The 57,671-nt window shown below is 40.7% G+C and carries 58 protein-coding genes and 4 pseudogenes (1 of these 62 running past the window's edge); 15 read left to right on the forward strand and 47 right to left on the reverse strand.

Features of this window, described 5'->3' with window-relative positions; all coding sequences use genetic code 11:
* Positions 1–470: 470 nt before the first annotated feature.
* The 5 genes and pseudogenes from M8E35_RS19515 to M8E35_RS19535 all read right to left on the reverse strand — a co-directional run.
* Positions 471–779, reverse strand: coding sequence for a DUF6897 domain-containing protein (locus tag M8E35_RS19515; RefSeq protein WP_252471482.1), 309 nt, complete (start codon positions 777–779; stop codon positions 471–473).
* 38 nt (positions 780–817) lie between these two features.
* Positions 818–1,681, reverse strand: a complete 864-nt coding sequence (locus M8E35_RS19520) for a nitroreductase family protein (RefSeq protein WP_252471484.1) — start codon at positions 1,679–1,681, stop codon at positions 818–820.
* A gap of 600 nt (positions 1,682–2,281) precedes the next feature.
* Positions 2,282–2,728, reverse strand: a complete 447-nt coding sequence (locus M8E35_RS19525) for a DUF6773 family protein (RefSeq protein ID WP_252471486.1) — start codon at positions 2,726–2,728, stop codon at positions 2,282–2,284.
* Positions 2,721–2,930 carry a helix-turn-helix transcriptional regulator gene (locus tag M8E35_RS19530; RefSeq protein WP_073031967.1) on the reverse strand — a complete coding sequence of 70 codons (210 nt, stop codon included), beginning with the start codon at positions 2,928–2,930 and terminating at the stop codon, positions 2,721–2,723. The genes M8E35_RS19525 and M8E35_RS19530 overlap by 8 nt, the downstream gene beginning before the upstream one ends.
* A gap of 139 nt (positions 2,931–3,069) precedes the next feature.
* A pseudogene (locus M8E35_RS19535) lies at positions 3,070–4,285 on the reverse strand (gamma-glutamyltransferase family protein); the annotation flags it as partial.
* Positions 4,286–4,406: 121 nt separating this feature from the next.
* On the opposite strand from M8E35_RS19535, the gene M8E35_RS19540 reads away from it, so the two are divergent.
* Together M8E35_RS19540 and M8E35_RS19545 are read left to right on the forward strand one after the other, a co-directional pair.
* Positions 4,407–4,901 (forward strand): DUF2680 domain-containing protein, encoded by a 495-nt coding sequence (locus M8E35_RS19540; RefSeq protein WP_252471488.1) that lies wholly within the window; start codon positions 4,407–4,409, stop codon positions 4,899–4,901.
* Between the two features lie 303 nt (positions 4,902–5,204).
* Positions 5,205–6,119 (forward strand): RluA family pseudouridine synthase, encoded by a 915-nt coding sequence (locus M8E35_RS19545; RefSeq protein WP_252471490.1) that lies wholly within the window; start codon positions 5,205–5,207, stop codon positions 6,117–6,119.
* Between the two features lie 103 nt (positions 6,120–6,222).
* On the opposite strand, the gene M8E35_RS19550 is transcribed toward M8E35_RS19545, so the two are convergent.
* From M8E35_RS19550 to M8E35_RS19590, 10 genes and pseudogenes are all read right to left on the reverse strand, one after another.
* A complete protein-coding gene (locus tag M8E35_RS19550) occupies positions 6,223–6,471 on the reverse strand; it encodes a MoaD/ThiS family protein (RefSeq protein WP_252471492.1) in 249 nt (82 codons plus the stop codon).
* Complete coding sequence (locus M8E35_RS19555; protein WP_252471494.1) at positions 6,468–8,366, reverse strand: aldehyde ferredoxin oxidoreductase family protein; 1,899 nt, start codon at positions 8,364–8,366, stop codon at positions 6,468–6,470. The genes M8E35_RS19550 and M8E35_RS19555 overlap by 4 nt, the downstream gene beginning before the upstream one ends.
* A gap of 6 nt (positions 8,367–8,372) precedes the next feature.
* Positions 8,373–9,473: an iron-containing alcohol dehydrogenase gene (locus M8E35_RS19560; RefSeq protein WP_252471496.1), complete on the reverse strand. Its 1,101-nt coding sequence runs from the start codon at positions 9,471–9,473 to the stop codon at positions 8,373–8,375.
* Positions 9,448–9,576, reverse strand: a complete 129-nt coding sequence (locus M8E35_RS26575) for a hypothetical protein (protein WP_289710931.1) — start codon at positions 9,574–9,576, stop codon at positions 9,448–9,450. The genes M8E35_RS19560 and M8E35_RS26575 overlap by 26 nt, the downstream gene beginning before the upstream one ends.
* A gap of 213 nt (positions 9,577–9,789) precedes the next feature.
* Positions 9,790–10,365, reverse strand: coding sequence for a TetR/AcrR family transcriptional regulator (locus M8E35_RS19565; RefSeq protein ID WP_252471498.1), 576 nt, complete (start codon positions 10,363–10,365; stop codon positions 9,790–9,792).
* A 100-nt stretch (positions 10,366–10,465) separates the two neighbouring features.
* Positions 10,466–10,762, reverse strand: a pseudogene (locus M8E35_RS19570) (arsenate reductase family protein); the annotation flags it as partial.
* A 187-nt stretch (positions 10,763–10,949) separates the two neighbouring features.
* On the reverse strand, positions 10,950–11,522 hold the full coding sequence (locus M8E35_RS19575; protein WP_252471501.1) for a nitroreductase family protein: 573 nt from the start codon (positions 11,520–11,522) through the stop codon (positions 10,950–10,952).
* A 113-nt stretch (positions 11,523–11,635) separates the two neighbouring features.
* Positions 11,636–12,160, reverse strand: coding sequence for a TIGR00725 family protein (locus M8E35_RS19580; protein ID WP_242947629.1), 525 nt, complete (start codon positions 12,158–12,160; stop codon positions 11,636–11,638).
* Between the two features lie 56 nt (positions 12,161–12,216).
* On the reverse strand, positions 12,217–12,579 hold the full coding sequence (locus tag M8E35_RS19585) for a YccF domain-containing protein (RefSeq protein WP_252471503.1): 363 nt from the start codon (positions 12,577–12,579) through the stop codon (positions 12,217–12,219).
* Positions 12,580–12,591: 12 nt separating this feature from the next.
* Positions 12,592–12,765 carry a hypothetical protein gene (locus M8E35_RS19590; protein ID WP_200797963.1) on the reverse strand — a complete coding sequence of 58 codons (174 nt, stop codon included), beginning with the start codon at positions 12,763–12,765 and terminating at the stop codon, positions 12,592–12,594.
* 293 nt (positions 12,766–13,058) lie between these two features.
* Here M8E35_RS19590 and M8E35_RS19595 point away from each other — a divergent pair, with 293 nt between their 5' ends.
* Positions 13,059–13,859, forward strand: coding sequence for a DUF3786 domain-containing protein (locus M8E35_RS19595; protein ID WP_252471505.1), 801 nt, complete (start codon positions 13,059–13,061; stop codon positions 13,857–13,859).
* Positions 13,860–13,870: 11 nt separating this feature from the next.
* Here the strand turns inward: M8E35_RS19595 and M8E35_RS19600 are convergent, their stop codons facing one another.
* From M8E35_RS19600 to M8E35_RS19615, 4 genes are all read right to left on the reverse strand, one after another.
* Positions 13,871–15,037: an amidohydrolase family protein gene (locus tag M8E35_RS19600; protein WP_252471507.1), complete on the reverse strand. Its 1,167-nt coding sequence runs from the start codon at positions 15,035–15,037 to the stop codon at positions 13,871–13,873.
* 138 nt (positions 15,038–15,175) lie between these two features.
* Positions 15,176–16,360, reverse strand: a complete 1,185-nt coding sequence (locus tag M8E35_RS19605) for a pyridoxal phosphate-dependent aminotransferase (RefSeq protein WP_252471629.1) — start codon at positions 16,358–16,360, stop codon at positions 15,176–15,178.
* A 124-nt stretch (positions 16,361–16,484) separates the two neighbouring features.
* The gene (locus M8E35_RS19610; protein WP_252471509.1) at positions 16,485–17,084 is read right to left on the reverse strand and encodes a DUF2238 domain-containing protein; all 600 of its coding nucleotides are present in this window, start codon (positions 17,082–17,084) and stop codon (positions 16,485–16,487) included.
* Positions 17,085–17,135: 51 nt separating this feature from the next.
* A complete protein-coding gene (locus M8E35_RS19615) occupies positions 17,136–18,008 on the reverse strand; it encodes a glutamate mutase L (RefSeq protein ID WP_252471511.1) in 873 nt (290 codons plus the stop codon).
* A gap of 233 nt (positions 18,009–18,241) precedes the next feature.
* On the opposite strand from M8E35_RS19615, the gene M8E35_RS19620 reads away from it, so the two are divergent.
* Complete coding sequence (locus tag M8E35_RS19620) at positions 18,242–18,889, forward strand: C40 family peptidase (protein WP_252471631.1); 648 nt, start codon at positions 18,242–18,244, stop codon at positions 18,887–18,889.
* Positions 18,890–19,026: 137 nt separating this feature from the next.
* Here M8E35_RS19620 and M8E35_RS19625 read toward each other — a convergent pair whose 3' ends face one another.
* Both M8E35_RS19625 and M8E35_RS19630 read right to left on the reverse strand, forming a co-directional pair.
* A complete protein-coding gene (locus tag M8E35_RS19625; protein WP_252471513.1) occupies positions 19,027–19,377 on the reverse strand; it encodes a GIY-YIG nuclease family protein in 351 nt (116 codons plus the stop codon).
* 4 nt (positions 19,378–19,381) lie between these two features.
* On the reverse strand, positions 19,382–19,861 hold the full coding sequence (locus M8E35_RS19630; protein WP_229249415.1) for a DUF6530 family protein: 480 nt from the start codon (positions 19,859–19,861) through the stop codon (positions 19,382–19,384).
* 397 nt (positions 19,862–20,258) lie between these two features.
* On the opposite strand from M8E35_RS19630, the gene M8E35_RS19635 reads away from it, so the two are divergent.
* Together M8E35_RS19635 and M8E35_RS19640 are read left to right on the forward strand one after the other, a co-directional pair.
* Entirely contained in the window at positions 20,259–20,768 is a 510-nt protein-coding gene (locus M8E35_RS19635; RefSeq protein ID WP_252471515.1) for an RNA polymerase sigma factor, read from the forward strand.
* Positions 20,769–20,777: 9 nt separating this feature from the next.
* Positions 20,778–22,286, forward strand: coding sequence for a LolA family protein (locus tag M8E35_RS19640; RefSeq protein ID WP_252471517.1), 1,509 nt, complete (start codon positions 20,778–20,780; stop codon positions 22,284–22,286).
* A gap of 155 nt (positions 22,287–22,441) precedes the next feature.
* On the opposite strand, the gene M8E35_RS19645 is transcribed toward M8E35_RS19640, so the two are convergent.
* The 16 genes and pseudogenes from M8E35_RS19645 to ilvE all read right to left on the reverse strand — a co-directional run bounded on the left by M8E35_RS19645 (position 22,442) and on the right by ilvE (position 40,721).
* Entirely contained in the window at positions 22,442–23,305 is an 864-nt protein-coding gene (locus tag M8E35_RS19645; RefSeq protein WP_252471519.1) for a DUF3221 domain-containing protein, read from the reverse strand.
* A gap of 17 nt (positions 23,306–23,322) precedes the next feature.
* Positions 23,323–23,964, reverse strand: a complete 642-nt coding sequence (locus M8E35_RS19650) for a YjgB family protein (RefSeq protein WP_252471521.1) — start codon at positions 23,962–23,964, stop codon at positions 23,323–23,325.
* 176 nt (positions 23,965–24,140) lie between these two features.
* On the reverse strand, positions 24,141–24,809 hold the full coding sequence (locus tag M8E35_RS19655) for a phosphatase PAP2 family protein (protein ID WP_252471523.1): 669 nt from the start codon (positions 24,807–24,809) through the stop codon (positions 24,141–24,143).
* Positions 24,810–24,850: 41 nt separating this feature from the next.
* Positions 24,851–25,999, reverse strand: coding sequence for an MGDG synthase family glycosyltransferase (locus tag M8E35_RS19660; RefSeq protein ID WP_252471525.1), 1,149 nt, complete (start codon positions 25,997–25,999; stop codon positions 24,851–24,853).
* A 663-nt stretch (positions 26,000–26,662) separates the two neighbouring features.
* Entirely contained in the window at positions 26,663–27,910 is a 1,248-nt protein-coding gene (locus tag M8E35_RS19665) for an MFS transporter (protein ID WP_252471527.1), read from the reverse strand.
* A gap of 302 nt (positions 27,911–28,212) precedes the next feature.
* Positions 28,213–28,887: a protein kinase family protein gene (locus M8E35_RS19670; protein ID WP_252471529.1), complete on the reverse strand. Its 675-nt coding sequence runs from the start codon at positions 28,885–28,887 to the stop codon at positions 28,213–28,215.
* A gap of 153 nt (positions 28,888–29,040) precedes the next feature.
* A complete protein-coding gene (locus tag M8E35_RS19675; protein WP_252471531.1) occupies positions 29,041–30,291 on the reverse strand; it encodes a glutamate-5-semialdehyde dehydrogenase in 1,251 nt (416 codons plus the stop codon).
* Between the two features lie 52 nt (positions 30,292–30,343).
* Positions 30,344–31,462, reverse strand: coding sequence for a glutamate 5-kinase (gene proB / locus M8E35_RS19680; protein WP_252471533.1), 1,119 nt, complete (start codon positions 31,460–31,462; stop codon positions 30,344–30,346).
* The gene (gene proC, locus M8E35_RS19685) at positions 31,459–32,268 is read right to left on the reverse strand and encodes a pyrroline-5-carboxylate reductase (protein ID WP_252471535.1); all 810 of its coding nucleotides are present in this window, start codon (positions 32,266–32,268) and stop codon (positions 31,459–31,461) included. Before proC ends, proB begins: the two co-directional genes overlap by 4 nt.
* A gap of 1,274 nt (positions 32,269–33,542) precedes the next feature.
* Entirely contained in the window at positions 33,543–34,604 is a 1,062-nt protein-coding gene (gene leuB / locus M8E35_RS19690) for a 3-isopropylmalate dehydrogenase (protein ID WP_252471537.1), read from the reverse strand.
* A pseudogene (locus M8E35_RS19695) lies at positions 34,597–34,935 on the reverse strand (LeuD/DmdB family oxidoreductase small subunit); the annotation flags it as partial. The gene leuB and the pseudogene M8E35_RS19695, both read right to left, overlap by 8 nt.
* A gap of 47 nt (positions 34,936–34,982) precedes the next feature.
* Positions 34,983–36,539: a 2-isopropylmalate synthase gene (locus M8E35_RS19700; protein WP_302050069.1), complete on the reverse strand. Its 1,557-nt coding sequence runs from the start codon at positions 36,537–36,539 to the stop codon at positions 34,983–34,985.
* Positions 36,540–36,564: 25 nt separating this feature from the next.
* A complete protein-coding gene (gene ilvC, locus M8E35_RS19705; RefSeq protein ID WP_252471541.1) occupies positions 36,565–37,563 on the reverse strand; it encodes a ketol-acid reductoisomerase in 999 nt (332 codons plus the stop codon).
* A gap of 77 nt (positions 37,564–37,640) precedes the next feature.
* Entirely contained in the window at positions 37,641–38,120 is a 480-nt protein-coding gene (gene ilvN / locus M8E35_RS19710; protein ID WP_252471543.1) for an acetolactate synthase small subunit, read from the reverse strand.
* Between the two features lie 4 nt (positions 38,121–38,124).
* Positions 38,125–39,813 (reverse strand): biosynthetic-type acetolactate synthase large subunit, encoded by a 1,689-nt coding sequence (gene ilvB / locus M8E35_RS19715; RefSeq protein ID WP_252471545.1) that lies wholly within the window; start codon positions 39,811–39,813, stop codon positions 38,125–38,127.
* A gap of 26 nt (positions 39,814–39,839) precedes the next feature.
* On the reverse strand, positions 39,840–40,721 hold the full coding sequence (gene ilvE / locus M8E35_RS19720) for a branched-chain-amino-acid transaminase (RefSeq protein WP_252471547.1): 882 nt from the start codon (positions 40,719–40,721) through the stop codon (positions 39,840–39,842).
* A 398-nt stretch (positions 40,722–41,119) separates the two neighbouring features.
* Here ilvE and M8E35_RS19725 point away from each other — a divergent pair, with 398 nt between their 5' ends.
* From M8E35_RS19725 to M8E35_RS19735, 3 genes are all read left to right on the forward strand, one after another.
* The gene (locus M8E35_RS19725; protein WP_252471549.1) at positions 41,120–42,412 is read left to right on the forward strand and encodes a homoserine dehydrogenase; all 1,293 of its coding nucleotides are present in this window, start codon (positions 41,120–41,122) and stop codon (positions 42,410–42,412) included.
* A gap of 30 nt (positions 42,413–42,442) precedes the next feature.
* A complete protein-coding gene (thrB, locus tag M8E35_RS19730) occupies positions 42,443–43,336 on the forward strand; it encodes a homoserine kinase (protein WP_252471633.1) in 894 nt (297 codons plus the stop codon).
* A gap of 269 nt (positions 43,337–43,605) precedes the next feature.
* Positions 43,606–43,935: a hypothetical protein gene (locus tag M8E35_RS19735; protein ID WP_252471551.1), complete on the forward strand. Its 330-nt coding sequence runs from the start codon at positions 43,606–43,608 to the stop codon at positions 43,933–43,935.
* An 80-nt stretch (positions 43,936–44,015) separates the two neighbouring features.
* Here M8E35_RS19735 and M8E35_RS19740 read toward each other — a convergent pair whose 3' ends face one another.
* Positions 44,016–44,927 (reverse strand): NAD(P)/FAD-dependent oxidoreductase, encoded by a 912-nt coding sequence (locus M8E35_RS19740; protein ID WP_252471553.1) that lies wholly within the window; start codon positions 44,925–44,927, stop codon positions 44,016–44,018.
* Positions 44,928–45,148: 221 nt separating this feature from the next.
* On the opposite strand from M8E35_RS19740, the gene M8E35_RS19745 reads away from it, so the two are divergent.
* From M8E35_RS19745 to M8E35_RS19760, 4 genes are all read left to right on the forward strand, one after another.
* Positions 45,149–45,547, forward strand: coding sequence for a PadR family transcriptional regulator (locus tag M8E35_RS19745; RefSeq protein ID WP_252471555.1), 399 nt, complete (start codon positions 45,149–45,151; stop codon positions 45,545–45,547).
* Positions 45,544–46,368, forward strand: coding sequence for an extracellular solute-binding protein (locus tag M8E35_RS19750; protein ID WP_252471557.1), 825 nt, complete (start codon positions 45,544–45,546; stop codon positions 46,366–46,368). The genes M8E35_RS19745 and M8E35_RS19750 overlap by 4 nt, the downstream gene beginning before the upstream one ends.
* An 81-nt stretch (positions 46,369–46,449) precedes the next feature.
* Positions 46,450–47,712: a chromate efflux transporter gene (gene chrA, locus M8E35_RS19755; RefSeq protein ID WP_252471559.1), complete on the forward strand. Its 1,263-nt coding sequence runs from the start codon at positions 46,450–46,452 to the stop codon at positions 47,710–47,712.
* A gap of 239 nt (positions 47,713–47,951) precedes the next feature.
* Complete coding sequence (locus M8E35_RS19760) at positions 47,952–49,523, forward strand: N-acyl-D-amino-acid deacylase family protein (protein WP_252471561.1); 1,572 nt, start codon at positions 47,952–47,954, stop codon at positions 49,521–49,523.
* Positions 49,524–49,542: 19 nt separating this feature from the next.
* On the opposite strand, the gene thpR is transcribed toward M8E35_RS19760, so the two are convergent.
* The 3 genes from thpR to M8E35_RS19775 form a co-directional block, all read right to left on the reverse strand.
* Entirely contained in the window at positions 49,543–50,106 is a 564-nt protein-coding gene (thpR, locus tag M8E35_RS19765; RefSeq protein ID WP_252471563.1) for an RNA 2',3'-cyclic phosphodiesterase, read from the reverse strand.
* Positions 50,107–50,122: 16 nt separating this feature from the next.
* Complete coding sequence (locus M8E35_RS19770; protein WP_252471565.1) at positions 50,123–50,386, reverse strand: YcxB family protein; 264 nt, start codon at positions 50,384–50,386, stop codon at positions 50,123–50,125.
* Positions 50,387–50,716: 330 nt separating this feature from the next.
* Positions 50,717–51,418: an aspartate/glutamate racemase family protein gene (locus M8E35_RS19775; protein WP_252471567.1), complete on the reverse strand. Its 702-nt coding sequence runs from the start codon at positions 51,416–51,418 to the stop codon at positions 50,717–50,719.
* Positions 51,419–51,660: 242 nt separating this feature from the next.
* Between M8E35_RS19775 and M8E35_RS26580 the strand changes: the two genes are divergently transcribed.
* A complete protein-coding gene (locus M8E35_RS26580) occupies positions 51,661–51,783 on the forward strand; it encodes a hypothetical protein (RefSeq protein WP_282434029.1) in 123 nt (40 codons plus the stop codon).
* Between the two features lie 47 nt (positions 51,784–51,830).
* On the opposite strand, the pseudogene M8E35_RS19780 reads toward M8E35_RS26580, so the two are convergent.
* Positions 51,831–52,446: pseudogene (locus tag M8E35_RS19780) on the reverse strand (GyrI-like domain-containing protein).
* A gap of 113 nt (positions 52,447–52,559) precedes the next feature.
* Positions 52,560–52,994, reverse strand: a complete 435-nt coding sequence (locus tag M8E35_RS19785) for a GNAT family N-acetyltransferase (protein ID WP_252471569.1) — start codon at positions 52,992–52,994, stop codon at positions 52,560–52,562.
* A 145-nt stretch (positions 52,995–53,139) separates the two neighbouring features.
* Here M8E35_RS19785 and ilvD point away from each other — a divergent pair, with 145 nt between their 5' ends.
* Positions 53,140–54,801 carry a dihydroxy-acid dehydratase gene (ilvD, locus tag M8E35_RS19790; protein ID WP_252471571.1) on the forward strand — a complete coding sequence of 554 codons (1,662 nt, stop codon included), beginning with the start codon at positions 53,140–53,142 and terminating at the stop codon, positions 54,799–54,801.
* An 86-nt stretch (positions 54,802–54,887) separates the two neighbouring features.
* On the opposite strand, the gene M8E35_RS19795 is transcribed toward ilvD, so the two are convergent.
* The 4 genes from M8E35_RS19795 to M8E35_RS19810 all read right to left on the reverse strand — a co-directional run.
* Complete coding sequence (locus tag M8E35_RS19795; protein WP_252471573.1) at positions 54,888–55,262, reverse strand: MmcQ/YjbR family DNA-binding protein; 375 nt, start codon at positions 55,260–55,262, stop codon at positions 54,888–54,890.
* A gap of 170 nt (positions 55,263–55,432) precedes the next feature.
* Complete coding sequence (locus tag M8E35_RS19800; RefSeq protein ID WP_252471575.1) at positions 55,433–56,086, reverse strand: class I SAM-dependent methyltransferase; 654 nt, start codon at positions 56,084–56,086, stop codon at positions 55,433–55,435.
* A gap of 116 nt (positions 56,087–56,202) precedes the next feature.
* Positions 56,203–56,952 (reverse strand): N-acetyltransferase, encoded by a 750-nt coding sequence (locus M8E35_RS19805; RefSeq protein ID WP_252471577.1) that lies wholly within the window; start codon positions 56,950–56,952, stop codon positions 56,203–56,205.
* Positions 56,953–57,033: 81 nt separating this feature from the next.
* Positions 57,034–57,671: the 3' portion of a VanW family protein gene (locus M8E35_RS19810; RefSeq protein WP_252471635.1), read on the reverse strand. It continues 148 nt past the right edge of the window; only the last 638 of its 786 coding nucleotides appear in the window; the start codon falls outside the window, past its right edge; its stop codon occupies positions 57,034–57,036.

The raw sequence follows: 57,671 nt of genomic DNA on the forward strand, positions 1-57,671 counted from the left end.
TCAAACTCTCCAAAAAAAGTTATGTCACTTCAATGAAGAAGATGATTCGCTCATGATTTCTTTTGAAACTCTTTCGAATTTCTCTCATTGGCTGTCCTTGTTGTTTAGTTTTCAAAGACCATCATTTTCTTTGGCTGTTTAGGCCGGAGTTGTATCTTAGCATTTCCAACTTGCGTTGTCAATAGCTAATTTCTTAACCTTGAGTCAGATGCATAGAGTAGTAACTCTTGCCTTTCTGATTTACCAAGTGCGTTTGAGGCACCCAGTTATAATACCATTTTTCAAGATATGCTGTCAACGACTATTTTAATCCTATTGCTCTCAAACATTCACCTCAATGGAGCAAGGTTTATTATAATATCAAGATACTTACGTGCCGTTAATATGGTGTTTCAAGATTAAAAAACCCAATTTGTAAGTCTTTTCATTTCAAGGGGTTTGGATACCGTACTATATTATAGCATTTGAATTTATATCATTTTTATACTCTGAATAAATTCCGCATTAATAAGTTCGTTACCTTTTTTCGTTTCTACTTCAAGCCAATTTTCATTGACACCTATTATTATTCCCTTGACAGTAGTGCCAAAAGTCCCTGTAGATATCAGACATTTCTTGCCAATGTATTTTTTGATGAGCTCGTTAGTCATTATAGCTACACCTTTCCTCTTCCTGATTTTTAACAGTACCGCCTTATTCACCGCACGTTGCTGTGGCAAAATGATAAAAAATATTATGAACAATGGCAAGTAGATCGCAATCCATGACCCTGCGTTCAATAGACCTCATCCTTCACATTATATAGAATAATAATAGATTAAATGCCTTCGACCCAACTCACCAAATACTCGGTATCTGGTGGTGTACTGATGCTTCCTATATCACTGATCTGCCATTTTCCACTGATTCCTTGTTCTTTGGCAGTCAGTTCAAAATGACACATGGCAATCCCCATATCAACTCTTTGCAAATCATGAGCCATAAATTTAGCATAGCCCTTAGTGTGTTGGAGAAAGAAATGACTCTTATTAGTATCCTTCACAATCCTCCACGGTTGCTTATTGGAAGCTGAGGGTGCAAGTCGAAGCATTTCCAGAGGGGTTTCGTATTTCCCGGCCGCCGACTTAGACAAATGATGCCCAAAATCACTATTGAAGAAAAGCTCGCCCCATCCTTTTCTGTTTTTTGATCCGGCCGTAAATCTCATAGCAGAATCGATCAAACTCTTTCTGTTGCTTGGATAACCAATCGGCGAGATACAAGGCAAAATCTCATGATCTTTTTGCTCAATCGCTTTAGCAAATTCACTTTTCTTAAAAGTACCTCCAAGCCAACAAGTGCCCAACCCTAAGGATGTAGCATATAAAACAACCTTCTCAAAGGAATATCCAAAATCCTCTAAATTTCTGTCGGCCTTTTCGACCACGGCAACAACATAGGTCGATGCACCTTTTATCACCCCATAAGTCCCTAGCTTTACGCTCGATTCTTTACGAGCAAGATCACTTTCGATGAGCTCAAATCTTACATTTCCTCCAAATGGACCCCTGGAAGTTGAAAAAAATCCACGCAACGTATCTTGAATCTCGGGCTTTAATGGTTGCTCTAAATAAGTCCGGACAGAAATTCTTTTTTTAACTATTTCAGTGATCGATGATCCAAGTAGTTGTTCATCCGACATACCAAAACCTCCAAGAGTTTTATTTAACACTAACCACTATCTTTATAAGCACCTGTTTACGATACCCATTTCTAGGTTGCAAACGAAATGCTTCTAGCACACTATTATAGCAAATACTGGAGATTATAAAAGCTTTTTCACATAATGACTCTTTTCAAAATCTATGTCCGGAAACTAAAACTCTCTAAACACTTATAATATTTGTTTATCAAAGTTGTAAGTTACAAAAAAATAGACCCCGGCTTAATACCGAAGTCATCTAGAGAAGTATAATTACCTATGAATTTTCAAGATTGAACTAAGATACTGGAGGAGTAACTTTCTTCTCAGACTTCTTCTTCATTTTCTCCTTGTTCCTAGGACTTTTGTCTCCCATGAAACATACCTCCAATCAAACATTAACCCTAGTATTGCAGGTAAAACATTTTTCCATACATAATCTGTGCCTGTTCTCGGCATTAGGGTATAAACCACATATCCAGGGGTTAAATCTTATCCACCCCTAAATAAGGTTCCTTCAAAAAAACTTCTCAAACCTTTATGCTAAAGTTTTCATCAACACCTTTGCCCTCTAAGCATTGATGATTTGTCGCTGGTTAATTATTCATCGTTTCTAGCTTGCCACTTAGTGAGTAAGCTAACAATCCCTAATACAATAAATAATACGATTGAAAACACAAATAAAATCATCCCACTATTATCCCCAGTGGAAATTGGTTTTTTCAAAGAATCCATGTTGAGATAAGCAACTGTTCCAGCCACGAATGCTGCCACCCCAATACCAAGGGCAATTTTTCCACCTACATTTTCATTTCTATTTTTAGGTCTAGGTCCAACGTAGGAATTATTCCATATAATTCGAGTCAAATAATAAGTCATACACCCTAGCATAATAACGAAAACATTCATGGGATACTGCAGCCAGCGGAAACCAAACCCACTGAGCCCAATGTCAATCAAAAGAAGGTAAAAGAGTAACATAAACGCTTGATTCCCGACCATGTTTCGTTTTTGAACTTGCATTTCATCTAAGTTAGTTCTACTCATCTTCATCTTCCTCCCAAAATAGTTGATCGAGGGTTTTCCCTAATACTTTGCAGATAGAAACGCACAACTTAATAGATGGATTATAATCCCCTTTTTCAATGGCATTAATGGTCTGCCGAGTTACTCCCGTGGCATCTGCCAGATCTTTTTGTGACATGTCTTTAGCCGCTCTTGAAGATTTCAACTTCAAATTTTTGCTCATTCCAACACCTCAAGTATAATAGTAATACATTCTTATCTTTTTGTCAATTATATCATACATTTTGTATTACCGATTTGTCATAAGGAAAAAATAAAACTCCTAGATGCTTTTATCTAGGAGTCACTAAAACCTCCGCTAATTACCACATGGCAATATGCCCATCCGCTCTTGGCTCTGTGCCTCCGGCTAACATCCCATCCGCGGTTCTCCAGATGATTTGACCGCGTCCAAAACTGGATGTATCCATCGACCATTTTATGTCATGTCCCCTGCGGACAAGTTCCTGAGCAATATGCTCTGGGAAAGAGTGTTCAATCTCGATGGTTTTCCCATTAATCCATTGCCAACAAGGTGCATCAAGGCTTGCTTGAGGATTCATATGATAATCGAGAGTGTTCATGACAACCTGAACATGTCCTTGAGGTTGCATAAATGCTCCCATAACTCCGAAGGGGCCAACTGGAAGGCTATCTTTAGTTAAGAATCCAGGAATGATAGTATGGTAAGGCCTTTTACCCGGTTGAAGACAATTAGCGTGGTTGGGATCCAGGGAAAAATTATTCCCGCGATTGTGAAGGCTAATCCCCGTCTCTGGGACGACCAATCCTGAACCGAATCCATCATAGTTGCTTTGAATAAACGAAACCATGTTTCCCTCCCCATCTGCTGTTGCCAAATAAACCGTCCCCCCCTTTCGGCGGGTTTCCAGGTTCGGGCTGAAGAGCTCTTTCTCCAATAAGCTTTCGGCGATCCGCAGCATATCCTTCCGAAAGAAGACCTTCAATATTTAATGACATCTGAGATGGATCGGCTATGTATTTCTTCCCGTCAGCAAATGCCAACTTTAGGGCCTCAATTTGAAGATGATAGGAATTTGCACACTCTTTCATCTCAAAATCAAACCCTTTTAAAATATTTAAAGCCATCAACGCGACTAATCCATGTCCGTTAGGAGGAATCTCCCATACCTCATAGCCACGATAATTTACGGAGATCGGGTTTACCCATTCAGGCTTGTAAGTATCTAAATCAACTTTCCTCAGAAAACCGTCGTAACGTTGAGAAAAATGAACGATCTTATCAGCTATGTCTCCATTGTAAAACGATTGAGCCTTTGTTTCAGCAATCGATTGTAGCGTTTGGGCCTGATCCGCAAACCTCCAGAGCTCCCCAATTTTTGGAGCACGCCCTTGAGGAGCAAACGTTCGAAACCAGTTCTCAAACTGCTCGCCTTTAAGCTCATGAACATATCGGTCAAAGGTGATCTCCCAATTCCTTCCTACCGTCGGAGAAATGGGGTAACCTTCTTCCGCATACTTTATGGCAGGTGCCATCACCTCGGTTAGGGGAAGCTTAGCAATATCGAAAAGCAAAACTCTTTTTAATCTAGATTTGATTTGTCATACTTTTGACACATATCCTGGCTATAATTCAGTCATAAGGTTAAATTAACTAATCAAAAGGAGCGAAACAATCATGAGAAAAATGAAAACTTACATTGCAGCCGCCACAATTGTAGGACTTTTAGGGGTGACAGGAACTGCTTTTGCAGCAGTAATCGGTCAGACGCCTGCAGAAATTACAGCAGGATTAACTTCTAAAACTGTCGAACAGGTCACGGCAGAAAGAGCAACCGGAAAGACATACGCTACTATAGCAGATGAAGCAGGTAAGTTAGAAGAGTTCAAAGCACAAACTCTTGAGCAAAAGAAAGCAATCCTTGACCAAAGAGTAGCAGCCGGCAACCTTACTCAGGAACAAGCGGACGCAATTTATAACTCACTAAAGACAAATCAAGCCACCTGCGACGGAACAGGTAGTGCAGCAATAGGAAAAAGCAAGGGAGCTGGATTTGGTCTGGGGCAGGGCCAAGGAATAGGTCAGGGTATGGGACGAAAAGGTAATGCAGGTCAACGCACTGGAGGCGGCTTTGGGGGCGGAATGGGCAGTGGAGCCTGCGTAAACTTCTAAGCAGGCTTTAAAGTAGAAATACAGCTAGGAAACTATGATGTTTCCTAGCTGTATTTAATTTAGATCATACCTATTAACCAACCAAAGAAAATCATTGCTTTGCTTCTATCCACTATCATGAGTGAAATTAACTATCCATGTATTCATATTCATAAAAACTTAGTTTGTAATGGTTTTTTATATGATAATGAGGCGAAAATATGGTAGTGTAGAGGGAGCATTTTTCCCTTTAAGTGTTAGCTTAATATCATTAAAATACATAGGAAATGTTGTGACAAGAGTGCAAAGATTGGAACTGGCGTTATGAAGTTATATAATGCATACCCTATTGATGAGGAGCATCAAGGTCTTACGATTGAGGTCTACCTAAAACAGGTTCAGAAGTATTCAGGAAGAAAGATTCAGAAGCTAACCCGACTAAAAGGAATTTTGCTTAACAAAAAGCCCGTTTTCTTACAGAAGAAGATTAAAACGGGAGATATTTTACGTGTACTGTCCCTTGAAGACTCGTCCTACGGAGTTGAACCGGAGTCAGGTCCAGTTGAAGTTTTGTACGAGGATAGTTATCTAATAGTATTGAATAAGCCCTCTGGTCTATTGGTACATCCTGCGGGCCAAACTTCCCGGGGTACGTTAAGCAATTACCTTGCCCATTACTATCAACAGCAGGGAGCAATCTGCACAGTTCGTCCAATACACCGCCTGGATAGAGAAACTTCAGGGTGTGTTGTATTTGCCAAAGACAGCCATACCCAAGCCTTATTAGATGGCTTGCTGAAAGAAGGAACTCTAAAGCGCACTTACCAAGCCGTGGTTCATGGTCTTATGGATCCTCCAACCGGAACCATCAATGCCCCAATCGGCTCACACCCTACCAAGCCGAACCGGCGCGCGGTAAATCCCAAAGGGGACCAAGCCATTACCCATTACAAAACGATTCGGAGCTTTTCTGAAGTTTCACTGTTAGAACTAACTCTAGCCACCGGCAGGACTCATCAAATCCGTGTTCATTTAACTCACGTTGGGCATCCAATTATCGGAGACAGGATGTATGGAAAGGGCTCGCCATTCATAACAGGTCAAGCTTTACACGCCTCATTTTTACACTTCCCACACCCGGTTGAGGAGCGTGAAATTGCAGTTGAAGCTCCATTTCCAGCAGATTTTTTACGAGTACTAGAAAATCACTTTAGTTGTAGCCACGAACCAGAAAGTTAATCACTCCAAAAATAGGGGTAATCTCATTTTTCATAAACAAGACCCCCATTACTACGTCATTAATGGGGGTTTTGTTTATTGTCCTGAAAATTTGCAGATTATTTTACCCTCCACTTGAAGGACTGAGTAATGCCAACTCATCGCCATCCTTGAGTAGCACAGAAAAACGCTTATTACCATTGATGTGTTGTTTGTTGACAAACATAATTGCCTGACTCAGCCGCTGTTCGGAGATATTTGGACAGCTTTGCATGACCTGATTTAACACCTGCTTTACTGTGCCTTCTTTTACAATCAGCTGCCTTATATTACAGTCAACACAAATCAACCCGAAAAACTTAACAGTAATCATATACTATAGCCTTCCAAACCTAACTTTTTCAGTCTGCGTCTTGTTGGCACACCCTGTTCATCCCAGCCTCTGATTTTGTAGTAATCTTTAATGATTACATCCAATTTCACCTTACTGTCATCGTCATCTGCCCTTTGAAGTTCACTTGTAAGTCTCTTGGGGAGGGTATCGTCACTACTCTTCAAACCTTGTCTAATGTTGATAATTCTTTCCAGGTTGTAACCCCGTTCTCCGGTTTTGATAAATCTTCCGATAGTTGTTTCAAAGCCTGTCACTGATTTAATTGAATAAGGATGCGGCAGTATACCCATTACGTTAAAGCTCATTAACCAAGAATGGTTATGCAAAAAGCCCACTAACCAACCAAAAGAAGGTATAACTTTGTTAATAAACCTCACAAGAATTTTATTGGGATTTTTTATCAGTGCCTGTGGTAATAACGAATAAGTGGTAAATAAACACGTTCCACCAGCTGATACTGCTTCCATGAGATCTTGAAAGAAAATCGTATAGGCAGCTTTTCCCTTGGAGATCCTCCCGCTAACATTCAGCCCCAGTCCTTCAAGCACAACAAGGTAACCGCCATTTAAGTGACACCCCCCTCTGTTTGCTGTTGCATACCCAAGTCCCATCCCCTGTGCTGCCCGAGGTTCATAGGCGGCAATTTCCAGACCTTTGACATTCATCGCAAAGTCATTGCCGCCATATTTATCTGCAATACGTCTTGTTCCTTCTGCCAATACATCACCAATTCCTTGCCGAGTTGCAACTTTTTTAACTAATTCCTCCAGACCTGCACAGTCGCCAAAGTTCAAGCCATTATTCCATAAGCCTTTTTCATTGAGTTCCATTGCAAAACCAACGCTGCTCCCAAAACTAATGGTATCAATTCCATACTCGTCGCATAGATGATTGAGGTTTAAGATACTTTGCATATCATTGTTAAGCAAATTGCTGCCTAATAACCCCATCGTCTCCAACTCAGGACCTTTAACATTTTTACCATAGGCTTTGACCACCCTGCCACATTGAATTGGGCAAGTAACACAGCCCTTATTTTTTATTGTAAAATCTTGTCTTAATGTTTCACCATTAATCTTCTCAAAATCTTCATAACTTCCCCTTGAATAATTCTTAGTAGCAAGTTGATTGCGAAAATTCATCATACTTACAAGCGACGCAGTTCCCAGCTTTGGCAACTGTTCCCCAGTAAGTAGATGTGATTTAAGCTTTTTAATCCAATTCAGGTTGTGCTTTTTAAAATTATCCCTGTCGTAAATTCTTATGTTCTCTGTTCCACTCGCAATAATACCTTTAAGATTTTTGAAACCAAATACAGCGCCAACTCCCCCACGCCCCGCAGCCCGCTCTTCGCTGATAACAGCTGCATACCTTACCATGTTTTCGCCGGCTATACCAATGACGAATTTACCTATGTTTTTTCCACCCAACAAATTTTGTACTTCGCTTGTATTTTTTCCCCATAAATGTTCAGCATTTTTCATGGATATATCTTCATTCCGGATATCAATATATACCTTTCCCTTACTTTTTCCGCAAATGACCAATCCATCATAACCCGCACGCCTGAGATGTAATCCAAAGCTTCCGCCACAATTTGAGGAAACTAAAAGACCTGTTAAAGGGGAAATTGTGGACACATTAAACCTGGATGAACACGGTGACGTTGAACTGGTAAGAGGTGAAGTGGTGATTACAATAATGTTCTCCTCAGAAAATGCTTCCACCTTGCTCTTGAAAGAATCATAGATAATCTTGGCAGCCAGAGTCTTGCCTCCAATAAACATTTCTCTGTCTTTATCAGACACGGGATAATCCTCAACTTTGCCACTGCTCAGATTTATCTTAGCAATTTTCTCAGCATAACCAAACATAATTACCTACTCCTTAATAATAAGATAAATTCTCATTATATCCTCTTCATTCATAATCTTTGGCACAGGATAAAGCGGGTTGCTTTCTGCCAAAGCACGTTTTACCATCAAAGGAACATCACTCTCAATAATGCCGTTCACCTTGTTGGGAATCCCCATACTTTTATTGAGCATTTTAATTGCATGAATAAATTTAAATGATTTTTGTTCACTGTTATCGCCTGGTTCACTCAAACCAACCATATCGGCAAGCTCGGCCAAAGGTTTGTGTGCCGACTTGCCATAGTATTCTAAAACATAAGGCAGGATGATAGCATTTGCCAATCCGTGAGGGACTGAGTAAAATCCACCAAGCGTATGAGCAATCGCATGGACATAACCAACACCGACACGTGTAAATGCCAGACCTGCCAAAAATGAGGCTTCTTGCATGTTCTTACGCGCGGCAAGGTTTTGGCCGTTCGAATATGCTTCAAAAATGTTTTCGAAAATCAACTTTACTGCATCTCTACTGTACTGTTTTGTGGCTTTTGTGTTACTTCTGCCGATATAAGCTTCGACGGCATGTGTCAAAGCATCAATCCCGGTTGTCGAGGTAATACGTTGCGGCAGATTAACAGTAAGCACCGGGTCAAGCACTGCATACTGTGGAATTAGAGCAGTGTCATTGATTGCATACTTTTCATGGGTCCTGCTGTCCGTAATAACAGCCGCAATTGTGGTTTCACTGCCAGTACCGGAGGTTGTTGGAATAGCAACTAGAGGAGGAATTTTTTTCAAAACCTTAAATAACCCCTTCATTTGAGGAATGCTCTTTTTCGGTCTTGCTGCACGGGCACCTACACCCTTTGCACAATCAATTGGTGATCCGCCGCCAAAAGCTACTATACCTTTGCAATTGTTTGCATTGTACATCTGTAATGCTTCCTCAATATTATCAATGGTTGGGTTCTGGACAGTTCGATCATATACCAGATAGTCAACGCCCTCATTGCTCAAGCCTTTAAGCAATCCATCCATTAGTCCCAGTGATGCAATCATTTTGTCAGTTACTATCAAAACGCTGTCAATACCCTTACTTTTAATTAGCTTTGGCAGCTTGTTCAAGCTGTTTTCTCCCTCTATCAACTCTGGCATACGCCAAGGCAACAAGTAAGAAATCCATTTGAAAACACATTGATAAATCCTGCAATACAATTGATACATACATATCACCCTCCCCCTCTTTAACATTGAGTCTCCTTAGTCCCTCGTTCAAGATCCTGCCCTTGTTTGAACTCCCACTAATTCTTATGCTTTCACCTAAAATTTACTTATCTTTTAGTTACTTATCCAAAAATATGATCACTTTTGTTATAATCCATTCTCTACTCCTTTCAGTAACATCTATCAGTCGTCCGACCGACCGATAGATGTTAAATAATTATTTAGCCTTTGATAATATTTTGGCAATGCCATCAATTGGAATCGTTTCCTCACCAAGCCTGCACTGAATTGTAAATCCGTCAATTGCTGCCAATATTATATATGATAATACTCTATAGTCTGCTGAACTATCTTTTAACACCTTTCTTAAACCATTTTCCAGTGCAATTCTCCATTCTTTATACTTTTCCCTAAAACGTTGATTAAGGGGTTCATTGCTCGTTACTGCATCGCTAATAAGATAAAGATGCAACTTTCCCCTGGTTTCAGCCGTCGATATTCTTTCGAATACCACCCTTAATACTTCCTCCGCTATAAGGTTATGCTCGATATTGTCAATCCACGATAAAAGCTCTTCGGTAATTTTTTTAAGATGAATATCTGCAATGTCGTAAATAATATCACTCTTATTAGAGTAGTAGTAATATAACGTCCCTTTACTTATGCCAACTTCTTTGGAGATATCAGCAAGACTGGTATTTTTGACACCTTTCTGGGCAATCAATTTACTAGCTGCCTCAAGTATGCTTTGTCTCGTACTGATTAGTTGACTCCCTGTCTCTTCTTTACTCATTTTTCACCTCATACCATTACCCAACTAACTAAAAACATCTGGGCTTCATTTCGCAGTAAAAGACCCCACAATTCCCCAAAACGGAGGGGAATTGTGGGGTTTAACTATACTTCTCCTCTGCCTTAAAACCTATAACCAGTTCGTTGTTCCGTACAACTAGGGGGCGGATAATAGCCTTTGGATTTACAGCCAGAAAATTGGCTACAGCCAATTCGTTAGAGTCCTCAAGTTCTTTCCCAAGTTCCTTGTAGGTTTTGCTTCTCTTATTCAGCAAACTCTGAACGAGAACACCCCCAAGTTTAGCAAGGTCATTCAGTTCTTCGACGGAGAGAGGGTTTTTTACAATATTGCGGTATTCAAACTTAACATTCTGTTGCAGAAGACCCGCTTCTGCTTTACGGCAAGTCGTTCACTGGGGAAAGCAATAAAATGTCAGCATTTTCTTTTTCCTCCTATGTCTAGGATTATATACCGTCTCTCCAAGAACTTGGATCTTATATTAAGAAGTAGGATGTACAATCAAAATATTTTTTACAACCCAGTTTGGCAAGAGGCGAAAGGGGTGCATCGCATCTTGTTTATGATTATAAGTTTATTATTATGTCCTCAAGAGCACGTTTGGGCACATGATGTATCCCTTGCTGGTCTCTCCAATACTTTATGTCTCCTGATTCTCCTAGCTTGTCAATGACCACCACTTCTTTAGGTTTACCCAGGGCAATCACTGTTAAAATAGCAAAATGGCTAGGCAGATCTAATTCTTGAGCTAGTGCAACACGGTCAATCGAATTAAATTGGCACCCTCCTAAACCTTTTTCGACAGCACCTAACAATATGCTCTGAACAGCAATTCCGTGGTCCCAAAAAATACCTTTACTAATACTTTGATCATGAAGAACGACCACGTATGCACTAGGCTGCTCCCCTTCTTGAGGCCCATCCCAGTCCTTAAAGTAGCCAGCCCATTTTAAGGTTTTAAAAATTCGATTATTAATTTCGGGCGTCTGGGATATTATGTACTTTAGCGCCTGAAGATTCCCCCCCGTTGAAGAAAGCCTTGCAAGATCAACGAGGTCTTTTAAAGTCTCACGGGTTACCTCTGCGTCCTGATAAAATCGGCGATAAGTCCGGTTTTTTTCAATGAGTTTACGAATCATATTAAACATCCCTCCAAGAAGTTATATCTAATTCCAGTTGGACCGTCTCTTTGTTCTCAATAATATTATTTCCGTGGCAACCATTACCTTAAATGTCTCATGCCAGTGAGATCTTACTTTTTTATTCGGCTTAAGGCCAAATCCAAGGCCTCTTTAACCGTCTGTGCATAATCCAGTTTAATGCTTTTTCTTTCATCTAAATACTCTTCTTCATATGCTATGGTCCTCACTTTTTTAGCCCATCCGCCTGAAGGTTCCAGAATTACGACAGGTTTAAGGTTCAGGTATGCCGCAGATAATTCCCCCAGTGTGCCATTACCTCCACCCACCATTATTAAGGCATCCGAAGAATGAACAAGAATTAAGCTCCGATAATCAAAACTTAATCCTGTATTAATAGGAATGTCTATATATTTATTGGCCCTATCCATCGTATCTCCTGGTAAAATCCCTACTACTAGACCATTAGCCTCTTTGGCTCCTTTAGAAGCACACTCCATCACACCGTTTGTACCACCCGTTAAGAGAATTGCACCTCTAAGAGCAATTTCCCGGCCCATTTCTTGGGCCAATTGTTGCAACTCAGCAGATATGTCCCCTGATTGCCCGATAACCCCAATGCGTATCAAAATACTCATCCTTTCCGAAAAATGTATAGCCTTTGTATAATATGTCACTGAAAAGTAACATTATGCTAGCGTATTTTTGCCCCGAAAGGTATAAGCCCAAGTTTAGCAAATTTGAAATGCTGAAGCCCAAAGGGTACACCAACAATTGTTATACAAAATAGTGCACCTATAATCAGATGGGCTATGGCAAACTCCCATCCAAAAACGATCAGCCAAATGATATTAAAAATTAATCCGCCAGCTCCAAAATGTCCTAGTTCTATTTCTTTTCCAAAAGGCCATAGTACAAATAACGAAATCTTGAAACATTGGAGGCCAAAGGGTATACCAATGATTGTTATGCACAATAAGGCCCCTGCTAAAAACCATAAAACTGAAGCAATAATACCTCCCAATAATAGCCAAATAATATTGCCAATTATGTTCATTTACACCCTCCTTTATTTAGTCATCACAGTCTGCAGTACAGGTAATCCATAATAAACAAGGGCAATAATAAATACTATGCTAATGGCCAACTTAAATAACTTCTTTAGAATGAAGCCGACGGTAGCGATCACTAAACCTCCAATTAGTATTTCTTGAAACCCTAACCCCCCGAAGAAATTCTCCATAATTCATAACTCTCCTTCTAAAAGTTCTATAATACATTCTATATCACACTCTCCAAAGAAGGAAGACCCTATGGAAATACTTAAAAGACTGACATTCATGAAAAGATCAGCACTAATTTAAACCCTTCCCCGTTGAAGGGTAATCCATATTGAGGCATATGAGATTGTTGTTACAGAAATGAGCAACAATGGAGGAAATCGGGATTAAATATAGAATCTTAATATTTAAAACTTTCCGAAGATCCTTCTTTCCCTTAATTATTAAGTGCATTTGCTGAAAGGAGTATTAGTCTATGTCGAAGCTTGATAATCCGCTAAATATATACAAGTTACTTCCAAAATCAAATTGCAAACTTTGTGGAGTAGCGACCTGCTTGGCGTTTGCTGCTGCTGTTATACAGGGACAAAAACGTCTCAATGAATGTCCACATCTAGAGAAAAATACAATCAAAGAACTTGATGGAAAGATTATCCGACAAATGACTGCCGAAAAGCAACTGAAGCAAGTACTCGTACCGTTGCAAGTTGAAATTTTCGCAATAGATTTCCCGGGGTCAGTAAAGCGACTGGGTGCTAAGCTTTCTGGCGATAAGTTAACAGTAAAGTGTCTTGGCAAAGACTTTACTGTTGATTCTAAGGGCAATGTTATATCTGACTGTCATATTAATGTTTGGGTAATTGTGCCTTTACTGAACTATATCATTAGAAGTGCGGGAATTGATCCTTCTGAAAAATGGGTTCCTTTTAGGGAGCTTAGCAGCGACACGGTATGGAATTCATTTTTCGAACAAAGGTTTGAAAAACCTTTGAAGCAACTAATAGATAGCTATCCCGATCTTATTGAAGATTTGATTTATATTTTTAACGGAAAGCCAGTAGAAACTAGTTTTACCTCCGATATTTCGCTTGTATTATACCCTTTGCCAAAGATTCCCTTACTTATTTGTTACAAGAAACCAGAAGAGGATCTAGAATCTAAGCTCAATGTTTTTTTCGATAGCACAGCGGGGGACAATCTCCAGATTGATTCAATCTATAGGCTTTGCGTTGGACTTCTGGTAATGTTTCAAAAGATCTCTTCGAGACACATATAGATATAAAACTCCTATTGAATGTTCTTCACAAGCTGTAATTGATTCATCGGAGTTCCGACGTCTAACCTTCCCAATTCAGGTCTGCCAAAGATCCGAGCATTTTCATGCGTTGCCATACGATAGACCTCCAGCCTTGGGATTCCAGACTGAACCATCCAGTCTATCTCATCATACAAGCTCTCAGCATGAGGCACTTGATAAGCGCCGGCATCTGTGCCAACACCCAGTCGGACCTTTAAACAATAAGCTTCATAGATTTTTGCCAAGTGAGCCTCCAGAATACGTTTCAAGGTATCAACTTCATGTGGGGAGTAACGATCGGATGGATATTTCAGTATATTCCCTATCGGTGACACCGTTGGAACCCAAGCAATGCTCTTTTCTCTCATCCGCTCAAGATCTTTGGTCGTCATATAATATCCGTGTTCAATTGAATCGACTCCAGCTTCTACAGCTAATGAGATTCCCTCTTCCCCACTGGCATGAGCCATGACAAGTATTTGACGTTCATGAGCCGCCTCGACGATCTCCCTTAATTCTTCTACCGTCCACTGATTAGGACCCACCCTCGAAAAATCATCAAACCGAATCAATCCTGTGACGATTACTTTAAGTTGGTCTATGCCTTGGTCGAAGAAGTCACTCTCCTTTTCCTGCCATTCCTTAAGGTCTTGAAAGCCCCGACCAAGAAAACGGCCATACATTCCCGCTCGACCCACAGCCTCGTGAACTGATATGACCTTAGGCCCAGACCACAATCCTTCATTAACCTTGTTTTTTGCTTCCCAGGAGAATCCTGGTAAGTCTCCACCGTCGCGAATAGCAACAATTCCCATCTCCAGATATCGCTGTAAAAACACTTTAATGTTGTCCTCGATCAATAGAGGCTGAGCCCAATTTTCTAAGCACTGATAAAAATCCAGGCTGTCTAAAGCTAAATGAACATGGGCATCTAACCATCCAGGCAAAAGGAAATAGGAGCTCCATAGCAACGACGGTTCAGGGTGACTTTCTAAATGACTTAAAACCTTCAATGAGTTGACCTTGCCATCCTTCCATTTTAAAAGCACAGGTTGAGAACACATACCCCGTTCATAGCTCCAGTACCCTGCGATGATCGTTTCCCCTTCATCGGGAATTTCAAAGATTTTTCGTTCTGAACTGCACGAAATGTACACCCTATTTATCCCCTCTCTATCCTAAGTAGAAGTTATTCTCAATCTTGTCTTTCTTGCCAGATATTTACCTAAAAGAGCAAGAAGCACCCAGTTAAAGGGTTTAGCTTCTTGCTCTTATTTACACCCGGACCCACAGTCTTATTTTAGTTCTTCAATCAATGCCTTAAAGCCGGGCAGTGCTTTCACGATTGTTTCATAAGCAACACAATAGGCAATTCGGACATAACCAGGGCATCCAAATGCAGACCCAGGAACTATGAGAATATTTTTCTTATTAGCCAAACTGCAGAATTCGGCATCGTTTTCAATAGGGGATTTGACAAACATGTAAAATGCACCTTCAGGTTTTATACATTGGTAGCCATAGGACAAGAGCTCTTTATAAAGAAGTTCCCGATTCCTATTATAAGCCTCAAGATCCACCTTTGCATCCAAACATTTTACAATGACGCGCTGGAATAATGCCGGTGCGTTAACAAAACCTAAAATGCGATTTGCAATATTGGCTGCAGAAATAATATTTTCAAAATCGGTAGCTTGATCTGAAATCATCAGATAGCCTATTCTTTCGCCAGGAAGCGAAAGGGATTTGCTGTACGAGTATCCGACGATCGTATTTGCATAATATTTCGATAAGTATGGTACCTCAGCCTGATCGTAAGCAAGCTCTCGATACGGTTCATCGGCAATCAGATATATATCTGTGCTAAATTCCTTTTGCTTCTCTCTCAGTATTTCAGAAAGCTTGATTATAGTTTCTTCCGAATAGATAACCCCTGTTGGATTATTAGGAGAATTGATGATAACCGCTTTGGTTTTAGGGGTAATTTTATCCTTGAATTCTTTAAGATTCGGTTGGAAATCAATCGTATTAGGCGACACTGCAATTAATTCACCATCGAAGTTTTTGACGTAGTTTCTGTACTCTCCGAAAAATGGTGCAAAAGTAATTACCTCATCCTTTGGATTAAGTAAGGTTTTCAAAATAACATTTAACCCGCCTGCTGCGCCGACGGTCATAAGAATACTGTTATGGGTAATTGTGGTACCAAATTTATCATTGATAGATTTGGCAATCGCTGCCCTAACTTCTTCATACCCTGAATTATTCATATATCCATGAATACCTATATCATTTTTATCATTTACAATCTCTAAAATTGCCTTCTTCACTTCTTCAGGCGGTTCAACATTGGGGTTTCCAAGGCTAAAATCGAAAACATTTTCCGCACCGTAAATTCCTGCTAACCTTTTACCCTCCTCAAACATTGCCCGAATTACAGAACTGTTTTTAACCTGCTCATGCATTTTTTCTGAAATCATACCGCTCAAACCTTTCTTCTTTAACTAATATTAGAAATTGGGAGAAGTCGTATTTTTAAATTGAGAAATAAGTTCCCTTCAAGATTTCGATAAAAAATCTGATAATCCTGCCAGCACTTTATTATTAACGTTTTTTATGTTTCGAGCCGTGAAAATAATAAAAAATCGCTGTGCAAAAAGCTGCCGCAATTTTTGCAAGAAGATCCATTGAAGTGTCTTCAAGTCCGCCCTTTACCATGTTCGTCTTAAATAAATAATCCCCTACAAACTCAAACATTTCCCATAGAGTGCCTAGGGCGATTGCAACGCTAAAAGCAACAATTACTGCAAATAATCTAAATCGTTGCTCCGTAATTTCTTGTCTCTTTTCGAAAATTCCTTTTATCAAATAAAGTGCTATGATAACAGCATAGCTCCCAAATATTGCATGGAGAAATAAATCCCACCACCAAAATACTACATAGAAATTCTTGATTTCCCCCAAGAATTGTGCAAAAAAGATAAATACTAGGGCTATTGTTTGAAAGCCAGAAGGTAGAAGGATATTTCTTTGATTAGCAATACGGGTAACTATGAAAGGACTAATCAGACAAACGACAGCGAGCATCGCCAAACTTAGGTTCTTCCATTGTCTAAACGCAACATTCACAATAGCTGTATATATAAGAATTGTCTCAAAACACAATGCCATTCCAATTGACAGCTTACTGCTTCGATTATTCATTAGAGCAAGACTCCTTCCGAACGGAATCTATGGGGAGGCCTTTATCATGATCTAATTTTCCACTCCAAATGATTCACGCATTAATTGCCAAGCCGCTTTTCGGTAGGTGGCGGCTAAACTTCCCAAGGATGACATAATACAATCTTTATCTAATAAAATTGCGATTTTTTCTTCTGAAAACAGTGTACCCTCCATCCCCATAATGCTTTCCCGGAAAATTTCAAGGCCATTAGGTAACTGAGTTAGTGCCACACCTGTTCCAACAATCCACCGAATATTACTTAAATCTCTTGGCCCACAGTTTCCCGAGACACCACTATGTCGTTTTAGAGCAATTGTTATTGCGGCGGAAGTTATCTCAGCGCTAAAGACCATCTGTTCAGGTGTTTCCGGTCTGGATGTAATAAGTTTTTCCCATTCTTCTCCATGATGCTCTACGATTCTATTTTCACCAATCAGCCTTACCAAGGGTAAAGGATTAATAAGAACACCCAAATCCTCTTCAACCGTTCGTTGAGGCACTGGTCCAGAAGTTAGCGAATACAAATTTGTCGCTATCGCTCCAACATCAAGTACCAGGACTTCTCCTACTTCCTCATAGATCAGTTTAGCAGCATTCATAATAGCTTCAGTGGCCGGCAAAAACCCGCCCCTGAGAACAATTGCTCCATTCACTTTCATAGTGTGAATTTTCGGCACTGAACTTACACCATAAAAAGGTATATCCCCTAAACAACCAATAGGTCCGATATCTTTCTCTAAATCAGTAACAGCAAATTGTAACCCAGTTCGAAAATCCCCATCGTATTCAGTCCTTAGAGAGATCCCTTGCCCTAGTAAAAGTGGATTTTCCGTGTCTAGATTGGCAAATGCTTTCACAACTATTGTTTCATTACCAATTTCGGCGACTAATACCTTTTGCATACTCTCTCTCCTCACTTTGGCAACTTATTGGCATCTATTATCGTACCCCAAAAAAGAAAAAGTACCCGAAGCGGTTATTAAACCTGAAATATAGATAAGGTTATTTATGGAAGGAGAACCAACAACTTGTACTATATTTTCAGGTAGTCAGCATGTATACTTCACTGTACGAGGCCTTAAAGATAGTAAGCAACAGGAAAGGGGTAGTACTAGTGAAAAAAAGTATTTTGTTAATGACATTAGTTATAATAGCTATTATCGCCTCAGCTTCCGTAACCCAAGCTGCAACATTAAAGGCAGGATCAACAGGTTCAGAAATCAGTATGTTGCAATCAGAGCTCCAAACCTTAAATTACGATGTTGGCCCGGTGGACGGAATTTTCGGAAGTAAAACCAGAGCCGCTGTTCAGGCATTTCAACGTGACAATAATTTATTAGTGGATGGAATTGTCGGTCCACAAACACAAGAAGCCTTGAAAAAAGCAAGTATTTTAAAATCAAATACTTCGCCTCAGGAAAAAACTAACCAAATAATAAGTACAGCCAAAAGTTTCTTAGGAGTTCCCTACAAATGGGGAGGTACCACTCCTTCAGGCTTCGACTGCTCTGGCTTCACCCGTTATGTTTTTGCCAGCCAAAGTATTTCTTTGCCGCGTGTTAGCATTGATCAATATGGAGTAGGAACCCCAGTAGCCTTTAACAATCTTATTCCAGGTGACTTGGTTTTCTTTAACCTTGTCTCAGGAAAGCAAGTAAGTCATGTAGGCATCTATATTGGAGATAATCAATTTATCAGTGCAACCAGCAGTAAGGGCATTGCTATTTATAGCTTTACTCCCTATTGGGCAAATGCCTATGTAGGGGCGAAACGTATCTATTAAACATTCCTCAAATATTAAAAGCAGTGTGAAGAATTAATTTGCTAACTTAGCTTGACGAGGCAATCTTGTTTAGATGAAAGTTTAAATTTTCACCAAATAACGTCAAAGGCCACGCATACGCGTGGCCTTTGACGATTTCATTTCATATAAAACTCAACTTCTTGTTTCGCCATTTTTTCTTCCCAATCCATTTGTAACAACGCTAAATCATCTTTATAATCGGTTTTTGTTTCATCCTTGTCGTATTCGAGATTCTCTAACACCTCAATTGTGAAGCTCTCTTCCCCATATTCTTTCCATTCCTTTTGTAACTCTCGGTTAGGATAAGCACCCAATTCCAATTTGAACTTGGTGCTGTTTAGGGTCGCTCTCAAATTTTGTGTTCCTTCAATTAGATATTTATTATTGTGCTTAGACCGGATAATCAAAACTCCCATATCTGGTTTCATTTGTAGATATTGTTGTTTCAACTCTTTCTTTCTGTCCATTAGTTTAATATCCCATCTCCTTAAGAATCCTGCTTAGAGTACTCAACCGTTCCCCCATCAGCTCGTCATCAATACTGAGCGCCTGGCTGAATAACTTTATGTCTTCATTAATTTTTTCATTATCCGTACATACTGCTACTGTCATAGCGTCACCTTGTAAGCCCACCCTGTCTATGACAGGATTGTCAGTATCGTATAATTTTTCATATCGATAAGCCTCTCTGAAATGCAGTTTTGCTCTGCATATTAAAATTGCAAGATCAAGGACACGATGAAGGGGTAGTTCCTCAGACTGTCTTGACCATTTTTCTCCCGTATATCTCCATACTTTAGCTGATACATCTACCTTACCTCGATCATTCCACTGCGCTAAACCTAATGAAAGACCTTTTGCATCTGAATTATAGGCATATCTGCCATCAACATTTTCATAGTTCTCTGAAATAATAACTGGTTTATGTTTTAAAGTGGTCGGTATTTTCATTATCTCTACCTCCAAAATTTTGATCAACCTTAGTAATTTAGTAAATTACTAATTCACTGTACTTAGTATAGACTTTCTGACAAGTAAAGTCAAACAACATAAAAGACCGCCACAATTAGTGACGGTCAGATAGAACTACTTCTTCTTTTATTTAAATCGCCCCAAAGCCTGCACTGTGGTTATAAACTCTGTGATTTATCCGATAGTTGGCTTATCACTTAGCGCTGCTAATGGGATGCTATTCATGATGGACATAAGAAGCATGCCGAGAACCATAATGGTCGATCCAATAAGAGCCATCTTTTTGTATTACATAAGTAAATCCTATAGGAAATATTCTTCAACTGCGTGACGTTCTAATTCTATTTCCGTTTTAGTTAATAAGGGAGGTGAAGAAGTGTCCACGAAGAAAAATCCGTTTAATGAGCATTGCATGGAAACTTGGTACCAACAAACAGTCATAAAACTATACAGTTTTACTTACGCTCTTCTCCAGAATCGAGAAGAGGCAGAGGATATTACTCAAGAAGCCTATTTTCGCTGTCTAAGGAAAGACACGAAGAATTTTCCACCCTATCCTTATCTTAAAAAGGTAGCACGTAATCTTATTTACGATCGATATCGCCACTGGCAAAAAAACGACAGTCAAATCAAGGAACATTCCCTGTCCGAGGATGTTTCTGCCCCGGAAGAAAAATGGGTAACTCGTGCCTTGGTACAAGAACTTATGAAACAACTTCCAGAACAGTATAGTCAAGTTTTAGAGCTTCGCATTATCAAAGGGTATTCGCGCAAGGAAACGGCAGAACGCATGGAACGCAGTGAGGATGCCATTCGTGGGTTACAGTACAGAGCTCTTCAATCTTTACGGGATTTATTTAATGTCACAGATGAGAATGGAGGATAATTAATAACTATGAAAACAAACGACAACTTTGCTCAAAAGTCCCCAGAGCAAGAGTTAGACGATTTTATCAATGCTCTAAATCTGGAACGGCAACCTATTGAAAGCACCAATGAGGATGTCGCTGAACTTCAGTCACTGACTAGAAGAATCAAAAACCTGCGCCCAGCTGTTAACCCCCGCGAACAGTTTACTCTTCAGTTACAAGAAAAACTTCTAAGAGGGCCCAAACCTCAGAAAAGATTCTTGCCATGGAGTACACTTGTTTCAAGTATCTTAGTTATTATTTTCTTGATTTCCCCTTGGTCTCATTCGAACAAAGATCTTGTCTTAGCAATGGAACAGAAAGTGAAACAACTTGAAAACTATCATGGAATACTAGAAAAGACCAGTTCAAATGCCGCTGGTGAAACTCAGATCATCCAGCGAATCGAGATTTGGTCAGTGGGGAATAAATATGCAACCCGCAGCGAAGAAGGAATAGTAACGGTCAATAACGGAGAAAGTCGTTGGATAAGTCAACCGAAAAGCAGAGAAATCACTTTACTGCCTATTTACCTTGATCCGCATGATTTCGACTTACAGGAAGAAGCCTCAAGAGCTAAGCAATATCCTCACAAAATCGTAGGTGAAGAAACTATTGCCGGACATGAAGCTACTCGTATAGAAATCGAACCTCCTGGCGGGCTACCCTATTATCTGTGGATTGATACGGAAACGCATTTACCAATTCAGCTTCAGACCGCTATGCAGAAGTCCCTACAAACGACCTTTACGTTCGTGACTCTCGAAACAAACACTCAAATTCCTAATTCAACCTTCAACTATGATCCCCCTGAGGGATATCGGATAATAGATCAGAATCCTGATAAACCCGCAGTCACCTTGGCCGGAGCTATTACCATCAGTGGTCTCACTCCTCTTCAACTCTCAGAAAAACCTCAACGAATGTTTGCTTCCTCTAACCGTATCGTCTTTGACTTTATAGATACGATTGTGATTGAGTCTAAAGCAACGACTCCTTTCGTTCTCTCGCCTCTCGCAACTCTAGGGCAAGCTGAAGGAGGCCCCTTAGAAATATTGCCAGATAGTCTTCGTTGGCAGCAAAACGGACTAGAAATTCAAGTTCAGGGACAACGATCTGAGGAATTAGCAAAACAATTAACGAATAGTATTGCTATCCCCGCAGAAGGCCAAGTCCTCCCAAGTCAATCAAAAGTTAAGGTTGAAATCGATATGGAGATAGTAAAAAACAATCAACAGCAGGTTGATGCAGGAAGCAGTCCTTGGCAACTTGACCCTGCACAAGTGGCCTTTACATTCGCAGTTCTAAAAATATCCCCTGAAGGGATCCAAGGTGAACCGCCATTTGATTACAACTCCCTAAAAGTTACTTCCAATACTGGTACAGACGCCACGATTCAAATATTAGAGGGTCCGGTCAAGGTAGTTTACCTCAAACGTTTAATTCGCCAAGATCAAAGCGGCATATGGACAGTAGTTGGCTATGACCCTAGGTAACCCTGCTCGAATAAAGGCTTGTTTCTAGGCAGAATAAAGGGGTTCCCAGAAGTGTATTCTGAGAACCCCTTTATCATATTCTCCGATATAACCAAGCCCATAATGCTTGCTTTCCAAGTATTATGGGCTTGGTTTCCGGTTATTCAATCGCTTTACTAATCTAAAAAGTTGCTATTTGTTAATCGAATCATTTCTACTTTGGAATCTGCTTTGACATCCTGGTTTAACAGCGAATTATCATCCTTGTCTAAGTCAAAAATAATTAACTGCCCATCTCCAAGATCGTAAAAACCTGCAAGTTTACCTTCCCCGTGCCGACTTTCTAACTGTTTATAGTCTGAACCGTAGTTATCAAACACATCTTTGGCTATATCTCCTATTTTACTTCCCCTATTTGTCGGAAATTGTGCCGAGGTGGTCTCAATTTCGAGAACCTGTCCGGAGTCCTTTCCTACAATAACGGTAACTCCTTTATCATAGGTTCTCTTGTTCCATGACTCTGGAAAATGACCTGGCTCTTCGTGGTACTCCTCCTTAAAGACACTTCCTAATATCTCATTAACCTGACTTTGACTGTCACCAAGTTGGATTTGTCCAATGCTCGGGCGCTTATCAGTATCAGCCTGTTCATCTTTCAGTATTGTAATCTCATCAGCTGTTGCCTGAACTGGATATGATTCAGCAACTGGCCCAATGAACCTCACTTCTACTTTTAAGTTTTCCTGCAACGCATCAAAATTGGAATTCACTACATTGTCCGCAGATTTTTCATTGATCTTAGTCTTTTGGGTTACTTTAATTGAAGCCTGGTCATAAGGCTTAGAGCCTTTTTCCCCTTCGACTAAAATAGTTCCAAGAATCTCCCCTGATTGGTTCTTAGTCAACTTGATGACGGTACCAACAATATCTGTTTTATTGGTACCTTGTAAATCTCCAGGATTTTGAGAGTTAGCTAAACCGCATCCAGAAAGCATAAATATCCCTACTAAGGAAATAGCAATTAATTTAATTATTTTCATTCTCCCTCTGCAATTAGTTACCACTGTCGCCCCGGATCATCAGCCATACTGTTAACAGTACCTGCAGGATGAAGCACAAGATAATGATCCATCACTGGATCAGAATTGCTGGCAGTCGGCAGTGGGAATATAAACTCTATCTTGAATTCCGGCCCAGCTGTATATCCGATGATTTCTTCTCCATTAACTTTCACGTCATAAGCTGGAGTTCCATAAACTTCTTTTGTTTTCGCAAGAGAAAGCTGCTGCAGCTGTTTATCAAAGGATCGAACCTCAAAAATCCGGGAACCTTTGTTAAAACCAAAAACCACTGAATGTTTTGAGTAGGTAGCATAGGTCCCTTTGGCAGCAGCGACCCAATCGGTTTTATCAGGTTCCCCCCATTGACTCTTTACATCTTCTATTACGGTTGCCTTCACTGGAAAAGTACTGTTAATGACTTTCCCTTGCTCCGCTAATTGCTTCATATTCAATAATAACTCTCTCGTCGCATCTGAGGTTTGAGGTGCAGTTGACGATGAAGGGGTTTGAGCAGCAGAATCTGGTTGAATCGGCGGTTTTTCACTCTGCGAATTTGCTGGGGAGCATCCTATAACAAGGGACAAAGTGAGTGCAGCCACTATCCATTTCAAAGTCTTTCTTTTAGCTGGTATGTTCATGTTGTAAATTCTCCTCCCGAAAATTGAAGTGAAGGTATATCACCCCTTTTATGAATAGACGTGATTCATAAAGTAATTCTGACACATCACAAGCCCAATGATCATAATACACCCAGCGCCATCTTGAGTTCCGAAGCTTCAAAACTGGATAACCTTCGTTTTTAAGATAAAATCAATTAAATCTCTGATCTCTTTTTCACCATCGACCACAAGTATGGTTCCTTTAGCCATGCACGTAATCCCTCCATGTTTACGTAAAAAACCAGATCAAAAATTAAGCCGCCTAATACTATCGAGGATAAGAGATCTAAAATAACATGCTGCTTAATAAATTGGGTCGCTAAAATAATTAAGATAGCGGTGATATAAACTATAGCTACATTTAAATAATTTTTAGCAGGATACCTGTTAATCGCTTTAATCATTAAAAAGCTCAATAGAACATGAATACTTGGAAAGGCGTTAAAGGGCTGGTCATTATTATAAACAAACGCAATCAGCATAGTCAAAAAGTCATTCCCCACAAGATCGGGCCTTTGGACATTCGTTTGAAAAAAGAAATAAATCCCGTAAGATATCAATAATCCAAGATTAATAGCCAACAACGTTCGGTAATAGATTTTTTTATCTTTAAAGCAAAAGAAAGTTAACGTTCCAAATATGAAGAAATACCATGATAGATAGGGCAAAACAAATATTTTTAGAAATGGAACACCTTGGTCTAAGTCGGTAACTAAGCTATGGGTACCCCGGTTAGCATTATTGAGCAAAACATAAATAATATTCGAAATTGGAATTGACAACATTAAAAAAAGGGGCATGAGATTTTTGATTATCTTTTGCATCTCTTTTAATCTTCCTTTCGTCTGATAACTATATGCTAAAATCAACTCGTTTTTTTCTTATTTCTTGGATTCATCATTAACTCAAGCATATTATTAACAGTCTGTTCTGCGGAGTGACCGAGTAAAGCGAATGACGCTTTCTCCCGCATTTCCTCAATCTCCTGTGGATGACTCAAGAAGCGGCTAAGCAGTTCTTCCAATTCTTCTTCTGTCCCTGCAACCTTTCCCGCACCAATACGTTGCACAAAATTTGCATTATGTTCTTCTTGACCTGGTATGGGCTGATAAATCACAAGCGGTAAGTGCTTCGTCAGCGCCTCAGTAACCGTTAAGCCTCCGGCCTTGGTTACGATCAGATCAGTTACTGACATTAGTTCTTCCATGTTATCTGCGTACCCTAACCGTACCATGGGATTACGAGCCTTTGCAGCCATTTCATGCAAAGAGTTATACAATTTTTTATTATTTCCACAAACAATAATTGACTGTACCGGGACTTCTGAATCTGCAAGCTTTTTGCAAATTCTTTTTGTGCTTTCCAAACTTCCGTGCGCTCCCATTACAAGAAAGGTAGGCAGATCTTGTTTGATACCCAGCTTGGAGATAATTAACTCTCGGTCTATCTTCTTTTCAAATTTCGGACTAATTGGGATTCCTGTCACGTGTATCCGTTGCGAGAGAATTCCCTCTGTCACTAACATTTCCTTAACTTCTTCACAAGCCGCTATATAGCAATCCACACCCGGATGCACCCAATGACTGTGAACAGTGTAATCCGTAATTACGGTGATCACCGGAGCCTGGAGAATATGTTCTAGCCTCAGCTGAGCTAGAATCGAAGAAACAGTAGGATAAGTGCACACAATAAGATCCGGATTAAATTCCTGAATATATTTGAGGAAATCAGATCGACCTAATTGGTTCAAAAAACACTGAATCCTTGAATTAGGACTTAGCTTCGATGTTTGATAATAGAATTTCCCCCACAGCTTTGGTGAATGTTTGATCAACTCAAAGTAGAGTTTTTTTACCACGCTATTAAATCGCTTACTCAAAAAATCGCCGAAATCTAAATGAGTTACAATTGCCGATGGTTCCTTGATACGCAGTCCCTCGATAACTGCTTCAGCCGCCCGCAAATGTCCGTTTCCAAATGCTGCAGAAAATACGAGAATTCTTAACTCCTTCAACTCTAGGCCCCCCTCTCAATAACCTTCTTTAACAACCCTATTAGTAATATGAACCACCTAGGCTATATGGCGATGCACCTTAAGTGAACTGATTCAGCTAAATTTAAACATCGAGACTTCGGTGGGAGACTCTACCCCCACCGAAGCAGAGCACGGGGTCCCACTCCCACTTCTAGAAGCGAGAGTTTCACGATTTGATAAAAGACATTGTTTAGGTCATAACTGCATTATAAGTTTTAGTTCTTAAAATAATGTAAGGCTAATTCTTAGGAAATTCTTAAAATTAGGTTAAAAAGTCTTTGGACGATTGACTGGGATCTAAAATTGGCAATAGCAAACTCACTCATATTTACCTGACATAATAAATATGGCTAATACTAAGCTTCATGATTTAGACGTAAAATCTTTGGTTTTTAACTTCATTATTTTTATTTTTCTCTTTTTCGTTGACATAGATTTCAAGATAACGAGATAGAGAGACGGGACCTTCGGAAAAAATAAAATGAAGTTTAAAAAGGACTTGTACCACTTTTCAAGTGATCACAAGTCCTTTTTTAGTAACTTAGCGAATTTCAGTATTAATTGTTGTACTTACTCGTTAGACCCTCAATCTCATGATGTAACTCATCAAGGATTTGAAAGGATAATCCTAAATATACATTGTTACAGTTCAGGCTTTGAGATTGGCTTACCAGCCTCAATTAGCACTTTGTTACCTAGCAAGAAAAATCCCTGAATAAACAGGAGCAAGCCAGTTCCTATCAGGAGCCACTCTATTTTAATGATGTCAGCAAGTGGTCCAAACAAAAGCATCCCTAACGGCAACATCGTGCTTGCTATCATCCCTAAGACACCAAATACTCTTCCTAGAAAATTGGCCTCTACTTTCTCCTGTAATAATACCGTAGAGGGTGTATTAAAGAGCGGCAACGCAATTCCGGCTAACCCCATGATAGTTAGATAAATCCAAAAAACAGGAACAACTCCAAGGGCAAAGGTACAGACTCCAATAAGGAGGCTTGCCAGTGTCATCGAGTGAATCCTATTTTTAAAACCACCCCAAGAAGCCATAATGAGGCCACCCAAGATCATGCCGATAGAAAAGGTTATTTCGATGGCCGTTAAACGCCAAACATCGTCACCAAAACTTCGTGCAACCTGCAGCGGCGTTAAAAAGGAAACAGGTGCAATTAAAAAAAAGAAGAATGTGCAAAACAGAAAGAACCTCTTGATATACGCATGATTTTTAATGTAGTTAAAACCTTCATGCATATCACTGAAATAGCTCGTTGTTTGCTTTGCTTGGGCTTTCATATGAACAGGAACATGCAAAAACAAAAATAAAACCAAAACCGCAATGGCTGCTGTAAAAACATCTATAAAGAAAATCATTTCGATGGTAACCATGGTGAGCAGTGCACCGCTCACCATGGGAGACACCAGCATAACTATAGCTTGTATACTTCCGTTTGTTGCGTTAACCTTAGTTAGTTTATCCTCCGGTACAATTTGCGGAAGGAAGGCTCCTATCGCCGGCATTTGGATTGCTGACCCGAGAGCTCGTATGGCAGATGTCACAAAGAGCAACCATAGCGAACCATAGCCCGTCAGAAACAATATGGCTAAAACTAATGTTGATAATGCAATCATAGAATCAGAAAGAATAATCAATGTTTTTCGATTATAGCGGTCAGCCCATACCCCTGCAAACGGGGAAAGAAGCAAGGTCGGAAGAAAACCGCAAATAATGGCGATCGTCATCATCATACCTGACCGTGTTGTTAATGTGATGTGCCACATAATTGCATACTGAACCAGTGATGATCCAAAAAGTGATATGGTCTGGCTAGCCAAAAACAGGATAATATTCTTTTTCCAATCTGTATTCAAGTCTAAAATGTTTCTCTCCATCCTTTACCTCGTGAAATTCATAATGACGGAACAACATCTCTAATTCTATCACTCCAACTTTATAGGCTCTTCTGCCTGATTGCAACTTAATATATGTTATTATTTCATATCGAGTGTTTTTTATAAATGAAGGACAAGCACTTATCATATACGGATAAGGCCGATGAATCAAGAGGGAACTCAGCTAAAAGGCCGAGTTCCCTCTTGATTCATTACACATTTAATTTCTGAACCCGTGTTAGAATTCAAACTTACTTCCTCTTGGGCTTTTTTCTATAACGCTCACATTTTTGTGAATATATTCACTTACTACCCATTCGGAAAAGTACAATAACATCTTTAATAAAGTCTTGAACATTTAGACTCTCAGGCTTCGCCTGATTATACCATTTACGTACCGTCTCTATTATCCATAGCGGAAGGGCTCTTCCATCAAACAAGTGGTAATATTCCTTATATCCTTCTTTCAAGTATTCCCACCTTTTATCGTTTCCCGGTTTCATATATTCAGAGACATCCAGAAGTTTAGCTTTGCCTTCGTGGAGGAGTACGTTCTTTAAATGAATATCTCTAGGATTTAATCCTCTGCCGAGTACATAGTTTATCGCATTATCTACGTCTTCAATGACCTGCTTTGGGATATGAATGCCTTTTAAGAGACAATCGTACAGAGTTATTCCCTCTTCAAAACGAATTACTAGAAAATTAAATCCTCTGCCATAATACACAGGAAAGTACTCCGAGTGACCTAGTTTTAAATAAACCTCATTTTCTTGTTCTAACTTACCTAATTTATCATTACTAAACACTTTGAAAGCGTAGTGTGGCAAATACAAAAAACGAAATACCGCGGCATCTGTTCCTACACCTATACACTCGAATTTGTTAGAATCTCCCTTTACTGTAACAAGCTCATTTTCTCCATTAGATGTGACTTTTAATTTACTTAGTTCTTTCTCGACAATATCCCATTCCATTAAGCACACATCCTTTATCTAATGTTGCACCAGGTCTTCGCAATTCCCCTGATATGAACTTAACTATCACTGGATGTTAAAATTATCTTTTATAGAATTGTGGCAGCTGCATTAAAGGCCACCAGTAAGTTGGCGGCCTTCTATTCAAACCAGTTATTTTACTATTTGTCCATCCCCATAAACAATATATTTGATCGTAGTCAATTCTCTCAGACCCATTGGTCCACGGGCATGTAACTTTTGAGTACTTATTCCAATCTCAGCTCCAAAGCCGAATCGTCCACCGTCTGTGAAACGAGTTGATGCATTGACATAAACAGCGGCTGCATCAATTTCTCTTAAAAACCGCTGAGCCCTCGTATAATTCTCAGTGATAATAGTTTCAGAATGTTTGGTACTGTATTTGTAAATGTGATCCAGGGCACCATCAAGCCCAGACACAACTTTAACGCTTAAAATTAGGTCCAGATGTTCTGCCACCCAGTCTTCCTCTATAGCAGGAACGGCATAAGATAAGATTTCACACGTTCTAGAACAACCTTTAATTTCGACTTGATTTTTTCTAAGCTCTTCTCCAATTAGTGGGAGAAAGTTTTCTGCGACTGCATCATCTACGAGCATAGTTTCCAAGGCATTGCAGACTCCTGGATTTTGGGTCTTAGCATTTATAACAATGGGAATGGCCTTATCATAATCTGCGTCTCGATCAACAAAAGCATGACACATACCAGTTCCGGTTTCAATCACTGGTACGGTGGCATTTTGTACCACTGTTTGAATCAGCCCAGCACCCCCTCTGGGAATAATGACATCTACATAATCATTTAAACGCATCAGTTGCTGAACCCATTCCCGATTAGTCTCTGTAATCAATTGGATACATCCTGACGGCAATCCGATCTCTTCAGCAGCTTCCGCAATTACTCTTGCCAAAACCTTATTGCTTTCTAAAGCCTCCGACCCTCCCCTGAGAATGACCACATTTCCAGATTTCAGACACAAGGCAGCCGCATCGACCGTCACATTGGGTCGTGCTTCATAGATCATCGCTACAACCCCTAAAGGAACCCGAGTCTGTTGAATACGCAAGCCATTCGGACGCGTCCAAACTTCCCCTTCTCCCACAGGGTCTCGTAATGCAACAACCTCTTTAAGGGATTGACTTATCTGTGCAATGCTCGCGGAAGTCAACCTTAAACGATTGACAAGACTCTTCTTAAGACCTTTCTCTTCGGCCGCTTGAACATCGAGGCTATTTGCCTTAAGGATTTCTCCCTCATTTTTCAGGAGCGCCTCGGACATTGAGATTAACGCATCATTTTTGGACTCTGTGCTGGCAAAAGCCAACTGACGAGCCGCTTGTTTAGCTCTTTGCCCAATTTCGATTAATTCTGGGTGAAACATAAGCAGTGACCTCCCACCATTAAACTTACCTTCTTATAAATTATTCGAGTAATTAATCCACCATAAGTGTCATGTTATCACGGTGAACTACTTCTTCACCATCAAAATCTGCAATTAGTTGATGAATTTTCTCAGAATGCATTCCTTTTACCGTCTGAACTTCATCATTACTCAACTCTACGACTCCTCTGGCAATCTCCTCTCCCTGCGTATTGACAATCCGAACGATTTCTTTACGTTCCCAACTCCCCTCAGCAGCTATAATTCCTTTCGCCAGCAGACTTTTGCCTTCTTTCACAAGGGCCTTGGCAGCGCCATCATCGACTTGAATACTGCCTTCAGTTAACCCTGCATAAGCAATCCAGCGTTTCCGACCTGCAAGACGATGCTTTAATGGCTGAAAATATGTTCCCTCTGGTCCTTGACCCTTGGTCAAGAAGGTGAGTTCTCGGAGTCGCGTAAAATTCAAAAGCAGCATCCCAATTCCAAAACGAGTAGCTATTTTGGCTGCCCTAAGTTTAGTGACCATCCCTCCAGTCCCTAATAGGCTTCCAGCCCCGCTCGCCATGCTTTCAACTGCAGAGACCTCTGATACTTCTTTAATAAGCTGTGCCGACTCATCCTTTTTTGGATTGGCGGTATACAAGCCATCCACATCTGTTAAAATGACTAACAAGTCTGCACCGACAAGCCCTGCCACTAAGGCTGACAGAGTATCATTATCTCCAAAACAGAGCTCATCCACCGCAACTGTGTCGTTTTCATTAATAATAGGCACGACTTGTAAACGCAGTAATTTCTCCAGAGTATTTTGGGCGTTCCTATAGTGTGATGATTGCGCCAAATCTATACGAGATAATAAAACTTGAGCCCCTACAATACCATGCCGTTCGAGATTTCGAGTATACATCTCAATGAGCACCCCTTGACCAACTGCAGCAACGGCTTGTTTACCTGCTAAATCCCGGGGCCGAGCTTGGAGCTTCAGTTGACCCATTCCTGCAGCCACCGCACCCGAAGAAACAATAATGCACTCCACCCCATTTTCCTTTAAGGCAGCGACAACAGAGACGATCTCAGTTATCGCTTGTTCATCTAAACCGCCATGAGGATGGTTCAAACTGCTGCTCCCTATTTTCAAGACAACCCTGCGCACTTCACTTAATGTCACTCTGAATACTCTCCTTCCAAATCTTCCGCGCGCCGTGCACAAGCCTTTGCCGCATTCAGCACGGTTTCAGCCAATTTCTCATCCGTAAATACATTTAAAGCCGCATACGTCGTACCATTAGGCGAAGTCACTTCTTCACGCAGTTTTCCAGGCGATTTATCGCTTTCTGCGATCATCTTCCCCGAACCAATCAAGGTTTCAAGAACCAATATCTCAGCCTCTTCTTCGCTAAGCCCTAATTCTACGCCTGCTTTTATTAAGCTCTCGGCGAATAGATAAAAATATGCTGGCCCGCTTCCACTAATGGCTGTTAAGGCATTGATATTTTTTTCTGGAACCCACATGATCCGCCCAGTAGCCGAAAAGATCTTCTCCCCTATTTCGGCCTGTTCTTCTGTAACATTATCTCCGCGTACCAATCCAGTCATGGAATGAAGCACTGCCGTTGAAGTATTCGGCATCGCCCGTACCACAGCAACCCCTGGCAAGTATTTATAAAAGACCTTCAATGGGACACCCGCTGCCACACTAATAACCAGTTTATCCTTCAATGAAAAATCCTTCAAATCTTTAAGGACAGCTTGAACATCCTTCGGCTTTACCGCAATGATCAAGACACGAGAATCTTCCACGAGCTCCATTAATGGAGCTGCAATAACATTATATCTATCAACCAAGCCTTGGAGCCGTCCGCGATTGGAAAGATTAGTCACTCGAATCTCAAGTGAACTATTTGACTGCTTAAGACCACTGATCATAGCCTCCGCAATATTTCCCCCACCAATAAAACCAATTGACTGAGTCATTCTTTACACCCTTTCATAACCCTTTAATCTTATCAACCTTGGCCTACCTTTAATAGCATGCCAATCCAGCGATCCAGTAAACCAAACATATGTGAACGGGCATTGCCCCTACTTCCAGACTTCTAAAACCCCCATTGCCTCCTTACTTTCACGACCCCCAAGAATAAATCTAAGAACCGTCCCCACGTCCCCCCCGTTCCCACCCCCGTCGACCAGAAAGAAAGGGGACAATTGCTTAGTGAACCCATTCGTGGGTGTTCACGCTAAAGCGAGTGCCGATGCTGAAGGGCCAATTTCGCCCAGGTTCACATCCTGCGCCACCCAGAGGTTGGCGAAATTCCTTCAGCATCTAACGCCAGTGAACGGGAACGTGGGTGAACGGGCAATTTCCCCTGACTTTCACAGACCCCAAAGACGAACCCAAGACCGTCCCCACGTCCCCCTCATTCCCACCCCCGATCGACCAGAAAGAAGGGGGACAATTGCTTAGTGAACCCATTCGTGGGTGTTCACGCTAAAGCGAGTGCCGATGCTGAAGGGCCAATTTTGCCCAGGTTCACATCCTGCGCCACCCAGAGGTTGGCGAAATTCCTTCAGCATCTAACGAGCCAGTGAACGGGAACGTGGGTGAACGGGCAATTTCCCCTGACTTTCACAGACCCCAAAGTCAAACCCAAGACCGTCCCTAACGTCTCCCCGTCCCCTCGTTCCTACCCCCGTCGACCAGAAAGATAGGGGACAATTGCATAGTGAACCCATTCGTGGGTGTTCACGATAAAGCGAGTGCCGATGCTGAAGGGCCAATTTCGCCCAGGTTCACTTCCTGCACCACCCAGAGGTTGGCGAAATTCCTTCAGCTTCCAACGAGCTAGTGAACGGGAACGTGGGTGAACGGGCAATTTCCCCTGACTTTCACAGACCCCAAAGACCTAAAAAAAGGCCCCTTTCATCCTCATCAAGGACGAAAGAAGCCTTCCGCGGTACCACCTTTATTGCCAATGCCAACTCTATAGTGCCAGATTGATCCAACAAAATTCCGCATAACGGTGGAAAAACCGTCCGATTCTTCATCAGAGCATCACGACTGGGGTTCTGATATCGAAGGCAGAAAAACTCTCAGCAATTGCTTTTCTCTCTGAACGCCACCGTCTACCATACTGGGTCGGTCCCATGCTTTATTCAATATCTAGTTAATTACACTCTATCTTATTCATCCAAATATTTCAAGTGCCAATAAAAATATAAGCTTTATGCAAAACCGAAGCAAGTACGCCCTACTTTAGCGCCTCAACCACAGCATTGCCCATTTCTCGAGTTCCCAGTACTTTATCTCCTGGTTTTGCTAAATCAGGAGTTCTGTACCCCTCTTGCAAAACGCGTTCAATCGCTCTCTCGATTTTCTGAGCTTCATCCTCTAATCCGAAGGAATAGCGTAACATTAATGCTCCCGAGAGAATTGTAGCTAAGGGATTGGCAATATTCTTACCAGCAATATCCGGCGCCGATCCATGAGCTGGTTCGTAGAGTCCTTTACTCCCGTTTAAGCTTGCCGAGGAGATCATTCCGATCGACCCCATTAGCATAGACGCCAAATCTGTAAGGATATCTCCGAACATATTTTCCGTAACGATAACATCAAATTGCTCTGGTAAACGAACTAATTGCATAGCTGCATTATCCACATACATATGGGTTAATTCGACCTCTGGATAATTTTTTGCAACTTCAAGGGTTATCTCTCTCCAAAAACGAGAAGATTCTAGTACATTTGCTTTGTCTACTGAGCAAAGTTTCTTACGTCGCTTAACTGCCGTTTGGAAACCCAGCTCTACAATGCGCTTAATTTCTTCCTCAGTATACACCAACGTGTCAAACGCACTTCTTGGGTTTGTTCCTCTCCCCTTCTCACCAAAGTAGAGTCCGCCTGTCAGTTCACGCAGAACTACCAGATCAACGTTCTTAACCACTTCGGTACGAAGAGTTGAGGCCTCTACTAACATCGGGAGCATTTTCACAGGACGAATATTAGCGAACAGACCTAACGCCTTTCTAATCGCCAGTAACCCCCCCAACTCTGGGCGTTGTGGAGCAGGAAGGGTATCCCACTTTGGCCCTCCTACAGAACCTAATAAAATCGCATCAGCTGCCTGAGCTGCTGCTAATGTTGCATCCGGCAAAGCCTTGCCCACTTCGTCAATAGCAGCTCCACCAATCAACCCATACTCAAAATTAAGTTTGGTCGCATGATCTTTTAATACTGCTTCTAATACCTTAACAGCTTCCGGAGTAATCTCTACCCCAATACCATCTCCTGGAAGAACTAGAACATTAGGCATTTTTTCTTCTCCCTTCAACATAAGGAATAAGACCACCAGCACGTATCAATTCCAGCATAAAAGGAGGAAAAGAGTGAGCCTGGAACTGGCTTTTTGTTGTCCTATTCTTGATAATACCTGTCGCAAGATCTACTTCTATCTCATCTCCCGGAGAAATTCCGGCTACCGCTTCAGGGCATTCCATAATTGACAAACTAATATTAAGCGCATTGCGATAGAAAATCCGCGCAAACGACTCGGCAATTACTACTTTTATACCACAAGCCTTAATGGCGATCGGAGCATGTTCGCGCGAGGAACCGCATCCGAAGTTTTTGCCGCCGACCATAATGTATTCAATGAAGTTTATCTTTCATGGAACACTGCTTTGCTCTCTCCTTAGCTCTCGTTTTTCTCGAGTATTTCAATCCACCCTCGTGAGAAGGCACGGTTCACAGCCTGGAGATAACCTCGTACACTTGCTTCAATTATATCTGTGCTTACTCCACGCCCAGCAACTAAATTCTCACCGAATTTCACACTAACCGTTACTTCTCCTTGGGCATCTTCTCCACCATCGAGAGCTTGCAAGGAATAGTGAATCAATTCACCTTGGGTTCCCAGAACTTTATCAATGGCTTTAAATGCCGCATCAACTGGTCCATCCCCACACGCCGCATCTGCTAACCGTTGCCCCTGAAACATAAGCCCGACAGTAGCCGTAGGAACCAGATGGGTCCCACTTGAGACCTGCAAATAATCTAAGTTTATCAGATCCGTTTTCTCTTTTTGCTCGTCTGCCAGGGAGAACAAATCTGATGTTGTTACTTCTTTCTTGCGATCTGCCAATAGTTTAAACCGAGAAAACAGCTCTTCAAATCGGCCCTCTTCCAAATTAAGCCCCAAATCTGCCAGCCTTTGCTGAACCGCATGTCGCCCTGAGTGTTTTCCTAAGACAATAGATTCCACATCAATCCCTATCACACTTGGTGACATGATTTCGTAAGTGGATCGTTCTTTAAGCATTCCATCTTGGTGAATACCCGATTCGTGAGCAAAAGCGTTCTTACCCACAATCGCCTTGTTATGTTGAATCATCATGCCTGTTAAACGGCTTACTAATTGACTGGTTCTGGCAATTTCCGCTGTCACAATACTAGTTTCAACATTAAACTGGTCCTTGCGGGTGTGCAAAGCCATGACAAGTTCCTCTAAAGCCGCATTCCCTGCCCGTTCCCCGATCCCATTAACCGTACACTCTAACTGATGCACACCTACCCCAACAGCGGCAAGGGAGTTCGCTACCGCCAGTCCCAAATCATTGTGGCAATGGACACTGACTTTGACCTTCTCAATCCCAACTGTACGCTCCATGATCGATTGCAAAAATGCAGCATACTCTTCGGGTGTCGCATACCCCACAGTATCCGGAATGTTAAGGACCGTTGCTCCTGCTTGAATAACACCAGAGAAAACTTTAGCTAGAAAATCTACATCACTGCGGGACGCATCTTCGGCACTAAACTCAATGTCACTTACTTTGGATTTTGCCAATCGAACTGCCTGAATGGCTTGTTCAAGAACATCGTCGGGGGATTTTTGTAATTTATAAAGCATATGAATCGGCGAGGTGGCAATAAAGGTATGAATGCGCGGAGACTCTGCACCGGAAATTGCTTCCCAGGCACGTTCAATATCTTTGGCATTAGCCCGCGCAAGGGCAGCCACACTTACGTTTCTTACTTCTTGAGCAATCCTGCGCACTCCCTCAAAATCTCCAGGGGAGGCAATAGGAAATCCTGCTTCGAGAACATTAACCCCTAGCTTACTTAGTTGATGTGCGATTTGCAATTTTTCATCTGCGTTAAGTGCTACTCCTGGAGATTGTTCACCATCTCTAAGCGTAGTATCAAAGATCTCGATCCGACGCATCCCTTTAACTTCCTTCCAAACTATATAACTTCACTTTAAAAAGCATACTCTATTCGTGCTTTTTCAACCAACTCATCATACCTCTGAGTTGTTCTCCAACCTTTTCAATCGGATGATTTGCTTCGTTACGAGTCATAGCATTAAAGGCCGGACGATTTGCTTGGTTTTCAAGTAACCAAGCTTTTGCAAAGCGACCGTCTTGAATTTCTTCTAGCACACGTTTCATCTCTTTACGGGTTTCTTGATTAACAATTCGCTTACCGATGGTCATATCTCCATATTGAGCTGTATCTGACACTGAATATCTCATCCAACTCATGCCGCCTTCATACATTAGGTCAACTATGAGTTTTAGCTCGTGTAAGCATTCAAAGTAAGCAATTTCCGGCTGATAGCCTGCCTCGACCAATGTGTCAAAACCTGCTTTAACCAGTTCGGATGCTCCTCCGCAAAGGACTGCCTGCTCACCAAAAAGGTCAGTTTCTGTTTCTTCTCCAAAGGTCGTTTCCAGAACTCCCGCTTTGGTAGAGCCAATTCCTTTGGCATAGGCCAAGGCTAATTCTTTGGCTTTCCCAGAGGCATCCTGATGAACGGCAATCAAGGCAGGTACTCCTGCACCTTCTGTATAGGTTCTGCGCACTAAATGGCCTGGGCTTTTTGGTGCCACCATAAAGACATCGACATCGCTTGGAGGAACAATTTGTCCAAAATGAATATTGAATCCGTGAGAAAAGACTAAAGCCTTTCCTGAGGTAAGATGCTTTTTAATCTCTTCATTATAAACTTTACTTTGGGTTTCATCTGGAAGCAGAATTTGAATAACATCAGCTCGCTTGGCTGCCTCTTCAACTGTCATAACTTCAAAGCCTGCTGCTTGTGCACGTTCTGTACGCGCACTGCCTGGACGAAGTCCGATTACAACGTTAAGGCCTGAATCTTTCAGGTTTTGAGCTTGTGCATGTCCTTGACTGCCATAACCCATTACTGCGATTACCTTGCCTTTTAACAACTCCAGATTAGCATCTACTTCGTAATACATTTTCGCCATTTTTATAACTTCCTTTCAACTTTAACCTTTTCTAAAAATAAACCATGTATATTATACTACACAATGGAAATCTTTCTCTATGCTTCAGATCGCAAAATTGCAACCTTCCCAGTGCGAACTAACTCAAGTAATCCATAAGGTTGAATTGCATGAACAAACGCATCAATTTTCGGGATATCACCCGTTAACTCTACGGTAATATTTGTCCTTCCCATATCCACAACCCGACCTCGGAAAATATCAACCGTTTGAAGCACCGCGGATCGTGTTTCCGCGCTGACCTGAACGCGAATTAAAGCAAGTTCTCGATCGACGGCACTTTCGCCAGTCAAATCTGAAACTGAGTGAACAACCACTAATTTACTCAGTTGATTCCTTACTTGCTCAATAATTTGATCATCCCCATTTACGACAATTGTCATTCGCGAAAGCTCCGGATCTTCCGTCTGACAAACCGTGAGACTATCGATGTTATAACCCCTACGCGTGAACAATCCTGCAACCCGGATCAATACGCCAGGATTGTTTTCCACAAGGACTGCAAGTGTATGCAACATATTATTACCTCACTATCATTTCAGTAATGTCTTTACCAGGTGGAACCATGGGTAAAACATTTTCATGCTCTGATATTGTAATATCAACCAGAACTGGACCAGGATGTTTAAACGCCTCCTCAAGGGCACCGCGTACCTGCTCTGCGGAATTAACACTGATTCCACGAATACCGTAAGCCTCTGCTACTTTAACAAAATCTGGGTTACCTTGCAGTTGAATCTGACTATACCGCTCATTATAAAACATTTTCTGCATTTGTCGAACCATTCCAAGAACCCCATTGTTTAGTAAGATAATTTTTACAGGAAGTTTATTCTGAGCAATTGTCCCTAACTCTTGGATCGACATCTGAAAAGATCCATCCCCTGTTATCAATACGACCTTATCGTTCGGGCGAGCAATTTGTGCTCCAACTGCGGCAGGCAGCCCATAACCCATCACACCAAGTCCGCTGCTGGTCGCGTAATTGCGCGGATTAACTGTCGGATAATATTGAGCAGCCCACATTTGATGCTGCCCTACATCTGTAGTGACAATTGTATCTCCTCCAGCAATTTCTCCCAAACATTCCATGACCATCGGTGGTGTGAGTCTGTCCTTGTCATACTGTATAGTATTTTTTTCCCTCCAGTCACGCAACTGATTCCACCAGTCTGTCACATCAGGATTTGCGAATCCTGGCAAAGCTTCTAGAATCTCTGCCAAGACTTGGCGGGCATCCCCAACAATTTGTATCTCTGTTTTTACTACTTTGCTGATCTCTACAGGATCGATGTCGATATGAATAACTTTAGCCTTAGTCGCGAAACGATGCCCCATGCCACTTGTTACACGGTCATCAAAGCGCACACCCACTGCAATAAGCAAGTCACAATCATCCACAGCATAGTTTGCAGTCACAGTTCCGTGCATTCCCACCATACCAAGTGAATTAGGATGTTCTAAAGGAAGGCTGCCAATTCCCATTAAGGTTGTGACAACCGGCACTGCCGTTTTATCTGCAAATAGTCTTAAGACGTCTTCGGCTCCGGCAGTGACAACCCCACCACCTGCATAAAGCACTGGCTTACGAGATTCTGAAAGCACCTTGGCCACTTCTTCTATCTTACCGTTGTTTGCTTGGCCAAATACTTTGTACCCCTTCAATTTCATCTCGTTTGAAAAGGGAACCACATTTTCTTGAGCTAGAACGTCCTTCGGTAGGTCGATGAGAACGGGCCCAGGGCGACCGGTCCGTGCGATATAAAAAGCCTCTTTGACAATCCTAGGCAGATCCCGCGGATCCTTAACTAAATATGAGTGCTTGGTAATTGGCATTGTAATCCCTATGATGTCCACCTCTTGGAAAGAATCTGAGCCGATGGAACCCGTAGAGACCTGTCCTGTCAAAACAACTAATGGAATAGAGTCTAAAAAAGCATTAGCGATACCTGTCACCAAATTCGTAGCTCCCGGTCCGGAGGTGCCTAAACAAACCCCTACTTTTCCAGTAACTCTTGAATAACCATCGGCTGCAAAAACGACCCCTTGTTCATGACGTCCTAATACATGTCGAATTGGACTATCTAAAAGTGCATCATATAATGGAAGTAATACCCCGCCCGGATAACCAAAAATGACGTCAACACCTTCTTGCTGTAAAGCATTTAATAAGATGGTGGCCCCTTTAATTCCAGTTCTTTCTTCACTCATACATTTCCCTCCCTAAACGTTTGTTTCTAACTGCTGTAAATATCAGGACCATTGACATGGGTATGGGCCCTAAATGCCTCCAGAAGTTTTATAAAGGCTGGACCGGGAATGCCATCCCCGATCTCACGTCCATCTGCATTGATTACCGGAATCAATTCAGCTGCCGTACCAGTGAGAAAACACTCGTCAGCAGTATATAAATCATGACGAGTAAATAACTCTTCCTTCACTTCAATTTTAAGTTCTTTAGCGAGCTGAATTACAGTATTTCGCGTAATGCCCTCTAGTATTCCTGCCGAAAGAGGGGGGGTCAATAAGACGTCGTTACGATAAATAAAAATATTATCTGCAGTCCCCTCTGCCACATATCCATCTTGGGTGAGCATAATAGCTTCTATGACACCAGCCTGAGTGCTCTCGATTTTCGCAAGTATATTGTTAAGATAATTAAGAGATTTAATTCTTGGGTTTAAGGAATCAGGATTATTCCTACGGATCGCCACAGTTTTCACTTCTAAACCTTGCTCATACATACTTGGCTCAAAGAGCTTAATTTGTTCAGCTATACAAATGATAGTAGCCTTTGAACATTTTCGGGGATCTAGGCCGAGGTCGCCTTTACCTCGTGACACCACCAAGCGAATATATGCATCTTTTAAACCATTTTGGCGGAGCGTTTCCAAAATGACCTCTTGCATCTCTTTCTTATTAATACCAATGGTTAAGTTGATCGATTTCGCAGATTCATAGAGGCGTTTTAAGTGTTCTTCTAATTTAAACACTCGACCATGGTTGGCGCGAATTCCTTCAAAAATACCGTCACCATATAAAAACCCGTGATCAAAAACGGATATTTTTGCGTCTTCTTCAGAAACAAAAGAACCATTCAAGTAAATAATCAGACCCATCTAACCAACCCTCCTATAAACTAGTGTAAAAATTAAAAACCCCAAGCGCAGTCCCCTAGTAACGTGGAACTTTCCGCTTGGGTTTTTTCTACCCACGGTGTAAACCCATTATGGATTCTGTACCGCTTGGACCAGTCAGGTTCTCCCCGGTCTGTTGACCTCTATCCCTTTTCGGGGGGGAGCATATCCTCGGAACCCTAGGTACACTTCCTTTTGTGTTATATTACATTTGTATTGAGAACGTTGTGTATATGATACAGAATACATTCTAAAGTGTCAACCCTAATTTACTAATATTGTGCGAAATTCCTTTAGAATTTCCTTGTCAAAGCTGGATAGAACAATGTATAATGTCCACTATGCAGATACATTTGTTTTTTTGAGAGGAGTAAATTATCATGTCCATTAAAATAGGTATTTTGGGTTTAGGCACTGTTGGATGCGGTATAGTACAAGTATTGCAACAGAATGCAGTCGACATTCAAACTCGCACCCACTGCGACCTTCAAATCAAAGCAATACTTGACCGTGACCTTCAACGTGAAAGGGATATTAGCGGAGACTTTCTCCTCACAGATCAACCGGAAGCAGTTCTTCATGACCCAGAAATCGACATTATCGTGGAAGTAATGGGAGGAATTGAACCTGCCCGTACATTTATTTTAGACGCTTTGCAACATGGAAAAAGCGTGGTTACCGCAAATAAAGATCTAATTGCAGTTCATGGTCATGAACTTCTTGATGCCGCAAATGCCGCAGGGAAAGATCTTTACTTTGAAGCAAGTGTCGGAGGTGGAATTCCGATTATTGCGGCTCTAAAAGAGTCCCTGGCTGCCAATCGAATTACACATGTACTTGGAATCATCAACGGAACGACTAACTACATCCTTACTGCCATGGCTGAACAGGGGCGTGAGTATGCAGAAGTCTTAGCTGAAGCACAACAATTGGGGTATGCCGAAGCTGACCCTTCTTCGGATGTTGATGGCCTTGATGCAGCACGCAAACTTGCTATCCTTGCTTCTCTCGCATTTAATTCACGAGTTGCTCTCAATGATGTTTTTGTAGAAGGTATCTCTAAAATCACTCGCGAGGATCTGACCTATGCTGCTGAGCTTGGTTGTACCATCAAGCTTTTAGCCGTTGCTAAACACCAAGATGAAGGGATCGAAGTTCGAGTTCATCCGGCTATATTGCCTCTTTCTCATCCCCTCGCCTCTGTAAGCGGTGTTTTTAATGCTATTTATGTAGTAGGAGATGCTGTCGGAGAAACTATGTTTTACGGGCGTGGAGCAGGTTCACTCCCCACAGGCAGTGCGATAATATCCGATATTATGCGCATAGCACGTAACATCCAATCCAACTCAACTTCTTCTATTAATTGTACTTGTTACCTGGACCTGCCCCTTAAAGCTGTCTCTGATTTCTATACTGCCTTTTATATCCGTTTGCTTGTTAAAGACGAACCCCGTGTCCTTGCTACCCTAGCTTTACTTTTCGCTGAAGCGAACATTAGTTTTGCTTCCATTATCCAAAAACCTCGCGGAGCGGATCAGGCAGAAATAGTCTTAGTTACTCACCCATGCAGAGAAGGGGCACTTCAAGAAGCCCTTGATTCTGTCAAGGCCTACAGCAAGGTCCTTAGCATTGACAATGTCATTCGTTTTGAGAAAGAGGACCAGAAATCATAAATATCCCATTTAAAATGAGGGAGGAATATGATGTTCCGAATAAAGATACCGGCTACTTCCGCCAATCTCGGACCTGGTTTTGATTGTTTGGGAATGGCCCTTCAACTTTACAATACGATCACAGTAGAAACTAAACGCCCCTTTCGAATTTCTTTAACTGGTTCTTACAAAGAGGGCATTCCAGCGGATGAAAGCAATCTTGTCTGGCGAACTATGTGTCATTTTTGGGACCTTATCCACTACCCTGTCCCAACTGTCGATTTAACCTTTGAAAATTGCATTCCTCCTGCCCGGGGTTTAGGCAGCAGTTCTGCAGCAATTGTTGGTGGACTTGCAACCGCAAACGCAATTGCCGGATCACCTTATACAAAGTTAGAGTTACTACAGGTTGCCAATGCCTTAGAAGGACATCCGGACAATGTCACCCCCGCATTATATGGTGGCGTGACTTTATCTGTTCCTACAGAAAAGGGTGTACTTCCAAGAGTCTTAGCTCAATCCCCTAATCTAAAGGCGGTAGTCATTATCCCGGATACACCCCTCAATACCAAAAAAGCGCGCGGTATCCTGCCGCCGCAAGTTCATCGTAAGGATGCCGTTTTTAATATTTCCCATGTTTCACTGCTAACTGAAGCCTTCATTCGTGAAGAGTATTCCCTTTTAAAGGAAGCCATGTGTGATAAGCTTCACCAAAGTCAACGCGCTGCGCTTATTCCCGGCTTACTCGAAACATTGGAAGCGGCTCTTCAAGCTGGGGCTTATGGTGCTGCACTTAGTGGATCCGGCCCTACACTGTTGGCCCTCATTCCCAGAAGCTTTACAGAGGATGTCTCCCTAAGCATGACAAATATGTTAGAAAAGCACGGTAATATCGCTCAGGCTATGGTCCTTGAGATTGATGCGAACGGAGCTTCATCGATTTAGGCAACTTTTATGTGTTCCATATAGCCAATATAGGACTTGCTCTCACTACAGAACGTCTATAATCTTCGCTTTATCAAATCATTCAGCCCGCCTTAAAAGGTGGGCTTTTCTTTATTTCACCCTTCATTTGTCTTTTGTTGCAGTATATTAAACGTGGACAAACGCTCACTAACCTTATGGTCTGGTTGTATAAACAATTGGACGTAATCTGACATATCCTAATAGAAACACAATATTATTCTCAGCGCTTAGAAAGGAAGAAGAATCCTATGAATAAAAATTATAACTCAATTCAATTATTCAAGAAAAATAGGGGAACGGATAACTCATCTCATGAGCAACTACCCAAAGAAGACTTGCCTGATCCTGAACAGCAAGTATCTGAACTCATTATTCGACCACTGGAGTTAAAGGAAAAGGGGAATTCCCCAGTATCAACTTCTGAGCCATCTCCACTCTCTCCGGGTATTTCAAAAATACTGGAAACACTGCTTCCCATATTTAACACCAACCGCAAAGATAATTTCCAACTGGACTTAGAAAAATATAAAGATGTACTAAAGTGGCCAATATGGTCGATTTTCAAGAAACCACAGTAATTCTAGTATAAAGAAAATCGGCTAACATCTAACCGCCGCTGTTTGCAGAATTAAGGTCAGCATACAGCGGCTCTAATCCTTCAGTGAATAGAGACAACCTCATCAGGATCAGCAGATTTTAAGCTATCTAAGTATTTGACTGCCTGCAAGGCCGCTGTTCCCCCTTCTCCGGCTGCCTTAATCAGTTGATAAGGTTGGCCGGTGCAGTCTCCCGCAGCATATAAACCCGGCATACTTGTCTCCAGTTTATGATTGACCTTAATAGCGGCCTCCTCCATTTCCAAGCCAGACACCAACTGCTCGGCAGGTAAGGTGTCTCTCAATATAAAGACCCCATCAACGATCAATTGTTCCTCCCCTAGGTCAAGTTGCTCCACCTTTTGATCCCCTGTGATTTTCTTAGCTTTGCTTTTTTTGATCTCAACTCGTGGATCAAGCTTCAGTATTTCACAGTAATAAGGAATATAGTAGACTTTAGAACAAATATTTGCCATATAGTTAGCTTCGTCTTCCCCTTCTTGATTGTAAGAAATGATAGCTACCTTTTTATCTTTATATAAGGGTCCATCACATGTTGCACAATACCCTACTCCGCGACCCAGTAATTCAGCTTCCCCAGACAATAGTTTTCCTGCTGATACACCTGTTGCAATAATTATGGTATCCGCTTCAAAGGATTTTTCTTTGCCTATCAGTGTATATGGCGGCCCAGGATAAATATTTGTCACTTTAAACAGCGTGATTGGTATGTCCTTTTCCTTTACGTGGTCTAGGAACCGTTGCCGTAATTCTTCCCCTCCAATTTCCGGGAAACCAAGCCAGTTGTCCACTTGTGGAGCTTTCGAGAGTTTGGGACTGCAAAATTCAGAACCCAGTAATACAAAATCACGATTTCTAATTTTAGCATTAAGGGCCGCTGATAACCCTGCTGGTCCGCACCCTATAATGGCTAATTCATAGTGATCTTTTAGTGTATGAAGATCTTCTGACATCAATAGCATCCTCCTTTATATATAGATCGACTTGTTATAGTCTTTCCCGAATGATGATAATACATAAAGACTAAAATTGATTTTTTAGTCTTTTATGCTCTAAGTTTAGTTTCAGGTTTGTTTCCTTTTTCATGTTCTAGCGATTGACGGTTTGGCTATATAATAGTAGAATATACACAATAAACCTATGTGCACGGTGATATTAGCTGAGGAGTACATATATGAACGAAAATATTGATAAAAATGCCTTAACGATCCCCATTGAGCGCTCCATTCAAGCTGAATTGCTTCTTCTCTTGGGACAAAAGGCTTCTCATGGGTATGAGCTGATTCAACGCTTGAACGATGCAGATTTTAAAAGCGGAGAAGCAGATACTGCAACAGTCTATCGAAATCTAAGACGTATGGATAAGGATGGCCTTATTAACTCCCATTGGGAGGTTGGTGAATCTGGCCCAGGCAGGCGACTTTATCAATTAACTCCTCAAGGGGAGGAGTCTTTAAAGATTTGGGTTCAATACATTTCTCAACAAAAGGCCAAGCTGGAGATTTTCTTGCAAGCTTATAGCCAGTATGAACACTCTCTATTTAATGAGGAAAATGGGGTGCATAAACCTTGAGCATTTTATCGAAAACTCTCAGAATTATCCATGCTGGTGCCTTACAACAAGTGATAACAAAATGTGTTGAACACTTTTCCAGCCATAATGTAAATCTAACATTTGAGGCGACCGGAGTTGGTTCAAGGGAGGGAGCGAAGCGCTTATTATCTGGAGAAAACTATGACATTATTGCACTTGCTGATCAGTCACTCTTTGCAGAATTGCTGGTCCCCGATTTAGTGAAAAGTTATTATATTTTTGCAGCTGATCAAATTGTGATTGGATATAGTCAACTTTCAAAGGGGAGCGAGGAGATTAATCAAGAGAATTGGTTTGAAACTCTACTGGATCCTCAAGTTACTTTTGCCCGTTCTGACCATCATCTTGATCCTTGCGGCTATAGAACACTGATGGTTTGGCAATTGTCTGAATCCTTCTATTCAAGACCTGGCCTATACTCAAAAATGGAATCAGCCTGTATCCCCTACTCGCTTTACCCTAAATCATTGGATCTTGCAAGTGCTCTAGTTAATGGTAAGGTTGATTATGCTTTTCTTTATTCTTCTGAGGCTGAACAGCTGGGACTTCCCTATATTACGCTGCCGTCGAAGGTCAACCTCTCAAACCCTGCTCATGCAAATTTTTATGACCAGGCGGCTGTATCCGTAGAAAGCAAAGTCCCTGGGAAGAATATTATCATCCATGGTAAACCCATTGAATTTGCAATTGGCATATCTAAAGAAGGTCAAGAACATGAATTGGCACAATCCTTTGTCGAACTGCTGACTGGACCTGAGGGCAATTCAATATTAGAAGAATGTGGACTTATCCCCTGCTAATTTCTCTGTAATGACACAGAAAAATGCATGTGACTATTCTCTTGTGAAATGTGAAACAAATTAAGGGGGGGGGACATTAGCGTGGAGATTAGCTCCAACAACGAGAATAAACCTTCATCGGAACTGCCCAGATTGGTGGGCCTCTTTGAAATTGCCAAAACGGTTCTTCACATTGGACTCGTGTCGTATAGTTTAGCCGCGCTTGGTGAAGCAAAGAAATCTCTGGTCGATAAGAAAAACTGGATGACAGATGAGGAATATCTAAACGGGTTAGCTCTTTCCCAGCTCTTGCCCGGAGCGCCTGCTGTAAATTTAAATTCATACATTGGCTATTTCCTGAGAGGTTTTTCTGGAAGCTTAGTTGCCACGGTTTTTTTCGTAATTCCTTGTTTTATACTCATGGTCATTCTTACCCACCTTTATCTGAACTATAACGATATTCCCTTAGTAACCGCGTTGTTTAAGGGTGTAGGTGCATTAGTTGTAGGCCTTGTACTAAACACCATTATCGATCTCTGGAAAAGAGGGGTAAACTCCCCTCAATTAACGATTTTAGCAGTTAGTGGTTTTCTTATGATTTATTTCTTGAAAGTTAACATCATCTCACTTCTCTTTGTTGCAGGAGTCACAAGCCTAGTGTTTACTTTCCTGACTATTCACTTTTCCAGTTGGAAAGCATTGATGGATCAACGGTTTTGGATCGCTAAAAAGACCTCTCAAAAACCCAACATGACTGTTAAATTTGTGTTTAGCAAAAAAAAATACATAATTATGTTAATTATGCTTGCAACGCTCATTACTATTAATTTTGTCATAAATTTTAGCAATCCGACTTTTCAACAGCTTGGAAACACTTTCTTTAAGATCGGGGGATTAACTTTTGGGAGTGGCTATGCAATGCTCCCATTTATTCAGGATTCAATGGTCAATCAATATCATTTTCTCACTGATCAAGAATTCGGGGTCGCCCTCGCCTTGAGCTTACTAACTCCTGGTCCGGTCACTGTAATTTCTGCCTTTATCGGCTACAAAGTGGCTGGATTATTTGGGGCAGCCCTAGCTATGGCCAATATGTATTTACCTGCTTTCGCTGTAGTTAATCTTATTTCCGATCTTTATAATCGAGCTGGTAAGATTGATATTATCAAAATGGTGATTACCGGAATTGTAGCTGCCTTTATCGGCACGTTATGGGCTGTAATAATTAAATTAGCTGGGAGTTCCTTAATTGATTTCCAGACCATCGGAATCGCCCTAGCAGCTTTTCTCGTACAACGCTTTACTAAAATCGACACTCTCTGGATCATAATCTCTGGAGCATTGCTCTCACTCCTAATGTTTTAATGAAACACGGATAAAGGACACTTCCTTCAATGTCCCTTGTATCATCGACTTAATCTTGACAAGGATCGGTCAAGGATTATCATAGACAAATAAAAGGTTAACTGGACGGTTGCAATTAACGACTTTTATATTTATAGTCTAAGTAAATAATTCACGAGACCACTAGCTGGTCTCGATTTATAATATACGGTTAAAGTAGCAAGAATAACAAAGTTAGAATAATTGGGTGGTGAAATTGAGTGTACTGTGATCTCATAATAAAGAATGGTTTTATTATTGATGGTTCAGGAAAGCCTGGATTCTATGGTGATCTAGCTGTATCTCAAGGAAAGATCATCGAAATATCAACCAAAATCGAATTCCAAGCTGAAAGAATCATTGATGCTTTTGGCTTAACGGTATGCCCTGGTTTTATCGACCCCCACGCGCATGAAGAGCTTACCGTTTTATCCAGTGGTAGGTTTGAAGAGTATTTACGTCAAGGAGTAACGACGACGATTAGTGGAAACTGTGGGCATTCCATAACTCCCTATTCTTCGGATAATATTTATAAGTATATGGTTAAAAAAGGGCTTATTTCAGTAAAGTCGATGGAACAAAATAAGCGTGTGGGATTGGCCTGGGCGGATTTTCCCAGTTATATAGACGTTATCAGGAACAAAGGAACCAACTTGAATATGGGATTTCTCTTAGGGCATGGAACTTTAAGATGGAGTATTATAGGTGACACAAAGCATAGGAAACCAACAGCTCAAGAAGAAAGCAAAATTATTCATTTGGTTGAAGAGGGCATGGAACAAGGGGCCTTAGGGATCTCAACTGGCCTGACCTATAGCCCCAGCAAATATGCTGAAACAGATGAAATCATAGAACTTGCCAAGGCAGTAAAAAAATACGATGGAATATATACATCCCATATTCGAAACTATCTGGGCACCTTGGAAGCCGTCCAGGAAGCTGTAACTATTGGCAAAGCAACAGGCATACGAGTACAGGTGTCCCATCTGACGCCGAATTGTCCTGAGGGATTTGATGAAATATTAGTTGCCAGGCAACAAGGTTTGGAAATCGCAGTTGATACTATCCCGAAGAGCAGTGGGCACTTCAGGAGAAAAGATCGGTTATTTCAGTATTTAACTACACTTGATTCCATCCTGACTTCAGAAGAAAGACGTAAATTAATAAAAAGAATACGCTTTAAAGATCACCTCACGGTTATCAATGCCGATGATCCGTCCATGGAAACTCGAACCATAAAGGAACTTGCGTTAGAGGGTAAGATGAGCGTTAATGAACTAATCCTCGATCTATTAGAAAATGATCGTCATGAACTGACCTTCTGTCAAGGAGGACTTATCCGACAGGATTTCCCAGGAACGCCTTATCCTAATAACATAGCCCAAAATCCACTTGTGATGGTTGGTTCGGATAGAGTATCCGGGGAATTCGACGACCCATATGCCTGGTATGAATTATTTAGAAAAGGTTCTTTTCCGCTATTTATTAGTTTGTGTCGACAAAGCGGTGTGAGATTAGAAGAGATTATCCGAAGGATTACTTCCTTACCGGCACAACAATTTCGGTTGAGTAATAGAGGTACGCTCTCTACAGGAAAGTCAGCCGATATCACCATCATCGATATGGATAATTACTCTTATCCCTTCAACCCTGAAACAGACTATAAAAACCCCTTTACTATGGCTAAAGGGGTTAAGTATACGATCATCAATGGCAAAGCAGCCTTGGAAGATGGAATAATAAAACAAATAAATTCGGGCCAATTATTATCAAGAAATGGCAAAGTTTTATGAAGAATACTGATATTCAAATTTAGGGTTCTAAGGGTTCTAAGGGTTCTAAACGAGCTTTAAATAAATCTATATAGACTCTTTTTCCACGTATAGCCCTGCTCTCAAATAAAACAACTTCCTTTACCGAGAATTCACCCAGCTTCGCAGATTGAACAGCAGAAATATCTATACTGTCAAAATTGGGACGAGAGGCTAGGGTTACATGCGGTTTAAATTGCCGTTCTTCCAACTCAAAGCTCTTGTTTTTGAGTTCACTATGCAGTTCATCCCTCAGTCTATTTAGGTCAGTTAAACTTCCATTTACCGCGGTCCACAAAGTATGAGGCCGTTTAAAAGAAGGAAATGCCCCTAATCCGACTATATTTAAATCAAAGGGTTTATAGTTGCTTGCGACTCTAGAAAGTGTTTCAGTAAGTGCAGGAATCTTACTGTCATCTAATTCCCCTAAAAACTCTAGGGTTATATGAAAATTATCTTGTGATTTGAAAGACCCATTAACCCCAAGAAGTCTTAGCTCTGACTGAAATTCCAGCAGGGCTTGTTTAATTTCAGCTGGCAAATCCACTCCAATGAATAATCTCATAAGTATTCTCCTTATTTTAGTTCACTCGACCAACCTTCTTATTTAATAATGCCAGAAACTCTTTCTTTTTATCATGGTTCTCAAATATTCTAGTCGGAATAATGTGTGCTGAATCAGCATTTACATAGATAAAAATATGTTCTTTGTCTTCAACAATATTTTCTACAGCATTGAATGGAGTCCTTGCTTCACTGTGTTCACTATTATCAACAATTTCGGTTTCAGATATCGCCAAATTATGAGTTCCAACCACACTATGGTTTTTCCCTTCAGCAAGCATCTTTGTGATTTTCCTTGAGACGATCTTCCTTATACGTTTTGGGTAAAATGCAACCCAATATATGTACAAGAGAATAAAAACAACTAACCAGTACCCTAACGGCATATTCGTAAAATTCCTAATTATGAAGGGTAAGATTAAAAAAGATAACGAAAAAATATACCGTTGTAAAAAAAACGACCGCCTCGCTAATTTAGAATAGGTAATATGGAAGATATTGAATTCAATGAGATCCTGTTTATTTAATTCGTACTTAAAATTCACATCGTTTCTCCTTTCAATTACTGGAAACTAAAATACCCTTTCCCCCTTGAAAATTAATCTGTAATTTCATGTTTTCTCTCCTAAACAATATCTAATAACACTCTCTGCGTGTATCTTCGCAGTATTTAGGAACGGAATATTAAACTCATCCTTTGTAAGAATAAGGGGTAATTCTGTACAGCCCAAGATTAACCCCTCAATCTTTTCCTCATTAACCATTTGTTCAACAATCCTGAGCAAGCCGTTGCGTGTTTCCTCCAGAAATTGTCCCAGTTCTATCTCCGTCATTAGTTTATGCTGAATATAATCTTGGTCCTCTTGTCTGGGCACAACAATGGAGATGTTATTGACATCAAATTCTTTTTGAAAAAAGTTTGCTTGCATTGTAAAACTCGTTCCAAGCAGTCCAACCCTTTTTAATCCCATTTCTTTGGCCTTTTTACTTGTCTCTTCAACAATACTAATCAAAGGAATCGGAGATGCACTCCTTAATCGATCAAATACAATATGCGGGGTATTTGCTGAAATTATTCCAAAATCAGCGCCAGCTTTGTATAGAGTATCTATTCCTTTCAATAACCACCCAATCAAGTCCTCCCAACGTTTCTGTCCAACTAAGTTAAGTAAAGTATAAATATCCATGCTGTAAATGATAATCTCAGGTAAACTTTCTCCACCTCGCTGTTTACGGTAATGGTCAATCATTAACCGGTAGTAATCTAGTGTGGCCTCCGGCCCAAAACCACCTATCATCCCAACTTTTTTCACAAATGATGCCCTCCCTTAAGTTCTATTATGACCCAAGTTTTGCTGTCCAACCTTAATCTTTATAAGGATTAACGCATTTATAGAATGTACTTCAACTCACCGTCAGACGACTCATTAGACTTTTAGGGCTTCCATGATTTACAATATTTCCGACCCTCTTAATAGCTTGTTTCCCAACGTATAAATATAAAGATAAATTTGCTGAAAATACGGGGAAAATGCTTTTTAATAGGAGGAAGATAATGGGAATATCAGGGAAGCTATCCGATTTGAAGATTTTGATAGCTTTATTTGGAAATGCCTCTATAAAAGAAATCATTCAGTTTAAAGAATTAAGAAATATAACTAATCCTAAAGTTGCTTAATTCCCATAGTTAATAGGCTGGTCAAAGATTTCAACACTTATAAGAGCTTACTCCACTTTAAAACGCAGGACGGTTTTAAGCTTCTCTGGCTGAACCTTACGTGCATCCGAAAGATAGATTTCTCTGTGAATCTTTGTTATCCGACTCAGATTATTACTAATACAATAATCTTTCATGATTGAAAAACTTTTTGTCTCATCATCATAAGGCCCTATGTGTAACATTTGAACACATAGCCCTTCTTCTAAACAACCAAATCTCACTCGCTCAAGCAGAGGGTGAGGTTTTTTGAGTTTTACTCTGTTTATAAATTGCAGAGCCAACTCATCCGTCATAAAATCAGGTTGTCTAATCATGATAGTGTATATCAAACTGTTTTTATCTAATATTTCCTTAGCCCTTGCTTCTTCTGCTAAATCCCAAAGACCTTCAAGTGGAAATACGGAAAAATCAAAATACCCCTCTGGAATAATATCTTTTTTAGGCGACATTTTAACAGCGTAAGATAAAGAATACAGAACTCCAATAGCTTCAGAAAATTCTTCAGAATTAGGATTGCCTTTTCCATCAATCATTAAAAATTTAAATTTGGGTAGTAACAAGTTCAGGTTTATTTTTAGGCAAATACAGCTCCTTGTCATGTTTTTTCCACTCATATTTCATCTTTTGTTCCTCCCCTGTCCGTCAATTTGGTTGTAACTCAAAAAACGACATATCGTTTCCAAAAAATTTTAGTTTCAATCTGTTCAGCTGATGCTTATAGTGGTCTAGCTATATCATTTCAGTTTCTTCTTATACCCCTTATGCGTGTCAGGATTATATCCTGCGGATTCGTAAAATTTACAAGCATCAATTCTATTAGTGTCTGTGACTAGAATTATTTGTGAGCAGTTGTTTTCGAAAGCTTTTTTTTCAAGCTCCGATATCAGTGCTTTCCCAACCCCATGATTTCTATATTTATTATCAACGATCATATTTTCCAGCACCATAAAAGGTTTACAATCTCCATACAGCTCCCCACAGATGATTCCCATTACAGAACCTATTAGCTGATTATTTTCTACAGCACTAAGCAATAAGTATGAATCATCCTCATGAAACTTGCAGAAATTTTCATACATACTTTCAATAGAAGACTCTTCATTCCAAAATTGCTTGTATAGCACTGCAAGTTGAGGAATATCTTCTGCAATCATGTCTCGAATTATCATTTTTTCAACCTCCGCCTTAAGTGTACCTATTTTATCTTTTTTTTCATTCTCTCCATATATTGTTCATTAAATATATTATAGACATTGGACATCATACAATCTATAATATAATTATACAACGTATTATAAGAGAGGTGTTTATAGAATGAATAGTGATGCAGTAACCAAGACTTCACCACACCGCGCATTGTTTCATGCGCTGGGATTGACCAATGAGGAAATAGAACGTCCCTTGATCGGCATCGTAAGTTCTCAAAACGATATCGTCCCAGGGCATATGAATCTCGATAAAATTGTAGACGCTGTAAAATTGGGTGTAGCCATGGCTGGAGGAACTCCTCTTGTTTTCCCTGCGATTGCTGTATGTGACGGCCTGGCGATGGGACATCAGGGGATGAAGTATTCTCTTGTCACTAGAGAATTGATTGCTGACTCTACTGAAGCCATGACACTAGCTCATGCCTTTGATGCACTGGTTATGGTTCCAAACTGTGACAAAAATGTTCCTGGATTGTTAATGGCTGCAGCAAGGTTAAACGTTCCAACCATATTCGTCAGCGGCGGACCGATGCTTGCAGGCAAAGTGGATGGGCAAAAGGTTAGCTTTTCCAGTGTTTCAGAAGCAGTCAGCCAATTTCAGGCAGGAAAAATCACTAAAAAAAAATTACGAGAATTTGAAAATAAAGGGTGCCCAACCTGTGGTTCCTGTTCAGGCATGTATACAGCCAATAGTATGAACTGCCTTACAGAAGTGTTGGGAATGGGGTTGCAAGGGAATGGAACTATCCCTGCGGTTTATTCTTCTCGTATTCAGCTAGCAAAGCGCGCGGGTATGCAGATTATGGAGTTACTGAAAAAGAATATCCTGCCAAGAGATATTATGACTAAGGATACCTTTGAAAATGCTTTGACCTTAGATATGGCCTTGGGTTGCAGTACCAACAGCATGTTGCATCTTCCTGCGATTGCTCACGAATGCGGTATTGAATTAAATCTTGAAATCGCTAATGAAATTAGTGACAAAACTCCTAATCTATGCCACCTCGCGCCTGCCGGGCATAACTTTGTAGAGGAGCTCGATGAAGCTGGCGGCATTTACGCGGTTATGAATGAAGTCAATAAATTAGGTTTGCTTAAAACAGATTTAATAACTTGCTCAGGTAAAACTGTAGGAGAAAACATCGCAGGTTGCCTCAATAAAAATACTGAGGTAATCAGGCCTGTCGAAAATCCCTACAGTACAACAGGTGGGATTGCTGTATTAAAGGGAAACCTGGCTCCTGATTCCTGCGTTGTCAAGCGTTCCGCCGTGGCCCCAGAAATGCTTAAACACGAAGGCCCGGCAAAAGTATTTGACTGCGAAGAAGATGCCATGCAAGCAATTACTTCCGGCGGAATCACAGCAGGAGATGTTATTGTAATCCGGTATGAAGGCCCTAAAGGCGGACCAGGCATGCGAGAAATGTTAAATCCCACTTCGGCTATTATGGGATCAGGACTTGGAGGAAGCGTCGCACTGATTACCGATGGGCGATTCAGTGGTGCCACCAGAGGCGCGGCAATCGGTCATGTTTCTCCTGAAGCAGCGGTAGGAGGAAATATCGCCTTGATAGAAAACGGAGACATTATCCAAATTGACATTATGGCAAATGAAATCAATTTTGTTATAAGTGACGCAGAACTAGAAAAACGAAGAGCAAATTGGAAGCCAAGAAAACCAAAAATTGTAACCGGATACCTTTCGAGATATGCCGCCCTGGTAACGTCAGGAAACAGAGGCGCAATTTTAGAAATTCAAAAGCAATAGCATAACACAAAAGCAACCAGCAACCGCATTCGAGTTTCGCTGGTTGCTTTTTTTTCGGCAAGTTTGACGGTTCTCTTAACCACCAGCTAACTCAACGATAAATTCTCTTCCATAATTTCTTTTTGCGCTTTCTTACTTAGTTTTCCTACAACTAATTCATACGACATATCTATCATTTGTTTTAAAATATCATCGGGCACATCGCCATCTAAATACAAAGAGTTCCAGTGTTCTTTATTCATATAATAGCCTGCAACTATATGTTGATAATTTTCTCGCAGGGATTGCGTAAATAGTGGATCGCATTTCAATGTAATAATCGCTTTTTTATCTTTATCTCCACCTTGCATAGCAAACATTTTTCCACCAATGAGATATCTTGTCGCATCCCATTCCACCTTGAAATCCTTTTGTGATCCTTTCTTAGAAAGACAGTACTCGTCAAGCCATTCATATTTCATTTTAAAATTGCTCCATTTCCAATAATCTCTAGCAAATTGATATAGTCAAAGCCTTCTCTGTTAACTTATAATCACTTTGTTTTTCCTGTCTTATGGTTATCATCATTTGCAAATAACTTCCTTCTAAAAGTTAAATAATCATAGTTAGAGGCATTAATGTTTGAAATGCGCTATTGTGCGCTGTCTTCACCTAACTTTTGAGCATAGATGAACATGTCTGTCGTGCAGTTGCCGTCACTTTCAGGGTATAAATCTCGGTGAAGCTGCAGTATCCTTAAATTGTTCTTCCCTAGTGTTTTCCGAATAAAGTCTTCCGAGTAATAGTTGAAGAATATGTAATCGTCAGGACTAAAACTAGTTGTTTCAAAACCCGATTTTACTCCCTCCATACAACTCAAATATAAGAAGCCATCCCTGCTTAATACTGAACTTATATCATTAACAAGTTTCTCAGCTTCCTCATTTAATAAATGGGGTAAACAGAATGATAATATAACTGCATCGTATACCTCATCATTTAAATTCAGGTCTCTGATATCTCCAACCAAGAAGTTTACCTTTAGAGATACGACGTTTGCTCGCGCACGATTAATCATCTCTGCTGAAAGATCGATGCCTAAGATCTCAAAGTCTTTATTTGATTCGATCAAGAGCTTTGCAGCATTTCCAGGACCACATCCTACATCTAAAATCTTTGCACCAGGCAATAAAATATCGCAGAACCCCTTTAATTTACTCTTATAACTCTCGAAATCCATGAACTTGCTTTGATATGAATCCGCATGTTTATCGTATGTTTCTATCGTCTTCAGCGTTTTATCCAAATCCAATCATCCTTTTTTTCCTTTATAGGAGCACCATGCTAGATGAAATAATCATCTGAAGAAACTCACTTGACTTGGTGTCCAGTAAAAATAAGATCTGGCTACTTATCCCTCACTTATAAATTCGCTAAAAGCTTTGCAAACTTTTTATCTGAGAGAATTTCATTTGTTACAAATTCTCCGTTATAAAATAAACTATAGGTTGTAAATGGGGCAGGTGCATTTTGGGCCTGTTCAGTCGTTTGATACTTTACAACTCGAAAGGCTATCCCCTTGCTCTCTGCTGTCTCCACAATTAAGGACACATATTTTTCAGTAAAGGGACATTGATTACTGTAAAATAATACAAAACCCTGTTCATCTATTTTCGCATCTTTTGCACAAGACTTAAAGCATGGCTTCTCAATATTTTCTTCAAAAGGAAGATACATAAGTTCATAGTAAGGTAACGCAGTATCCGCTAACAAAAAGCCTTTATATTTTAAGTATTTGGGATCTGACAAAAAGGTCATTTTACTTTTTGAAGAAAGAACTGCTAATCCCTTCTTGCCTTTTCTTTTGCTGTCGTCAATACACTCATTCAAAAGTTCATTGGAGATTCCTTGACCTTTGTACTTGCCTGAAACCCATAAACAATTAATAAACATATACCCTTCAGCGTTTATGGGACACCAAGCTTTTTCAGCAGGTATATATTCGATAAAGACTTTTCCTCTGACATCCCCTTTTTTAAATACAAGGCCATCCGCAAACCGTTCCGCCATCCATGCTTTTTTCGACATAACTTGACAGTCGTTGTTATCTGAAATAGCACAGCAAATATGTTCTTCCTCAAGGTTATCCTTAGTAATTGTAATGATGTTCATCAACATTCCTCCTCGCATAAGCTTTAAATGACCTAATGGACTCAAGCATATAAATAAAATCGAAATACTGTAAACTCATTATTAAATAGTTTCGCCCATTGACGGTAGCATTGGTTCGTACATCATGATTGCGTGATTCTCTGTGATAAATTCATCACCTATTTGCTTGTTGTCAGCGTCAAGAACCTTTCGCCTAATTGCATTATGACGTATGTAACCCCCCCACCATTCATGAGTAATCAGATGGTCACTTTCATAAACCTCATATTTTTGAGTCATCAACTGTTCGCTTCTCCATTCTCCATGTAGTTCTGAGTCGCTTATCCAGAGCAAAAGTTGATAGTTTTGAGTAGTATTATTTCTAATTTGTAAGTCAACATAATTGTAAACAACAGTAGCCCCGCTTCCGAATGGTTGTGTCCGGTTGCTATCAGGAAAAACGTCATGTGTATGGCGCCAGCGTTCTGTGACGGTTAACGGTGTATGAATTGCCATCCAATATATGAGATTAGAAAGTTGACAAAGGCCACCTCCCACCCCCGGACAAAATGATCCGTTTGTTAGAACCATCCCTTCCTTAAATCCTTTTGCCTTTGAAGGTTTACCAACTAGACGCCAGAGAGAAAATGTTTCACCTGGCTTTAATATTAAACCATGTATTTTAACTGAAGCCAGTTTTAGATTAGTTACCTTGTTTTGCTGGAGCCACATATCTACAT

The organism is Desulfosporosinus nitroreducens (assembly GCF_023897015.1).
GTDB lineage: Bacteria > Bacillota > Desulfitobacteriia > Desulfitobacteriales > Desulfitobacteriaceae > Desulfosporosinus > Desulfosporosinus nitroreducens.

What these genes read in the sequence shown, in the direction of transcription:
- M8E35_RS19520 (WP_252471484.1), bottom strand. Translation starts at nt 1,681, where the DNA reads ATGTCGGATGAACAACTACTTGGATCATCGATCACTGAAATAGTTAAA.
- M8E35_RS19525 (WP_252471486.1), bottom strand. Translation starts at nt 2,728, where the DNA reads ATGAGTAGAACTAACTTAGATGAAATGCAAGTTCAAAAACGAAACATG.
- M8E35_RS19530 (WP_073031967.1), bottom strand. Translation starts at nt 2,930, where the DNA reads ATGAGCAAAAATTTGAAGTTGAAATCTTCAAGAGCGGCTAAAGACATG.
- M8E35_RS19540 (WP_252471488.1), top strand. Translation starts at nt 4,407, where the DNA reads ATGAGAAAAATGAAAACTTACATTGCAGCCGCCACAATTGTAGGACTT.
- M8E35_RS19545 (WP_252471490.1), top strand. Translation starts at nt 5,205, where the DNA reads ATGAAGTTATATAATGCATACCCTATTGATGAGGAGCATCAAGGTCTT.
- M8E35_RS19550 (WP_252471492.1), bottom strand. Translation starts at nt 6,471, where the DNA reads ATGATTACTGTTAAGTTTTTCGGGTTGATTTGTGTTGACTGTAATATA.
- M8E35_RS19555 (WP_252471494.1), bottom strand. Translation starts at nt 8,366, where the DNA reads ATGTTTGGTTATGCTGAGAAAATTGCTAAGATAAATCTGAGCAGTGGC.
- M8E35_RS26575 (WP_289710931.1), bottom strand. Translation starts at nt 9,576, where the DNA reads ATGTATGTATCAATTGTATTGCAGGATTTATCAATGTGTTTTCAAATG.
- M8E35_RS19565 (WP_252471498.1), bottom strand. Translation starts at nt 10,365, where the DNA reads ATGAGTAAAGAAGAGACAGGGAGTCAACTAATCAGTACGAGACAAAGC.
- M8E35_RS19575 (WP_252471501.1), bottom strand. Translation starts at nt 11,522, where the DNA reads ATGATTCGTAAACTCATTGAAAAAAACCGGACTTATCGCCGATTTTAT.
- M8E35_RS19580 (WP_242947629.1), bottom strand. Translation starts at nt 12,160, where the DNA reads ATGAGTATTTTGATACGCATTGGGGTTATCGGGCAATCAGGGGACATA.
- M8E35_RS19585 (WP_252471503.1), bottom strand. Translation starts at nt 12,579, where the DNA reads ATGAACATAATTGGCAATATTATTTGGCTATTATTGGGAGGTATTATT.
- M8E35_RS19590 (WP_200797963.1), bottom strand. Translation starts at nt 12,765, where the DNA reads ATGGAGAATTTCTTCGGGGGGTTAGGGTTTCAAGAAATACTAATTGGA.
- M8E35_RS19595 (WP_252471505.1), top strand. Translation starts at nt 13,059, where the DNA reads ATGTCGAAGCTTGATAATCCGCTAAATATATACAAGTTACTTCCAAAA.
- M8E35_RS19605 (WP_252471629.1), bottom strand. Translation starts at nt 16,360, where the DNA reads ATGATTTCAGAAAAAATGCATGAGCAGGTTAAAAACAGTTCTGTAATT.
- M8E35_RS19610 (WP_252471509.1), bottom strand. Translation starts at nt 17,084, where the DNA reads ATGAATAATCGAAGCAGTAAGCTGTCAATTGGAATGGCATTGTGTTTT.
- M8E35_RS19615 (WP_252471511.1), bottom strand. Translation starts at nt 18,008, where the DNA reads ATGCAAAAGGTATTAGTCGCCGAAATTGGTAATGAAACAATAGTTGTG.
- M8E35_RS19620 (WP_252471631.1), top strand. Translation starts at nt 18,242, where the DNA reads ATGACATTAGTTATAATAGCTATTATCGCCTCAGCTTCCGTAACCCAA.
- M8E35_RS19625 (WP_252471513.1), bottom strand. Translation starts at nt 19,377, where the DNA reads ATGGACAGAAAGAAAGAGTTGAAACAACAATATCTACAAATGAAACCA.
- M8E35_RS19630 (WP_229249415.1), bottom strand. Translation starts at nt 19,861, where the DNA reads ATGAAAATACCGACCACTTTAAAACATAAACCAGTTATTATTTCAGAG.
- M8E35_RS19640 (WP_252471517.1), top strand. Translation starts at nt 20,778, where the DNA reads ATGAAAACAAACGACAACTTTGCTCAAAAGTCCCCAGAGCAAGAGTTA.
- M8E35_RS19645 (WP_252471519.1), bottom strand. Translation starts at nt 23,305, where the DNA reads ATGAAAATAATTAAATTAATTGCTATTTCCTTAGTAGGGATATTTATG.
- M8E35_RS19650 (WP_252471521.1), bottom strand. Translation starts at nt 23,964, where the DNA reads ATGAACATACCAGCTAAAAGAAAGACTTTGAAATGGATAGTGGCTGCA.
- M8E35_RS19655 (WP_252471523.1), bottom strand. Translation starts at nt 24,809, where the DNA reads ATGCAAAAGATAATCAAAAATCTCATGCCCCTTTTTTTAATGTTGTCA.
- M8E35_RS19665 (WP_252471527.1), bottom strand. Translation starts at nt 27,910, where the DNA reads ATGGAGAGAAACATTTTAGACTTGAATACAGATTGGAAAAAGAATATT.
- M8E35_RS19670 (WP_252471529.1), bottom strand. Translation starts at nt 28,887, where the DNA reads ATGGAATGGGATATTGTCGAGAAAGAACTAAGTAAATTAAAAGTCACA.
- M8E35_RS19675 (WP_252471531.1), bottom strand. Translation starts at nt 30,291, where the DNA reads ATGTTTCACCCAGAATTAATCGAAATTGGGCAAAGAGCTAAACAAGCG.
- proC (WP_252471535.1), bottom strand. Translation starts at nt 32,268, where the DNA reads ATGACTCAGTCAATTGGTTTTATTGGTGGGGGAAATATTGCGGAGGCT.
- leuB (WP_252471537.1), bottom strand. Translation starts at nt 34,604, where the DNA reads ATGCCTAATGTTCTAGTTCTTCCAGGAGATGGTATTGGGGTAGAGATT.
- ilvC (WP_252471541.1), bottom strand. Translation starts at nt 37,563, where the DNA reads ATGGCGAAAATGTATTACGAAGTAGATGCTAATCTGGAGTTGTTAAAA.
- ilvN (WP_252471543.1), bottom strand. Translation starts at nt 38,120, where the DNA reads ATGTTGCATACACTTGCAGTCCTTGTGGAAAACAATCCTGGCGTATTG.
- ilvB (WP_252471545.1), bottom strand. Translation starts at nt 39,813, where the DNA reads ATGAGTGAAGAAAGAACTGGAATTAAAGGGGCCACCATCTTATTAAAT.
- ilvE (WP_252471547.1), bottom strand. Translation starts at nt 40,721, where the DNA reads ATGGGTCTGATTATTTACTTGAATGGTTCTTTTGTTTCTGAAGAAGAC.
- M8E35_RS19725 (WP_252471549.1), top strand. Translation starts at nt 41,120, where the DNA reads ATGTCCATTAAAATAGGTATTTTGGGTTTAGGCACTGTTGGATGCGGT.
- thrB (WP_252471633.1), top strand. Translation starts at nt 42,443, where the DNA reads ATGTTCCGAATAAAGATACCGGCTACTTCCGCCAATCTCGGACCTGGT.
- M8E35_RS19735 (WP_252471551.1), top strand. Translation starts at nt 43,606, where the DNA reads ATGAATAAAAATTATAACTCAATTCAATTATTCAAGAAAAATAGGGGA.
- M8E35_RS19740 (WP_252471553.1), bottom strand. Translation starts at nt 44,927, where the DNA reads ATGTCAGAAGATCTTCATACACTAAAAGATCACTATGAATTAGCCATT.
- M8E35_RS19745 (WP_252471555.1), top strand. Translation starts at nt 45,149, where the DNA reads ATGAACGAAAATATTGATAAAAATGCCTTAACGATCCCCATTGAGCGC.
- thpR (WP_252471563.1), bottom strand. Translation starts at nt 50,106, where the DNA reads ATGAGATTATTCATTGGAGTGGATTTGCCAGCTGAAATTAAACAAGCC.
- M8E35_RS19770 (WP_252471565.1), bottom strand. Translation starts at nt 50,386, where the DNA reads ATGCTTGCTGAAGGGAAAAACCATAGTGTGGTTGGAACTCATAATTTG.
- M8E35_RS26580 (WP_282434029.1), top strand. Translation starts at nt 51,661, where the DNA reads ATGGGAATATCAGGGAAGCTATCCGATTTGAAGATTTTGATAGCTTTA.
- M8E35_RS19785 (WP_252471569.1), bottom strand. Translation starts at nt 52,994, where the DNA reads ATGATAATTCGAGACATGATTGCAGAAGATATTCCTCAACTTGCAGTG.
- ilvD (WP_252471571.1), top strand. Translation starts at nt 53,140, where the DNA reads ATGAATAGTGATGCAGTAACCAAGACTTCACCACACCGCGCATTGTTT.
- M8E35_RS19795 (WP_252471573.1), bottom strand. Translation starts at nt 55,262, where the DNA reads ATGAAATATGAATGGCTTGACGAGTACTGTCTTTCTAAGAAAGGATCA.
- M8E35_RS19805 (WP_252471577.1), bottom strand. Translation starts at nt 56,952, where the DNA reads ATGAACATCATTACAATTACTAAGGATAACCTTGAGGAAGAACATATT.